Origin of the sequence: Pseudomonas neuropathica, from assembly GCF_015461835.1 — a bacterium.
Lineage (GTDB): Bacteria > Pseudomonadota > Gammaproteobacteria > Pseudomonadales > Pseudomonadaceae > Aquipseudomonas > Aquipseudomonas neuropathica.
Genome location: NZ_JACOPX010000010.1, coordinates 1 through 57671, shown reverse-complemented (window position 1 = coordinate 57671; position 57671 = coordinate 1). Strand labels below are relative to the sequence as shown.

General features: G+C 60.0%; 48 protein-coding genes and 2 pseudogenes (1 of these 50 running past the window's edge). 36 read left to right on the top strand and 14 right to left on the bottom strand.

Going from position 1 to position 57671, the window contains the following annotated elements; translation table 11 throughout:
* From H8F23_RS16040 to H8F23_RS16030, 3 genes are all read left to right on the top strand, one after another.
* Nucleotides 1-467, top strand: partial view of a beta-propeller fold lactonase family protein gene (locus H8F23_RS16040; protein WP_194934994.1) — the final stretch only. Its footprint begins 3208 nt before the window's first position; only the last 467 of its 3675 coding nucleotides appear in the window; the start codon falls outside the window, past its left edge; the stop codon is at nucleotides 465-467.
* 356 nt (nucleotides 468-823) lie between these two features.
* Nucleotides 824-3052 (top strand): TonB-dependent siderophore receptor, encoded by a 2229-nt coding sequence (locus H8F23_RS16035; protein ID WP_194934993.1) that lies wholly within the window; start codon nucleotides 824-826, stop codon nucleotides 3050-3052.
* A 186-nt stretch (nucleotides 3053-3238) separates the two neighbouring features.
* Nucleotides 3239-3448: a hypothetical protein gene (locus tag H8F23_RS16030; RefSeq protein WP_194934992.1), complete on the top strand. Its 210-nt coding sequence runs from the start codon at nucleotides 3239-3241 to the stop codon at nucleotides 3446-3448.
* A 421-nt stretch (nucleotides 3449-3869) separates the two neighbouring features.
* Here the strand turns inward: H8F23_RS16030 and H8F23_RS16025 are convergent, their stop codons facing one another.
* From H8F23_RS16025 to H8F23_RS15995, 7 genes are all read right to left on the bottom strand, one after another.
* Entirely contained in the window at nucleotides 3870-4367 is a 498-nt protein-coding gene (locus tag H8F23_RS16025) for a GNAT family N-acetyltransferase (protein ID WP_093432839.1), read from the bottom strand.
* A gap of 121 nt (nucleotides 4368-4488) precedes the next feature.
* Nucleotides 4489-5070, bottom strand: a complete 582-nt coding sequence (locus H8F23_RS16020; protein WP_194934991.1) for a DinB family protein — start codon at nucleotides 5068-5070, stop codon at nucleotides 4489-4491.
* Between the two features lie 18 nt (nucleotides 5071-5088).
* The gene (gene zapE, locus H8F23_RS16015; RefSeq protein WP_194934990.1) at nucleotides 5089-6204 is read right to left on the bottom strand and encodes a cell division protein ZapE; all 1116 of its coding nucleotides are present in this window, start codon (nucleotides 6202-6204) and stop codon (nucleotides 5089-5091) included.
* A gap of 22 nt (nucleotides 6205-6226) precedes the next feature.
* On the bottom strand, nucleotides 6227-6568 hold the full coding sequence (locus H8F23_RS16010) for a nuclear transport factor 2 family protein (protein WP_095126279.1): 342 nt from the start codon (nucleotides 6566-6568) through the stop codon (nucleotides 6227-6229).
* A 52-nt stretch (nucleotides 6569-6620) separates the two neighbouring features.
* The gene (locus tag H8F23_RS16005; protein WP_194934989.1) at nucleotides 6621-7337 is read right to left on the bottom strand and encodes a helix-turn-helix transcriptional regulator; all 717 of its coding nucleotides are present in this window, start codon (nucleotides 7335-7337) and stop codon (nucleotides 6621-6623) included.
* 127 nt (nucleotides 7338-7464) lie between these two features.
* Entirely contained in the window at nucleotides 7465-8424 is a 960-nt protein-coding gene (gene speB / locus H8F23_RS16000; protein ID WP_194934988.1) for an agmatinase, read from the bottom strand.
* A 16-nt stretch (nucleotides 8425-8440) separates the two neighbouring features.
* Complete coding sequence (locus tag H8F23_RS15995; RefSeq protein ID WP_194934987.1) at nucleotides 8441-9532, bottom strand: polyamine ABC transporter substrate-binding protein; 1092 nt, start codon at nucleotides 9530-9532, stop codon at nucleotides 8441-8443.
* Between the two features lie 99 nt (nucleotides 9533-9631).
* On the opposite strand from H8F23_RS15995, the gene H8F23_RS15990 reads away from it, so the two are divergent.
* The 4 genes from H8F23_RS15990 (at nucleotide 9632) to H8F23_RS15975 (ending at nucleotide 13356) form a co-directional block, all read left to right on the top strand.
* The gene (locus tag H8F23_RS15990) at nucleotides 9632-10531 is read left to right on the top strand and encodes a LysR family transcriptional regulator (RefSeq protein WP_194934986.1); all 900 of its coding nucleotides are present in this window, start codon (nucleotides 9632-9634) and stop codon (nucleotides 10529-10531) included.
* A 215-nt stretch (nucleotides 10532-10746) separates the two neighbouring features.
* Nucleotides 10747-12213 (top strand): nucleobase:cation symporter-2 family protein, encoded by a 1467-nt coding sequence (locus H8F23_RS15985; RefSeq protein ID WP_034156004.1) that lies wholly within the window; start codon nucleotides 10747-10749, stop codon nucleotides 12211-12213.
* 67 nt (nucleotides 12214-12280) lie between these two features.
* Complete coding sequence (locus tag H8F23_RS15980) at nucleotides 12281-12754, top strand: LEA type 2 family protein (RefSeq protein ID WP_194934985.1); 474 nt, start codon at nucleotides 12281-12283, stop codon at nucleotides 12752-12754.
* Nucleotides 12755-12810: 56 nt separating this feature from the next.
* Nucleotides 12811-13356, top strand: a complete 546-nt coding sequence (locus H8F23_RS15975; RefSeq protein WP_194934984.1) for a GNAT family N-acetyltransferase — start codon at nucleotides 12811-12813, stop codon at nucleotides 13354-13356.
* A 136-nt stretch (nucleotides 13357-13492) separates the two neighbouring features.
* Here the strand turns inward: H8F23_RS15975 and H8F23_RS15970 are convergent, their stop codons facing one another.
* Nucleotides 13493-14416, bottom strand: a complete 924-nt coding sequence (locus H8F23_RS15970) for a carbon-nitrogen hydrolase family protein (protein WP_194934983.1) — start codon at nucleotides 14414-14416, stop codon at nucleotides 13493-13495.
* Between the two features lie 84 nt (nucleotides 14417-14500).
* On the opposite strand from H8F23_RS15970, the gene H8F23_RS15965 reads away from it, so the two are divergent.
* Complete coding sequence (locus H8F23_RS15965; RefSeq protein ID WP_194934982.1) at nucleotides 14501-15409, top strand: LysR family transcriptional regulator; 909 nt, start codon at nucleotides 14501-14503, stop codon at nucleotides 15407-15409.
* Nucleotides 15410-15414: 5 nt separating this feature from the next.
* Here the strand turns inward: H8F23_RS15965 and H8F23_RS15960 are convergent, their stop codons facing one another.
* Nucleotides 15415-15669 (bottom strand): hypothetical protein, encoded by a 255-nt coding sequence (locus H8F23_RS15960; protein ID WP_007917411.1) that lies wholly within the window; start codon nucleotides 15667-15669, stop codon nucleotides 15415-15417.
* 154 nt (nucleotides 15670-15823) lie between these two features.
* Between H8F23_RS15960 and H8F23_RS15955 the strand changes: the two genes are divergently transcribed.
* Nucleotides 15824-16141 carry a DUF883 family protein gene (locus tag H8F23_RS15955; protein ID WP_007917413.1) on the top strand — a complete coding sequence of 106 codons (318 nt, stop codon included), beginning with the start codon at nucleotides 15824-15826 and terminating at the stop codon, nucleotides 16139-16141.
* Nucleotides 16142-16340: 199 nt separating this feature from the next.
* Here H8F23_RS15955 and H8F23_RS15950 read toward each other — a convergent pair whose 3' ends face one another.
* Nucleotides 16341-17381 (bottom strand): Ldh family oxidoreductase, encoded by a 1041-nt coding sequence (locus tag H8F23_RS15950; protein WP_194934981.1) that lies wholly within the window; start codon nucleotides 17379-17381, stop codon nucleotides 16341-16343.
* A 228-nt stretch (nucleotides 17382-17609) separates the two neighbouring features.
* On the opposite strand from H8F23_RS15950, the gene H8F23_RS15945 reads away from it, so the two are divergent.
* Nucleotides 17610-22475 (top strand): dermonecrotic toxin domain-containing protein, encoded by a 4866-nt coding sequence (locus tag H8F23_RS15945; protein ID WP_194934980.1) that lies wholly within the window; start codon nucleotides 17610-17612, stop codon nucleotides 22473-22475.
* 58 nt (nucleotides 22476-22533) lie between these two features.
* Here H8F23_RS15945 and H8F23_RS15940 read toward each other — a convergent pair whose 3' ends face one another.
* The gene (locus H8F23_RS15940; RefSeq protein ID WP_194934979.1) at nucleotides 22534-22803 is read right to left on the bottom strand and encodes a PepSY domain-containing protein; all 270 of its coding nucleotides are present in this window, start codon (nucleotides 22801-22803) and stop codon (nucleotides 22534-22536) included.
* A gap of 152 nt (nucleotides 22804-22955) precedes the next feature.
* Here H8F23_RS15940 and H8F23_RS15935 point away from each other — a divergent pair, with 152 nt between their 5' ends.
* The gene (locus H8F23_RS15935; RefSeq protein WP_194934978.1) at nucleotides 22956-23957 is read left to right on the top strand and encodes a FecR family protein; all 1002 of its coding nucleotides are present in this window, start codon (nucleotides 22956-22958) and stop codon (nucleotides 23955-23957) included.
* Between the two features lie 56 nt (nucleotides 23958-24013).
* On the opposite strand, the gene pvdQ is transcribed toward H8F23_RS15935, so the two are convergent.
* Nucleotides 24014-26359 carry a bifunctional acylase PvdQ gene (pvdQ, locus tag H8F23_RS15930; protein ID WP_194934977.1) on the bottom strand — a complete coding sequence of 782 codons (2346 nt, stop codon included), beginning with the start codon at nucleotides 26357-26359 and terminating at the stop codon, nucleotides 24014-24016.
* Between the two features lie 796 nt (nucleotides 26360-27155).
* Here pvdQ and H8F23_RS15925 point away from each other — a divergent pair.
* Entirely contained in the window at nucleotides 27156-27533 is a 378-nt protein-coding gene (locus H8F23_RS15925; RefSeq protein WP_093432884.1) for a fe2+ zn2+ uptake regulation protein, read from the top strand.
* Between the two features lie 18 nt (nucleotides 27534-27551).
* Here the strand turns inward: H8F23_RS15925 and H8F23_RS15920 are convergent, their stop codons facing one another.
* Complete coding sequence (locus H8F23_RS15920) at nucleotides 27552-27740, bottom strand: hypothetical protein (protein ID WP_038363103.1); 189 nt, start codon at nucleotides 27738-27740, stop codon at nucleotides 27552-27554.
* A gap of 158 nt (nucleotides 27741-27898) precedes the next feature.
* Between H8F23_RS15920 and H8F23_RS15915 the strand changes: the two genes are divergently transcribed.
* From H8F23_RS15915 to H8F23_RS15890, 6 genes are all read left to right on the top strand, one after another.
* Nucleotides 27899-28039, top strand: a complete 141-nt coding sequence (locus tag H8F23_RS15915; protein ID WP_007918111.1) for a hypothetical protein — start codon at nucleotides 27899-27901, stop codon at nucleotides 28037-28039.
* A gap of 274 nt (nucleotides 28040-28313) precedes the next feature.
* A complete protein-coding gene (locus H8F23_RS15910; protein ID WP_194934976.1) occupies nucleotides 28314-29561 on the top strand; it encodes an MFS transporter in 1248 nt (415 codons plus the stop codon).
* An 11-nt stretch (nucleotides 29562-29572) separates the two neighbouring features.
* Nucleotides 29573-30703, top strand: a complete 1131-nt coding sequence (locus H8F23_RS15905; RefSeq protein WP_194934975.1) for a LuxE/PaaK family acyltransferase — start codon at nucleotides 29573-29575, stop codon at nucleotides 30701-30703.
* Between the two features lies 1 nt (nucleotide 30704).
* Nucleotides 30705-33101 (top strand): acyl-CoA reductase, encoded by a 2397-nt coding sequence (locus H8F23_RS15900; protein WP_194934974.1) that lies wholly within the window; start codon nucleotides 30705-30707, stop codon nucleotides 33099-33101.
* Between the two features lie 42 nt (nucleotides 33102-33143).
* On the top strand, nucleotides 33144-34445 hold the full coding sequence (locus tag H8F23_RS15895; RefSeq protein ID WP_194934973.1) for a phenylacetate--CoA ligase family protein: 1302 nt from the start codon (nucleotides 33144-33146) through the stop codon (nucleotides 34443-34445).
* A complete protein-coding gene (locus H8F23_RS15890; protein ID WP_194934972.1) occupies nucleotides 34433-35347 on the top strand; it encodes a GNAT family N-acetyltransferase in 915 nt (304 codons plus the stop codon). The genes H8F23_RS15895 and H8F23_RS15890 overlap by 13 nt, the downstream gene beginning before the upstream one ends.
* 69 nt (nucleotides 35348-35416) lie before the next feature.
* Here the strand turns inward: H8F23_RS15890 and H8F23_RS15885 are convergent, their stop codons facing one another.
* Nucleotides 35417-35944 (bottom strand): hypothetical protein, encoded by a 528-nt coding sequence (locus H8F23_RS15885; RefSeq protein ID WP_194934971.1) that lies wholly within the window; start codon nucleotides 35942-35944, stop codon nucleotides 35417-35419.
* A gap of 378 nt (nucleotides 35945-36322) precedes the next feature.
* Here H8F23_RS15885 and H8F23_RS29320 point away from each other — a divergent pair.
* From H8F23_RS29320 to H8F23_RS15800, 18 genes and pseudogenes are all read left to right on the top strand, one after another.
* Nucleotides 36323-37453, top strand: a pseudogene (locus H8F23_RS29320) (HAMP domain-containing protein); the annotation flags it as partial.
* A 333-nt stretch (nucleotides 37454-37786) separates the two neighbouring features.
* Nucleotides 37787-38314 (top strand): annotated as a pseudogene (locus H8F23_RS29315) (methyl-accepting chemotaxis protein); the annotation flags it as partial.
* 315 nt (nucleotides 38315-38629) lie between these two features.
* Entirely contained in the window at nucleotides 38630-39076 is a 447-nt protein-coding gene (locus H8F23_RS15875) for a DUF411 domain-containing protein (protein WP_007918132.1), read from the top strand.
* Nucleotides 39076-39510 (top strand): YqaA family protein, encoded by a 435-nt coding sequence (locus tag H8F23_RS15870; RefSeq protein ID WP_194935169.1) that lies wholly within the window; start codon nucleotides 39076-39078, stop codon nucleotides 39508-39510. The genes H8F23_RS15875 and H8F23_RS15870 overlap by 1 nt, the downstream gene beginning before the upstream one ends.
* A gap of 87 nt (nucleotides 39511-39597) precedes the next feature.
* Nucleotides 39598-40647 carry an alpha/beta fold hydrolase gene (locus H8F23_RS15865; RefSeq protein WP_194934969.1) on the top strand — a complete coding sequence of 350 codons (1050 nt, stop codon included), beginning with the start codon at nucleotides 39598-39600 and terminating at the stop codon, nucleotides 40645-40647.
* Nucleotides 40648-40660: 13 nt separating this feature from the next.
* On the top strand, nucleotides 40661-41614 hold the full coding sequence (locus H8F23_RS15860) for a D-2-hydroxyacid dehydrogenase family protein (RefSeq protein ID WP_194934968.1): 954 nt from the start codon (nucleotides 40661-40663) through the stop codon (nucleotides 41612-41614).
* Between the two features lie 592 nt (nucleotides 41615-42206).
* Nucleotides 42207-43793 (top strand): glycogen synthase GlgA, encoded by a 1587-nt coding sequence (glgA, locus tag H8F23_RS15855; protein WP_194934967.1) that lies wholly within the window; start codon nucleotides 42207-42209, stop codon nucleotides 43791-43793.
* Between the two features lie 18 nt (nucleotides 43794-43811).
* A complete protein-coding gene (gene treZ / locus H8F23_RS15850) occupies nucleotides 43812-45614 on the top strand; it encodes a malto-oligosyltrehalose trehalohydrolase (protein WP_194934966.1) in 1803 nt (600 codons plus the stop codon).
* Entirely contained in the window at nucleotides 45611-47689 is a 2079-nt protein-coding gene (gene malQ, locus H8F23_RS15845; protein ID WP_194934965.1) for a 4-alpha-glucanotransferase, read from the top strand. Before treZ ends, malQ begins: the two co-directional genes overlap by 4 nt.
* Nucleotides 47686-50454 (top strand): malto-oligosyltrehalose synthase, encoded by a 2769-nt coding sequence (locus H8F23_RS15840; RefSeq protein ID WP_194934964.1) that lies wholly within the window; start codon nucleotides 47686-47688, stop codon nucleotides 50452-50454. The genes malQ and H8F23_RS15840 overlap by 4 nt, the downstream gene beginning before the upstream one ends.
* Before the next feature lie 27 nt (nucleotides 50455-50481).
* The gene (locus H8F23_RS15835; RefSeq protein ID WP_194934963.1) at nucleotides 50482-50796 is read left to right on the top strand and encodes a DUF2934 domain-containing protein; all 315 of its coding nucleotides are present in this window, start codon (nucleotides 50482-50484) and stop codon (nucleotides 50794-50796) included.
* A gap of 223 nt (nucleotides 50797-51019) precedes the next feature.
* Nucleotides 51020-53179: a glycogen debranching protein GlgX gene (gene glgX / locus H8F23_RS15830; RefSeq protein WP_095126261.1), complete on the top strand. Its 2160-nt coding sequence runs from the start codon at nucleotides 51020-51022 to the stop codon at nucleotides 53177-53179.
* 1 nt (nucleotide 53180) lies between these two features.
* Nucleotides 53181-54179 (top strand): acyl-CoA dehydrogenase family protein, encoded by a 999-nt coding sequence (locus H8F23_RS15825; protein WP_194934962.1) that lies wholly within the window; start codon nucleotides 53181-53183, stop codon nucleotides 54177-54179.
* A complete protein-coding gene (locus H8F23_RS15820; protein ID WP_194934961.1) occupies nucleotides 54176-54934 on the top strand; it encodes a PIG-L deacetylase family protein in 759 nt (252 codons plus the stop codon). Before H8F23_RS15825 ends, H8F23_RS15820 begins: the two co-directional genes overlap by 4 nt.
* Nucleotides 54931-55530: an SAM-dependent methyltransferase gene (locus H8F23_RS15815; RefSeq protein ID WP_194934960.1), complete on the top strand. Its 600-nt coding sequence runs from the start codon at nucleotides 54931-54933 to the stop codon at nucleotides 55528-55530. Before H8F23_RS15820 ends, H8F23_RS15815 begins: the two co-directional genes overlap by 4 nt.
* Nucleotides 55527-56213, top strand: a complete 687-nt coding sequence (locus H8F23_RS15810) for a glycosyltransferase (RefSeq protein WP_194934959.1) — start codon at nucleotides 55527-55529, stop codon at nucleotides 56211-56213. Before H8F23_RS15815 ends, H8F23_RS15810 begins: the two co-directional genes overlap by 4 nt.
* A 156-nt stretch (nucleotides 56214-56369) precedes the next feature.
* Nucleotides 56370-57128 carry a PIG-L deacetylase family protein gene (locus H8F23_RS15805; protein ID WP_093433571.1) on the top strand — a complete coding sequence of 253 codons (759 nt, stop codon included), beginning with the start codon at nucleotides 56370-56372 and terminating at the stop codon, nucleotides 57126-57128.
* Nucleotides 57129-57485: 357 nt separating this feature from the next.
* Nucleotides 57486-57671 (top strand): hypothetical protein (locus tag H8F23_RS15800; RefSeq protein ID WP_194935172.1); only part of this gene is annotated, 186 nt, incomplete at its 3' end.

The following is a 57671-nucleotide window of genomic DNA, read 5'->3' as shown; positions in this document are numbered from 1 at the left end:
GGGTTGCCTTGAGCCCGGACGGTACCCGTGTTTATGTCTGCCAGTATAATAAAAGTACGGTCTCGGTGATTGATACGGCGACGGATCGAGTCGTGAAAAACATCCGGGTCGGGAGATATCCGTTCGGGGTTGCCGTCAGCCCGGACGGCAACCGCGCTTATGTCACCAACTCAGGTACCGCAACGGTCTCTGTAATTGATACGGCGACGGATCAAGTCTTGACGAGCATCCCGATTGAGGGTAGCCCGTACGGGATCGCCTGCAGCCCGGACGGTACCCGCGCTTATGCCTGCATCCGATATAGCAACAAGGTGTCGGTAATTGACACGAAGACGAATCAAGTCGTGACGAGCATCCCAGCCGGGAGCGGCCCGATGGAAATCGCCGTCAGCCCGGACGGTACCCGCGCTTATATCTGCGGCAAAGATTCTAACTCGGTCTCGGTGATTGATCTGACGACGGCTTGAGTCCTGGCGAACATCCCGGTCGGGAACGGTCCGACCGGGATCGCAGTCAACCCGGACGGTACCAAGGATCACGAAGGGGACGGATTTATTTAAGCGGTGCTTTAAACAGGGACTAAACGGGGCCAGACTACGTTTTCCAGCATTCGGGATTAAAAGATCGCAGCCTTCGGCAGCTCCTACAGATATGTGAGTAGGAGCTGCCGAAGGCTGCGTTCTTTTGCTTTTCAAGCGAGGTCGAGTCAAACCTCCGAAACACTTTCAAATAATAATATTTCTCGTTTGATACTAAATCCCAGCCGCACCCTTCGTCTTTGAGCAAACGGAATTTTTCCCTCGAAGACAAGGAGTCGGCTGCGATGTTCGCGCCCATTACCCGTTCCATGACCCTCACCCTTGGCCTGTGCAGCGCTGCTTTCAGCGCCGATCTGCTGGCTGAAACCGAAGCCGAAAAACCGCCGCTGCCCGGCAATCCGGCGCTGGAGCTGGCGGCGACCAACGTCAGCGCGCAAGGCCTGGGCACTACCACCGAAAACACCGAGTCCTACACCACTGGCGCGATGAGCACGGCGACGCGACTGAATCTGTCGATCAAGGAAACCCCGCAATCGGTGTCGGTGATCACCCGGCAGCAAATGGATGATTTCAAGCTCGGTACATTGTCCGAGGTTATGCGCCAGACCACCGGTGTGGTGGTGCAGCATCTGGATTCGGATCGGGTCAGTTACTCGTCGCGTGGTTATGCGATCAACAACTTCCAGATCGACGGGATGCTCAACACCTTCGATCGCATGAAGTCCGATTCCGACACGATCATTTACGACCGTATCGAGGTGGTGCGCGGCGCAACGGGGCTGACCACGGGTGCGGGTGATCCGTCGGCGACCATCAACATGGTGCGCAAGCGTCCTACCGCGCAGTGGCAGGCGCTGGCCGGGGTCAGTGGCGGCAGCTACGACAATTACTACAGCTACGTCGATGTCGGCGGGCCGCTGGCGTTCGACGGTCGCCTTCGCGGGCGTACGGTGTTGGCCTATCGCGACAACCAGTCGATCAAGGACAAATATGCGCTGCAACGCGAGGTCGGTTATGGCGTGCTTGAGGCGGATCTGACCGACTCTACTGTGCTGGCGGTCGGTTACGACTATCAGAACAAGCATGTGCAAGGCTCGTCGTGGGGCACGGTGCCTTACTGGAATGCCGATGGCAGCAAGGCCGGTCTCGGCCGCTCGACCAACATGTCGACGTCGTGGAGTTCCTGGCCGCTGCAAGACAAGACCGCGTTTGCCACCCTCGATCAGCAACTGGCCGGCGGCTGGCGCCTGAAAGCCGCGTACACCCACCGCGAGAGCAATACCGACGGCAAGGTCTATTACGGTGGTGCGGGTTTTCCCGCAGCGGACCGCAGCGGCATGATCGCCTACACCTCGCACATGATCGGCACGCAGAAAATGCAGGCGTATGACTTCAATGTCTCGGGTCCCTACTCGCTGCTGGGCCGTGAGCACGAAATGATGTTCGGCTACGGTGAAGCCGAGCGCCGCTCGAACTCGCCGTACACCATTGCCGGTGCGCGTCCCAAGGACTACGGGACCATCCGCGACTGGAAATACATGGGCGACATCGCCAAGTTCAGCGACACCGTCACCGACCTCACCGGGTCCAAGGACGATACCCGGCAGAAAGCCGGGTACATAGCCACGCGCCTGAGCCTGACCGATGATCTGCACGCCGTGCTCGGCAGCCGATACGGCAGCTGGGAAGCGTCCAGCACCAGCAACCGTTACGACGCCAGCCGGCAACTGACCAAGGTCGATTACACGAGCCAGAAACAGAACGACGTCTGGACGCCTTACGCCGGCCTGCTGTACGACTTGACCCCGGAGTACACGGCATACGTGAGTTACACCGACATCTTCAAACCCCAGGGCAACCGCGACAAGAACCGAAAATACATCGACCCCGTTGTCGGCAAAAACTATGAAGTGGGCGTCAAGGGCAGTTTGCTCGAGGAACGCCTGAACCTGTCCACGGCGGTGTTCTGGAGCAAGCAGGATAACGTCGCCGAACTCGATAACTCGGTACCGGCGGATCCGGTTACCCGTGAGCAGTTCTACAAATCCGGCGGCAAGGGCAACAAGGTCAACGGCTTTGAAGCTGAAGTGTCCGGCGAAATTCTTCAGGGCTGGAACATGACCGCCGGTTACACCTATACCCACTCGGTGAACGGCGAAAGCGAGCGCACCAACACCAATCAGCCGATGAACCTGTTGCGTGTCTCCACGGCGTACCGTCTGCCGGGTGAATGGCAGGCGTTGACCGTGGGTGGCGCGGTGAACTGGCAAAGCGATGTGTATGGCACGTCGAGCCGACCAGTTGGCGGCGACACCGAGGAAGCGCGAATCGCCCAGAACGCCTACACCGTGGTCAATCTGATGTCGCGCTACGAGTTCGACCGGCATTTGTCGGCGTCACTGAACGTCAACAACCTGTTCGACAAGAAGTATTACGACAACGTCGGTTTCTATAACGGCGTGTACTGGGGTGACCCGCGCACCGTCACCCTGAGTCTCGACTGGAAACTCTGATCCCCGCCTATCGGGCGCGGCGCACCTACGCTTGATGTGCGCCGCGTCTGTCTGATATCGCCCCGCAACATGCTGCAAAACCTACACTGAACGGGCGTTAACCCCGCGTTAATTCATGCCTCCCAGACTCTTCTCCGAGATCTGCTTCATGGACGAACGGCTCCCACTTGTTCAGTAGGAGGCACCATGAAAATCACTACCGCAATCCTTGCCGGGCTGTTTACCCTGGGTTCTGCCAGCGTCTTCGCCGAGGGCGGCGCTGAGCGTATGCGTTATTACTACGACAATTTCCCGGTTCACCAAGCCCAGAGCGAGCAGAAGAGCGACGCCAACGCGAAAGAAATTCGCGTTCCCGCCGATCAGACGGCGCAAGTGACCGAGTCGTATCGCGACTGAGATTGACCGAGCAACCGATGGACCTTCCGTGGCTCCGCTCTGGCCTGGAAGAAGACAGTTTGGCGCCCTGAATGGGGCGCCTTTTTTATGGGCAATGAGCGGGGGGTTCGACCTTATGCTGTCGCGAGTTCGCAGATGGGGTTGGGTCAGCAAGATCCAACCCCCTCACCCCAGCCCTCTCCCCAAAGGGGCGAGGGGGAAAGGGAGCCGATTTTCATGCTTTTCAAAACCTGAGTTCGGCTCGATGTTTCAGGTCGGCGTAAATCGCCCAATCACCTCGGTCAGTACTCCCAAGACACAGGAGCTGTTCTGTGTGCTTTTCAAAACCTGAGTTCGGCTCGATGTTTCAGGTCGGTGTACCTCGCCCAAACACCTCGGTCAGTCCCCTCTCCCTCAGGGAGAGGGTTAGGGTGAGGGGCTTCTAGGCTTGGAGGTTTTTGATCCAGAACAGCATGCGCCCGTGATCCGGGTCGAACATGCCCGGTGCAAAGCCGAACTTGCTGTAGGCATTCTGCGCCACGGCGTTGCCTTCCAGCACTTCCAGGGTGATTTTGCAGCAACCGCGCTGGCGAGAGATTTCTTCGACTTTTTGCAACATCTTCTGGCTCAGGCCGAGACCGCGAAAGCGGCCCACCACCGCCACGTCATGGACGTTGACCAGCGGCTTGCAGGCAAACGTGGAAAACCCTTCAAAGCAGTTCACCAGCCCCGCCGGTTCACCACCGACAAAGGCCAGCACACTGAACGCATGCGGGCGCCGGGCCAGTTCTTCGGGCAGGCGACGCAGCAGCTCAGGGTCGAGCGAATGACCGCCGCCCATCGGGTCTTCTGCATAGTGGTTGAGCACGATACCGATGGCCTCGGCGTGCGTTGGATTGCTGTAGCTGGCCTGAAGTACAAGAATTTCTGCGGAATCCATTTCCATCCCCGAACACAAAAGCCCCGGCGCGCAAAGTGCGTACTGAAAGGCTGTCTGACCTTAGCGCGGGGGTGATCGGGCGGGCAACCGACAAATGCAAAAGACTTTTGCTTTTTACCCGTCAGTGCCCCCAGATCAACTCTTCGGTCCAGCCCAGTTCGGCAAAGTCCTCGGCGCGTAGACTGCTCTCGCCGACGCAGAAAAACTCATCCAGCTGCGGCGGCTTGACTGACGTATCACTGAGCATCGCATGCACCTGCCCACGGTGATGAATCTGATGTTCGAACAGGTGCGAAAGCATGCGCAAACGGCTGTCGTGCTGCGGCGTATCACGGGCAATGGTGACGATGCGCGTCAGATCGGCATCGCGCAATTGCACGCAATAGGCGATCAGGCGTCGATCAACGTGAGCCTGCTCTTCGCGCAGTTGCAGGCCGTCGGTAAACGGCTCGTCGACATTGAAAAACACGTAGCAGTCGGGATGCGGCTCGGCCCCGCGCAATTCGCGCTCCAGCGCATCGACGTAGAACCAGTCGCACGTGAGGATGTGATTGAGGGTCAGACGAATGCTCGGAAAAAAACTCACCCGAGGCGCCGCCAGATCCGTCGCACTCAGCTGCGTCCAGGCCTTGGCCAGACGATGATTGGCCCAGGCATTCTGGTATGCCATGGTCAGCAAATGATGGGATAACGCTTGGCTCATGTCGGCGCCCTCTTCCATTCAAGCTTCGGCAAAACGCTGCAGCTGCATCTCCTGCAAGCGACTGAGGGTGCGGCGGAACGGAAATTCCAGATAACCCTCGGTGTACAGCGCAACCATGGGTACTTGCGCTTCGATGTACAGCGGCACCTTGCGGTCGTAGCACTCGTCGACCAGCGCAATGAAACGCCGCACGCCGTCGTCGTGAACCGACAATTGCGGCAACTCGCGGTCGCCCGCAACTACCCGCTGCGCGGCGTCTTCAGTGCCGCGCGCGATCCGCCCTTCGCGTTTCTGCGCACTGAGATTAGGTACTTCGCTCAACAGAATAGCCATGTAGCGGTCGCACAGCGCGATGAAATCCATGGCGGCGAACGGTTGCTCGCAGAGATCGGCGTAGCGGCACCACAACACCGTTTCACTGGCCTGGACCACGTTCAACTGGCGATGACCGACCGCCACCGGTTCGACGCTGGCCCGTTGCCCGGCGGTCAATGCCTGAAAGACTTCCTCTAGCGCACTCACCGCAGACGTGGCGACAAAATAGCGCTGGAGGCCGGCCCCCGGATGCAAGCGATGATCCTCGGCGCCATTCACTGCAACCACCTGCATATGCGCCTTGATCGCGGCAATGGCCGGCACAAAGCGGTCGCGATTGAAACCGTCGGCGTACAACTCATCCGGCGGCAGATTGGAGGTGCAGACGATCACCACGCCTTCGTCGAACATCACCTGAAACAACCGACCAAGAATGATCGCGTCACCGATGTCGTTGACGAACAGCTCATCGAAGCACAACACCCGCACCTCGGCCGCCAGCTCCCTGGCCAGCGCGCGCAACGGATCGGCAATCCCGGTCAGCTGGAACGAGCGCTGATGCACCCAGCCCATGAAGTGATGAAAGTGTTGGCGTCGCGCCGGCACCCGCAGGCTCTGATAGAACTGATCCATCAGCCAGGTCTTGCCGCGCCCGACCGGCCCCCACAGATAAACACCGCTGACCGAACGGGCACCGGCGTGAAGGGCTTCATGGCATTTTTGCAGCGCCCAGACTGCGTGTTCCTGGGCTTCATCCTGGATGAAGCCCTTGTGTTGCACGGCGTGTTGCCAGGCGCTGAGAGGAGAGTCGAAAGTCATGCGCGGCAGTATGCCACGACGGTTACAGGGAAATATCCAGTCGAGCGATTTTCCCCTGCTCGTTCAAGCGAAACGTGTAGCGCAGCTGCGCCGGGCTGCCGGGGAAGGTTCCGGAAATCAGCCCGTGCACCAGCACTTTGCCGGTGCGCTGCTGCACGTCCAGCACTTCGACCCGTGGCTGATAGCGTTGCCCGGTGTCGTGCATCCATTGTGCGATGGCTTGCGGGCCGACCTGATGTTGGCCCTCGTCGAACACGTTGGCATCCTCGGCAAAAAAACTGGCGACCCTGGAAGTATCGCGTGCGTTGGCCGCATCGATATACGCAGCAATCGCCGGGGCCAGTGCAGAGACGGGATGAGACATGGTTGCAGCTCCTTTTTGTTTGGTTCTGCGACCATCCTAAAACAGCGTTGCGTCAGTTTTTGTCAGGAGTGAAACGCCCGCTTTCATCCAGTTGCATCTGCTCGCGCCATGTGCGCAACAGATCACTGCGGCGCCCCGGATAACTGTCGCCCTGGCGGCTGGCTGCGCTGATGCGGTCGGTACGAAAAGTGCGATAGGCGCTGCGCAATTCGCACCACGCGACGATGATTCGCACCTCGTTGAGGAAGCCCAGCGCCAAGGGCCAGATCAACCGCTGGCTGGGCACCTGTTGCGCGTCGGCGTAATCGATGTGCAGTTTGGCCTGGTCGCGGATGGCATGGCGAAACACGTTCAACGGCACGGCGTTTTGCGGAAAACCATAACCCGGCGGACCCGCCATCACGGTGGGATTGCGCAGCGCTTCCTGGGCCTGCGGATCGAGCACGGCAGCAATTTTCGCCAGCGCATCCGCCGCGGCTTTGCCGAGGACTTCGTCACCGCGCTGATCGACGTAACGCAAACCGAGGACGATGGCTTCGGTTTCGTCGGCATTGAGCATCAGCGGCGGCAGAAACAAGCCGCTGCGCAACACATAACCAATCCCCGCCTCGCCATGGATCGGCGCGCCGAGGGCGGTCAGTTCCGCGATATCGCGATAAAGCGTGCGCTCGGACACTTCCAGCTCGGCAGCCAGGGTCGCGGCCGTCACCGGGCGCTTCTTGCCGCGCAGCACTTGCAGCAAAGTCAAAAGACGAGTGGTACGCGACACGTTGGGCAGGCTCTGGAGGGCAAAGATGTTCGAGCTTAGCAGAGGATGGTGTCAGAAACTGGCAGGAGCCTTGGCTGAAAATGTGGGAGCGAGCCTGCTCGCTCCCACAGGGGTTATGGTGTGCGGGTTAAATATCAACCTTGTGGCGGGCGGCGTAGAGGCAGAGCATTTCCATCGCCAGTGTGGCAGCGGCCAGTGAAGTGACGTCGGCGTGATCGTAAGCCGGGGCGACTTCCACCACGTCCATCCCGACCAGATTGATGCCGCGTAAACCGCCAAGAATCTCCAGCGCTTGCACGGTGCTCAAGCCACCGCACACCGGCGTGCCGGTGCCCGGTGCAAACGCCGGATCGAGGCAATCAATATCGAACGTCAGGTACACCGGGTTATCGCCAACCCGCGCGCGGATCGCTTCGACAATGGCGTCGCACCCACGACGATGCACCTGCCGGGCGTCCAGCACCTGAAAACCCATGTGATCGTCATTGGTGGTGCGCAAACCGATCTGTACCGAGCACGCCGGATCAACCAGCCCTTCGCGCGCCGCGTGCCAGAACATCGTGCCGTGATCGACCCGCTTGCCCTCCTCGTCCGGCCAGGTGTCGCTGTGCGCATCGAAGTGGATCAGCGACAACGTGCCATGTTTACGGGCGTGGGCCTTGAGCAGCGGATAGCTGATGAAGTGGTCGCCGCCAAATGTCAGCATGGCGCTGCCGGCGTCGAGAATGCGCTCGGCGTGAGCTTCGATGCTTTGCGGAATGCTGTGTGGCGAGCCGTAATCGAAGTCGCAGTCACCGTAATCAATCACCGCCAAATGGTCGAATGGGTCGAACGTCCACGGCCAGTGGCGTTCCCAGGCAATCCCGGTGGAAGCGGCGCGAATCCCGCGTGGCCCGAAACGGGCGCCGGGGCGGTTGCTGGTGGCGGTGTCGAACGGCACGCCGCTGACCGCAACATCGACACCGCGCAAGTCGCGGCTGTAGCGTCGACGCATGAAACTGGTGATGCCGGCGTAGGTACTTTCGGCGGCGGTGCCATAGAGGCTGTCGCGGGTCATGGCCTGGTCGTTTTGCATAGGCACATCCATCGTGGCGCTCCTGTTGTTATTGATGGCTACGGAAAGTGGTCCACAAGCGCGTGCGCTGGCGCATGTCCTTGAGGCTCATGCTGCGATCGGCATACAGCCGCGCGCGCACTTCGCTCGGCGGATAGATGTCGGGATCGTTGCGCACGGCCTCATCCACCAACGGCGTGGCGGCCCGGTTGGCGGTGGCAAAAAACAGTGTGTTGGTCAGTTCGGCCACGGAATCGGGGCGCAGCATGAACTCGATGAACGCCCGTGCGGCTTCGGGGTGCGGCGCGTCTTTGGGGATGGCCAGATTGTCCTGCCACACCAGTGTGCCTTCCTTGGGAATGCGGTAGGCCACTTCGTACGGTTTATTGGCCTTGTGCGCCTGATCCGCGGCCATGCTCGCGTCGCCGTTGTAAGTCAGCGCGAGACACACGTTGCCGCTGGCCAGGTCATTGATCTGCCGGCCGCTGGCGACATAGAGCACCGACGGCTGGAGTTTCTGCAACAACGCCTCGGCAGCGGCCAGATCGTTTTTGTCGGTGCTGTAGGGATCCTTGCCCAGGTAATGCAGGGCCAGACCGATGACCTCCTGCGGCGAATCGAGGATCGCGATGCCGCAGTCCTTGAGCTTGCTGGCGTTCTCCGGTTTGAACAGCAGATCGAGGCTGTTCAGCGGCACATCAGGCAGCCGCTGCTTCACGGCCTCAACGTTCATGCCCAGACCCAGCGTGCCCCAGGTGTAGGGCACGCCATAGCGATTGCCGGGGTCGACAGCGGCCATTTTCTCCAGCAAATCCGGATCAAGATTGGCGTAGCCCTTAAGTCCCTCGTGAGGGATTTCCTTCAACGCGCCGGCCGCGAGTCCCCGCGCCAGAACGCTGGACGACGGCACCACCACGTCGTAACCACTGCCGCCGGTGAGCAACTTGGTCTCCAGCACCTCGGAAGTATCAAAGGTGTCGTAACGCACATGAACGCCAGTCTCCTGCTCAAACCGTTGCAGGGTTTGCGGCGGCACGTAATCGGCCCAGCTGTAGAGATTGAGTGTCTTGTCCTCGGCCTGAGCCTGAACAGCCACCGACAACAGAAGCGCGGGGAAACACAGCTTGAACACGGGAGCCATGACGAACACCTGACCTGAGGAAGTGGTTGCAGGATGCGCCGTCGGATACATTAGAAAAATAGCCGAATAATTATCCTGACTTTATCCAGGAGCAATGTGATGTTAGGTCAACTCCACGACGTGGACTTGCAGCTGTTGCGCCTGTTTGTGCGGGTGGTCGAGTGCGGCGGTTTCAGTGCAGCCCAGGGGGATCTGGGCCTGAGCCAGTCGAGCATCAGCCAGCAAATGGCCAAACTTGAAACTCGCCTCGGCTATCGTCTGTGCAGCCGTGGCAAGGGCGGTTTCAGTGTCACGCCCAAGGGCGAGCAGTTGCTGATCGCGGTGCGCACGCTGTTTGAATCGATTGAAACGTTCCGCCATCAATCCAACGGCGTCGCCGGACGCTTGATCGGTGAAGTGCGCCTGGGGATTTCCGAGTCGGTGGATCAATCGGTGCTGCAACGGGTGGCGGCGGCGATCCGGCGTTTTCGCGAGCGTGATGAGTCGGTGCGCATCGAACTGATCAGCGCCATGCCCGGCGAGATGGAGCGGCTGCTGTTGCAACAGCGGCTGGACTTGGCGATCGGCTATTTTTCGCAGGTGCAAAGTGCCTTCGACTATCGCCAGTTGTTCAGCGAAACCCAGCATTTGTACTGCGCTGCCGGCCATCCATTGTTCACTGATGACGCACCCAGCGATGCCGCGTTGCAGGCCTGCGACCGGGTCGATCACCCCTATCGGTTTTTTCGCAGTGACGAGCCGTTTCAGGGCAAGGTCTGCTCGGCGCGCTCGGAGCAGGTTGAAGGCACGCTGACCTTCATCTTGTCGGGTAAACACGTGGGGTATCTGCCGGATCACTATGCGCGGAGCTGGCAAGCGAAGGGTCTGTTACGAACGATCCGTGAAGGTGAGTTGAGTTTCGAGGTGTCGTTCCATCTGGCCCGGCATCGAGCGCAGGTGCCGGGGGATGCGCAAAAAGCTTTTGAAGAGGATTTACTGGGCGCATTCAATCTCGTGTAGGAGCTGCCGCAGGCTCGGGCCGCGATCGGACGATCCTTTGATCTTAAAAGATCGCAGCCTCGTTTCACTCGACAGCCCCTACACGGGCGTTTGCCGTGGCGACCCATAAAACCTGACCTTTCAGGCAGTTATTGCTCGTTGCCCTCGCCGCCCTCTTCCGGCATTCTGCGCCTCCATTTTCTGACCCGGCCCCGCCTCGCGGCGCGCAAAACACCATGACCGCCTCTGAAAAAGCCCCGCGCAACAACGACCTGATTTACGGCCTCAACGATCGTCCACACCTGACCGCCACAGTGTTTGCCGCACTGCAACACGTGCTGGCCAGTTTCGTCGGCATCATCACCCCGACCCTGATCATGGGCGGTGCCCTCGGTCTGCAAAGTGAAATTCCCTACCTGATCAGCATGGCGCTGTTCGTTTCCGGGCTTGGCACCTTTGTGCAAGCCAAGCGTTTCGGCCCGGTCGGTTCGGGGTTGCTGTGCCTGCAAGGCACCAGTTTTTCCTTTATCAGCGTGATTCTCAGCGCCGGGTTCATGGTCAAGGCGCGCGGTGGCGGCACCGATGAAATCCTCTCGACGATCTTCGGCGTGTGCTTTTTTGCCGCGTTCATTGAGGTGGTGCTGAGCCAGTTCATCGGCAAACTGCGCATGCTGATCACCCCGGTGGTCACCGGCACCATCATCACGCTGATGGGGCTGTCGCTGATCAAAGTGGCGATGACCGACATCGCCGGCGGTTTCGGCGCGCCGGATCTGGGCGCAGCCAGCCATGTGTTTCTGGCGGCGCTGGTGATCGGCACCATCGTCGTGTTGAACCGCGTCGACGTGCCGTTTCTGCGCCTCGGCGCGATCGTCATCGGCCTGACCCTCGGCTACGTAGTCGCATGGCTGATGGGCACCGTGGATTTCGCCTCAATGCCCGAAGTGCCGCTGGTCAGCGTGCCGGTGCCGTTCAAGTACGGTTTCAACTTCGACTGGGTGGCGTTCGTGCCGGTGGCGGTGATTTTCCTCGTGTCGCCACTAGAAGCTGCGGGTGACCTGACCGCCAACTCGATGATTTCCCGGCAACCGGTCAAAGGCCCGCTGTACATCCGCCGGATCAAGTCCGGCCTGCTCGCCGACGGCCTCAACTCAGCCATGGCCGCCGTGTTCAACAGCATGCCAATGGTGACCTTCGCGCAGAACAACGGCGTGATTCAGCTCACCGGCGTGGCCAGCCGTTACGTGGCCTTCTTCATTGCCGGTCTGCTGGTGCTGCTGGGACTGTTCCCGATGATCGGCGCGGTGTTGCAACTGATGCCGAAACCGGTACTCGGCGGCGCCGAACTGGTGATGTTTGGCACCGTGGCGGTGGCCGGGATCAAGATCCTCGCCGAAGCCGGTCTGCATCGGCGCAACATGCTGATCGTGGCGATTTCGCTGGGCATGGGCCTGGGCATCGCGGCGGTGCCGGAAGTGTTGCGCGAACTGCCGCAAGCGCTGCGCAACATCTTCGAATCACCGATCACTGTCGGCGCGTTGTGCGCTATCGTGCTGAACATCTTCCTGCCGGAAGAATTCATCGAGCTGGAAGAAGACGATTTCGACCCGGAAGCTTCTATTCTTCAGGTCATGGAAAACCCGGACATGCCGGCCAAAGGTGAACCTGCCCCAGCGGCGGCTGTCGCACAGTTGAACCGCTAACGTTTGGCCTTCAATAGAAAGGGCTGAGCCGGCGACGGTTCAGCCCTTTTTTGTTGAGAGACCGTTTATGCGCCGTTTTCAAGCCGTCATTCTGTCACTGCTCCTGCTGTCCCTCAGCGCCTGTTCGCTATTCCCCAACCGAGACCCGGTGAACATCAACGTGGTCGGCCTCGAGCCGTTGCCGAGTCAGGATCTGGAAGTGCGCTTCGCCATCAAGATTCGTGTACAGAACCCCAATGAGACGGCCATCGACTACAACGGCATCGCGCTGGATCTGGAGGTCAACGGCCATTCGCTGGCCTCGGGTGTCAGCGATCAGAGCGGTTCGATCCCACGCTTTTCCGAAACCATTGTCAGCGTGCCGGTCAGCATCTCGGCGTTCTCGGTGCTGCGCCAGACCTTGGGCCTGAGCCAAACACAAACCCTCGATAATCTGCCCTATGTGCTGCGCGGCAAGCTCGCCGGCGGCCTGTTTGGCACCATGCGTTTTGTCGACAGCGGCAAGCTCAGCCTGCCCAAGGCCACTGCCGCGACCTGGTAAAAATGCGTTAGCCTGCTTCTTTTTTCCTCAAAGACATTCAGGGAGGTTGCAGGTTTATGGAAGACACACCGACGCTGTACACCGAACGACTGGTCCTGCGCCCGTTGCAACTGGCCGACGCCGACGCCGTGCAGCAACTGTTTCCCCACTGGGATGTGGTGCGTTATCTGAACGCGGCGGTGCCATGGCCGTATCCCGAGGACGGCGCCCTCACCTATTTGCGCGATGTTGCCTTGCCGGCCGTGGCGGCGGGCAAGGAATGGCACTGGTCGATTCGCCGCAAGTCCGCGCCCGAACAGTTGATCGGCAACATCAGCCTGATGGATCAAACTGACAACCACCGTGGATTCTGGCTGACACCGGCGTGGCAAGGTCAGGGCTTTATGACCGAAGCGAGCGCAGCGGTGACCGATTACTGGTTCAACGTACTTCAACGCCCGCTGATGCGTGTGCCGAAAGCGGCGCCCAATACCGGCTCGCGCAAACTCTCGGAGCGCGCCGGGATGCGCTTGATCCGGACCGATGAAGATGATTTCGTTGGTGGGCGTTTTCCACGAGAAATCTGGGAAATTTCCCGGGAAGAATGGCTGGCGCGCCACTGACCCCGCAGACAAAACAAACATCCATTGTCGGAGTGAGCCTGCTCGCGATGGCGGGCTGCCAGACACCATAATCGTTGACTGATAGATTGCTATCGCGAGCAGGCTCACTCCTACAGGTTTTGTGTCAGCCAGTGGGTCATGTGTTGAAACGCACCCCAGGTTTGGCTCGTTCATCCACTGACAGCTCAAACACATCCGGCCGCGCGTAGTGCCCGACCACATCGTAGTCATACCGCGCCCGCACCAGTTGATCGGTGTCAATTTGCGCCGTGAGCAACCCCGCCTCGCCCCGCAACGGCCCGGCCAGCACATCGCCCATCGGCCCGACAATCACGCTCCCCCCGGCAATCAACGGGCGATCCGCCGGCCAGTTGGCAATCTCCACGCCCAGTTCATTCGGTGACGCTTGCACCTGACAGGCGCTGACCACAAAGCAACGGCCTTCATGAGCGATGTGGCGCATGCTGACCTGCCACATCTCGCGCTCGTCGACGGTCGGCGCACACCAGACTTCGATGCCTTTGGCGTACATCGCCGTGCGTAGCAGAGGCATCATGTTTTCCCAGCACACCACCGCGCCGAGCTTGCCAACCTGACTATCGAACACGGGCAAGGTCGAGCCGTCACCCTTGCCCCAGATCAGCCGTTCGGTGCCGGTGGGCATCAGTTTTCGGTGTTTGCCGACAAGCCCGGCCTGCGGGTCGAAATACAGCGCCGTGCAATACAACGTGCTGCCAGCCCGTTCAATCACGCCGATCACCAGGTTGGCCCCGGTGCGCGCCGACAGACCCGCCAGCGCTTGCGTTTCGGCACCCGGCACATCAATCGCATTGGCAAAATAACGGGCGTAGGCTTCGCGCCCCTCGGGCAGGCGATAACCCAATTGCGTACCGAAGCCCTCGCCTTTCGGATAACCACCCAACAGCGCTTCCGGCATCACCACCAGGACCGCGCCCGCCTCGATGATCGCGCCTTCCCAACTCAGAATCTGCTCCAGAGTCGCGCTTTTGCCTTCGGGCAAAGCACCGATTTGCAGCGCAGCAACAATTGATTTGGCCATCGCGATAACTCCATCAGGTTCAGTGGTTGCCGATTCTGCGGCGCCACGCGATCATGAATAAAGCCCCATTCACTGCTGAATGATATGAGCCAAATGAATATCGCCACGGTCGACCTCAACCTGCTGAAAGTCTTGGAAGCCCTGCATGAAGAGTCCAGCGCCAGCCGCGCAGCATTGCGACTGGGAGTGACACAATCGGCGATCAGTGCGGCGCTGCGCCGCTTGCGCGAGGTCTACGGCGATCAATTGTTCGTGCGTACCGGCCGCGGCCTGGCGCCAACGCTCAAGGCCAATCAATTGAAACCGGTGATCAGCGAAGCGCTGAACAAGTGCCGACAAAGCCTGGCGATGGTCGATCCGGCGGCGAACCAGTACGACGGCCGCTCGGTCACCGTAGGGCTGTCGGATGATTTCGAAATTGCCTACGGTCGCCGCCTGATCGAAGAAATTGCCCGCAGCGCTCCGAAATTGCGCCTGATCTTTCGTCAGACCCATAGCCAGATCGTCGCCCGCGCGCTGATGGAGCGCAGCATCGATCTGGCGATTACCGCCGGAGGCTTTGCCGAGCGCTTGCTCAGCCGTCAGGTGTTGGGCGAAGGCGGTTATGCATGTCTGGTCGATCCGGCGAGCCTTGCGCCCGGTCAGCAGCAGATCGATCTTGAGGAGTTTGTCGACCGCGAGCACATCCTGGTGTCGTCCAGCGGCTTTATCGGGATCACCGATGAGGGCTTGGCGGCACTGGGCCTGACTCGACGGGTGTGCGCGTCGACCACGCATTTCGCCGCGCTGCCGTATTTGCTCAAGGGCAGTCGGGCGGTGGCGACGATTCCGACGCATGCCGCCGAAAGTATTGCTGAGCTCAGCGGCCTGGCGCTGCTGCCCTGCCCGCTGAAGCTGCCGCGTTATCCGATCGAACTGGGCTGGCGTACCAGCACGCAGATCGATCCGGTGGTGGTCAAAGTCCGCGAAGCGATTGCCGCGACGTTCACCTGAGGGTGTTACTTGTTCGCGGCCATCAGGCGATTGACTTCACTGCGCACCATGTTGGCGAACTCCGGCGGCGACATGCCGTCCAGTTCTGCGCGGACCCACTCGGCCCATTTGCCTTTGCGCTTGCCGCGCTCGCCGAACAAACGCGCGGCTTCGCCTTTGGCTTTGCCCAGATTGTTCTGCCAGAGTTCGAACAGACGGGATTTCTCGTCTTCCAGCGCAGCGCGCTCTGCGAGTGATTTGTCGGCCAGATTGAAACTCATGGGGAATTATCCTGCTGCGTAAAATGGCGACATCTTACACGCTCGACGGAAATCTCCCGCGCAGGTTTTTATTTCTCACCTAAATTCAGTGCAACTTTTCAGCAAGCGCCACACTCCATTGATCACTGTCCATTCAACTGCAAGGAGTCACCCAATGGCCCGCAAATCCGCCGTGCAAGCCGCCGAAGATCAAATCAAGGATCAGGCCTTCAGCGAACTTCAGGCTCTGATCCAAGAGTCCGACAAACTGCTCAAGAGCAGCGCCTCACTGGTCGGCGAAGAAGCGGAAACGCTGCGCGGACAAATCGCCCTGAAACTGCAACAAGCGCTGGATTCGGTGTCGAGCGTACGTGATCGCACCAAACCGGCGGTTGATGCCACCGAAAGCTACATCGGCGGTCATCCGTGGCAGACCGTGGCGATCTCCGCCGGTTTCGGTCTGGTGGTTGGCTTGCTGCTCGGCCGTCGCTGAGTCAAGGCACATAAAAAAGGCGAACCCACTGGGTTCGCCTTTTTTATGCCTGGGTGTTTTTACCGGTTTTGAACCAGTTCCAGGCTTTCAGAACTTGGGCTCAACTCCATCTTTCACGTCGGCGCACATCCCGCATTCACCGCGGTCAGTCCCCTCTCCTTCGGGGAGAGGGCTAGGGTGAGGGGCTTTTGGCCTTTGATCACGCCCCCGCCAGTTCACGCAACTGCGCCAGCGTCTGTGCATCCAGCACAATGCCCTCAGCCAGCGACTTGCTGCGCTGCCAATGCCTGCGATCGCCCGGCAACCGCTTGAGGCCGACACTGTGCATCTGCCGCACCAGTTCACCACTGCGCTCGGCAAAACTCTGCCCGGCGGCTTTGCTTGGGTCGATGACGATCAACAATTGCCCGGTCCACGGCGTCTTCGCCCCGGGATGATTGGCCCAATCGAACTCGAAAGAAAAATTCCCTCCCGTTAATGCCGCTGCCAGCAGCTCAACCATCATCGACAGCGCCGAACCTTTATGCCCACCGAACGGCAGCAACGCCCCGCCCTCGAGAATCGCCTTGGGATCCTGAGTCGGCTGACCAAGGCTGTCCACGCCCATTCCGGCGGGCAACCGCTCGCCTTTGCGCGCAGCGATCTGCACGTCGCCATGGGCGATTGCGCTGGTGGCCAGGTCGAAGACAATTGGCGCGGCGCCGACCCGTGGCGCGGCGAACGCAATCGGATTGGTGCCGAACAGCGGCCGGTCGGCGCCATGCGGCACCACGCAGGTCATGCTGTTGACCACGCTCAGTGCCACCAGCCCTTCGTCGGCGAAGGGCTCGACGTCCGGCCACAGCGCGGCGAAGTGATGCGAGTTGCGAATCGCCAACACGGCAATCCCGGCGCTACGCGCCTTCTCCACCAGCAACGGCCGGGCGGCGGCCAGTGCCGGTTGGGCGAAACCGTTGCCAGCATCGACACGGACAAATCCCGAGGCAACATCTTCCACTTGCGGCACCGCGTGGCCGTTGACCCAGCCGCTGTTCAAGGTCGAGACATACCCGGGAATGCGGAACACGCCGTGGCTGTGGGCACCGTCGCGCTCGGCGCCGGCGCAGTTGGCGGCCAGCACTTGCGCGACTTCGGCGGAGGTGCCGTGGCGCAGAAAAATCGTTTCAAGCAGTTGCGTCAGCGCTTCGAGTGACAACGAGGACGAGACGGCAGAGGACACATGATCGTGTGGCGCAGACATCTGAAGCTCCAGAATGATTATTGGAGGGAACAACAGCGTACGGACGACTTGCCCGCCGATTAACCATGCCACAGCTGTCGGCTGTCAACCCTTGTATTGGCGATGACGGGCGTTGGCTCGTGGCACATTTCAACTCGACGTGTGCGGTAACTATGTACCGCCTGCAAAGCGACCTGCGTACCTACTCTTGAACTCCCCGCCCACGGCGCCCCTTTCAGAGTTCCAATGATGTCCAGCCTCCTGCTATTCCCCGAGATACTCAAATCCCCGGGCCGGCATGCCAGCCTGGGTCGGACCCACGGCCTCAACAGCAAAGATTTCAGCTGGCTCGCGCATGTGCAACTGGCGACCCACGCCCTGCGCAGCGAACAAACCCCGCCCATGCTGGCCGAACGCATACTGCTAAACGCCGACAAGCAACTCGCCGTCCCCCTGCCCGGCAGTTTTGTACTCAGCGCCGGGCCGGATGACAGTGGCGTGTTCTTGTACACCCCTTACGACGGTCTGAAAAAGTACAACGATGAAGAAGCGCTGACAGATGCCCTGCAGACACGCCTCGACAACGCTGACGAAACGGATGATCTGTTGGCCTTTCTCAGTGTTTCACTGCGCAAGGAACTGGTAGAGAAACGCGGCATTACCCTCACCCGCGAAACCATCGAAGGCGATGTCTTTGATGATCAAAGCGCCACGATCCGCCAGTCTCAGGACACCTGCGCCCGCGATCTGCTGGATGAACTCAAACGCCTGCCTTCACTGACCACTTTGCTGGAAAGGGTTCTTGATGAACTGCTCGAACCTCACTTTGCCGGTTTGCAGCAGTCGCGCACCCGGGTCAGTTTTTTCGCCGACACCGACCCGCGCTCCGGGGATATCAGGCAATGGGTCGATTCGCTGTCGCTGAGTGAAGCGTTACTGCTGTACTTCCGCCGTCAAGGCTGGCCATGTGGTCAGACCGCTGAATTTTCCCATCCATCCCGCTCAAGCCGGGAGGCTGACCAGATCGCGTGGGCGCAAGCGATCAAGACCGCGTCGGGAAAACTGACCATGCTGTTGTTTCGACAGCTCGAGGCCTACTGGAATGCTGCCTCACTCGAAGGGTCACCCAGACGCGCATTCTTCAGCCAGACACTGCAGGATCAGATGCGTGCGGATTTGATGATCAAGCGCGAAACGGAAATCATCTCCGCCGCCGAGTTCAACGCTTTGCACTGCTTGATTCGGGAGCCGAATGTCGCTTTCCGGCGACCCAACTTCGAAACCGTGTGTTTGCGCGAGGAGACCGCCTATGTCGAGTTGGCCGGCTCGTTGATGATCAACCATGACAAGGCCTATCTCTACACCCCCACTCAAGGCTTGCAGGTCCTCACCAACTACGCCGATCTGAAACAGGCATTGACCGCCAAACTCAATGCCGCCGGACATGAAGACGAGCTATACGGCCTCCTGAGTCTGGAAGAACGTAATCGCTATCTTGGCTTCGCCAACGCCCAGGTGTCCGGTGAAAACATCGGCGGCGAGATCATTACGACGTTGTTTGAGGCAATCCTCACCAAACAACGCCAGAACGTTGAATACGCCTTGCAGCTCTTTCGCCAAAGCGAACGCACGACTGACATCCATGCACTTTACGACAAGGCGCTGGATGTCCGTGCAATGATTCACGAGCGCCTGCTTGAGCTTGACGTCAACGAACGCTGGAGCACCCGTCCGTTGTTTTCCAGTGCTCCGCCCTCGTCACTCGTGCAGGCCGACAAGGCAGCGCAGTTGGCGACAACGCTGGAACGCACCCTGACGAATCTCACCAGCCACTTTAAAGACCAGCCGACCGCGAGCAGCGCTGAACAACGAGCCTTTCTCGAAGGTATTCGATGGAAACTGGCGCAGGCTTTCGAGGATGGGGTGCGTGCTGAAGCACAGATGAGAAACCTCAGCGGATCCTGGCTGACGGCCGAACTGAACATAGTCAAGACTGTGTTCGACGCAAAACACCCCACACGTATGGATCGCCAGTCCCTCAACGGCTTCCGGCCGGATGCATGGGCGCTCACCCTCACCCGCACCGGCCAAAGTGAGGTAATGTCGCTTGCCCACTGCGTCCTGCTGACCGAACGCGGAGGCCTGGACGTCGAGCATTCCGGGCGCGCCATCTTGTGGACACCGGCCATCGGCCTGGAATCGTTCGACGACATCGCCATTGCGCAAAAACAAATGCAACGACGGCTCGACGACAACAACCAGAATCAGATGCTGCTGGAAAACCTGCCACCGAAGCAACGCCAACTCGATCAACAATACACTCTGGGCACCTTCCAACTGATTGAAGGCAATGTATTGAACGATCGCATGCAATCGGCCATTGAACATTTCCTCGACCATTGCCAGGTGTTGCGTGTTTGCATAAAGGACACAGACGCACTCGCAAACTTCCTGAGTCAGATGAAAAATACCGTCATCGATACCAACTTGCGCCGTGCCATTGAACTCGCGCGGACCATTGTCAGTCGGCTCGACTACCCAGACTGGTTGCGCATGGCCCCGGTCGCCGAACAACGCACGCAACTCGCCTTGTTGGATGAACTGCGGCGCAGCTTTATCGATGGCAAGGATTTTCTCGAAGGCATCCCTGCTTTAACCACTCATGTCGAGGAGACGCTGAAGACCCTGCTCGACGCCAGATTCCCGAACAATGGGCTCAAGCCACAGGATATCCAGATCACCCCGAATCTGACGCTGGCCGGCCCGGCCTGCAATCTGCTCGATTTTGCCTTGCATCACTACAACATCGTGCAGGGCACCGGTTTCAAGGTCGCCTCGAAAACAAGCACCGCGTTACCCAAGAACCTCAATCAGTCTGCCGTGCAGCAACTGCTGCAATCCCTCGATATCACCACCACCTACACGCAGAAAGTGACCGAAGCGCTGTCAGCTGACAGTGACTCGGCACGCATCAGCAAAACACGTTATATACGTCAGGTGCCCTGGCAGCTGATGCAGCACGCGCACTCTTTGAAGTTGCAGCAACAACTGTCGGAAAACGGCTATGACTATATTTGCCAGGTTCTGGACATGCCGGACGGGGTGGCGCGTGCCACGGTTCAGGACGCCCACGCCATTGTTTGCCCGCTGTCATTGAACAAGACCACGGGCGCCGCGTTCGTCGACGCCCTCGGACTTTATGTGATCGGGCCGGGCGCGGGGGAAACAGGCCCGCAGGTGCTCTACGCGCCTTACTCCAAATACGTTTTTCGCGAATTCGACAATGAAGCGCAGTTGATTGATGCGTTGAATACCCCTGGGCATTTCCAGGACTTGATCATTCGACGCTTGCCATCAGGGCAACAGGCAGGCTTCAAGCATCTCCTGAAAACAACGATCGGCAAACCTACGGAAATCAAGCTGCAAAGCACTGCCATAAACGGCAATTTTCTGGAGCGATTGCACAAGGACACGCTCAGCCTGTTGCCGCATTTGCTCAGCTGCCAGCCGCAGATCAATGCGCAATCCGACTGGGAAGCGGCGAAGTATCTATTCAGTCCCGGTGTTCGCCTGGTTCCCCATCTGTTGCCGGGAAAACTCGCCTCACCGTTTTTTCTCTGGAAGAGTTACAAGGAATTCAAAGAGTCCGCCGAAGGTTTGCAGGAACATCATTGGGCGAACGCGCTGAAAAGCTTCATCGCAGGAGCGATCTCGCTGTTCAGTCTGGGTCGCTTATCCTGGGAAACAGAAGCGGAAGAGGAAACAGCCGAATTTGCCACTGAAGCGCAGACGCCTGGATCGACGCCTGCCGAAAGCGGCGGAACCACAACGGTAAAAGCCGCCGCTCGCTGGGCAAAAGTCGCCCCCGTTACGGCCTCTCGCATTAATCTGCAACGCTTTGAAACCACTACCGCTCTGGAGAAACTGAAGCTTGAGGCCAATAAACTCGTTTATGGGGATTCGTCGACGGCACAAAAATACGCGGCGATCGCCGGCAAGGTCTATCCAGTGCTCTTGTCTGAAAAAACCTGGTTTCTGCAAGTAAAAGGCGAGGGCCAAGGGCTGGCGCTTGAACAAAAGAACTCAAGACTTGTGATTGCCAGCGCCGACAAATCCGCTCAACGCTGCCGGTCAAAGCAACGCAACCGGTTGCAAACCGAAGTCGAGCGCAGCCGTTCAATACTCATGTACATCCAGGCCAAAGGGATGGCACAAATCAACCGCCGCTCTCCCGCCAGAGCCTTTGTGATTCAGCAAGCTGTCAGCAGGGCAAGAAACTACGCGCTCAATTGTCTGCATAACTTCGTCATACATCGCGACAACCTGGGTGGCACTCGAATGGAAACGGTACTCAGGCATTTTTTCGAAGTGTCGCAAGTCACCCCCATGCTGCTCAGGAAGATCGAAAAGGTGGTCATCCCCCTATGTCGCGAGTTGACTGATCCTAAAGATGATTTGCTCTATACCGAGCGCTTTTTCGCTGGTCTGAATGCGCGGTATGGCGACGATACGGTGGCCTTTGTCTTCAAGGAAGACAGGCGAAAAGTAGTCCATTTCACCGAGCTTTTTTTTAATCCGGGGCTGGATGCCTACACCGCGTTTCTGCCACCCAGGTTCAATGTTGACTCTCACGCTCGCGCGGTGACGCTGATCCATGAACTTTCGCATTTAGTCTGCGATAGCGAAGATTTTGTTTCCGTAGAGGCGATGGCGCCATATCCCCATCTGATCGACACATCAAACGCGGATGGACAGATTCTAAAAGCTGATATTGATCGCCTGCGCAATTCCTTGTCACGCTCCACCCCACCTTCCCAGTTGTTCGCGGAGAAAAGTAAGTCTGGAGTGTGGGTGGATATCGATCAATTTCCAGAACGCGCCAATGATTACAAAAAGATTCTCAGTCTGACGAAAACCAAAAACCTTGCAGAGGCACGCAGAGCCTTTCGCAGTGCGGTCTCTGATGAAGCACGCATTGAAGTGATATTGGCCAACGCCGATTCGATCGCATTGCTCATCAGTGAAATGGGTAGAGAACTGGATCCGCCTCCGGCCCCCATACCCTTACCGGCGATCCCTTCAAGCAAGACAGGATCCTTGCCTGCCGTGCCTTGATAGCTAAAAAAACGCCGGCTGGAAGCCGGCGCATTTTTACAACAAGCAATCGGGTTGATTAATCCTTCTGGTCGCGCAAAATATTGCCCGATGCGCCGTCGATGCGGAACTCGTAAACCACGCCGTCAGCCTTGCGTCCCTCTCCTTTCCAGTAGCCGTCGTTGTCGGCTTCGATCTCATAGACTTCGACGTAACCGGCCTTGGTCTTGACGATCTCGATGGCTTTTTCGACGGTGACCCAGCCAGCGCCGGGGCGATCGGCCAACGCTGCGCCAGCACTGAGCAAACCGGCCGTGGCGATCAACGCTGCGAATGTCTTCTTGATCATTTGTTTTCTCCATTTGTGGATAGTGGTCTTGGTCGTCCTGCTTTTTGGGTGTCTGAGGGAAAAATAAGTTCCACTTTGATGGGTAAATGCCATGACGGTTGTTCTCGGTCACTTCCCGACAAGGTTAGAATGGGCGAAATCAGGACGAGTCAATGACCCAAGACACTCTCTCGGAAGCCGAATACGATGCGATCACCGATGCCGCCGCGCATTGGTGCATGCGGGTGCACGCCGATGACTGCACGGACGAAGAACGTCGCGCATTCAAGCAATGGCACGACGCTCATCCCCTGCATGCATTCGAGTACGAGGCCATGCTGGAAATCTGGGAGGTGGCCGAACATTTGCCACGCCCGCAATCCGTTCCGGTCATGCCGGCCCGTCAGGCACCGCGCTCGTGGCGTCAACTCGCCGTAGCGGCCGGCGTCTGTGCGCTCGCCCTGCCGCTGGCGGCTTACACCGGCTGGAATCTGGGCTGGCTGCCCAACAGCTATCAGCATTTCGCCGCTACCGATACTGTCCGCCAGGTCACGCTGAGTGACGGCAGCCAACTCGAACTGAACCTGAACACTGATCTGACCTTCAGCAATTACAAGGACGAACGCCGCGTCACCCTGAAAAAAGGTGAAGCGTTCTTTACGGTCAGCCACGACATGGCCCACCCGTTTGTCGTCCGTGCAGGCGAAGGCAAGATTCGCGTCACAGGGACGCGTTTCAATGTCTGGATGTATCAGGACCAAGTGCGTGTGAACCTGATCGAAGGTTCGGTGCTGGTCACCAGCAATCGCTCGTTGCCGGGCGATGGTTTGCGCCTCGGCCCGTCGATGCAGGCGCGCTACAAACAGGGCGATTATATGCCCCAGATCAGCCAGACCTACCCTGGTGACACCTCGCTGGCCTGGCGCAATGGCAAACTGGTGCTGGATAACCTCGCGTTGAGCGAAGCGCTGCCACTGATCAACCGCTATCTGAGCAATCCATTGGAGCTGGCGGACAACAGCACCGGTACGATTCGCGTGGGTGGCATCTACAACATCAAAGAGCTGAATAATCTCGCCAACAGCCTGCCCAAGGCGCTGCCGGTCTACCTCACCCGTAACAAGGAAGGTAACCCGGTGATCAACTCGATACCGCAACAACCGCCGAAAAGCTGAAGGCCGCACCCCTTGCAGGATGCGGCCCTCTGGCTCAACGCAATTGACGCTCGGGTTTACTGAGAGGCGACCTTCCCCGCTTTGTCCAGTGTCTGGCGCACAGTCTGCACCTGATACTGCGGGTCAGCCTGAATCTGCTGTTCGGTAAACGGCAGGACACTCCACTGTTTCTTCGAGAACGCCTCGGTCTGATCCCGCGAATACTTCGACGCCGGATCGCTCGACAGCGAGAACGCCAGCAGCCCTTGGGCGTGTGGGCCCTTTTCGTCGAAGGTCACGACTTGCAGGTAGCTGGTGCCGCTGACCACTTCGAGTTTGCCGTCTTCACGCGGCACGCTCTGGATAGCGTTGTAGATGCCCAGCGTGCCCGGCCCACCGTGAATTGGCGTCTGTTGCCCGCCGCTGCTGACGACCTGGATATCCCCCCAGCGGGTCTGCGGCTTGAGGCCCATTTTTGTGCTCGACTCGACCGATGCCAACATGGCCTCACGCAGTGCCTTGGCCACGGTTGGCTGCTCGACCGCCAGACCGCGCGGCGTGTGTTGCGCATCTTCGGGATCGAACGCGACACGCCAGACATCCGGCGAAGCCTGCAAGGCCTGCATGATGTTGTGGAAATGCATCAAGCCCATACCCGAATCAAGATTGGCGCGGCCATCCCATGCCTTGAGGCTGGTGCAAACCGGCTTCAGCGCGGGCGCATCGACACCGAGGTCAGAAGCACAGAACTTCAACAGATCCGGCACCACCTGAGTCGCCAGGTACACCTGATCGTCCATCACCATCTGCTGCAGATCCTTCACCGCCAGCGGGCCTTTTTTACTCAGCGTGCTTAAGCGATCCAGAGCAAACCGGGAGCGCAAGCCCAGCGGTTGGCCGTCCTGACTGATCAGCGGCGAGAACCCGGTCAGCGGTTGCGCCGGGTTGGCCAGCCACGCCGAGTCGTTGGAGTGCTGAACGAAGTCCTTGCGCAGCAATTGCGGCAATTGGCTGGAAGCATAAATACCCTGCTGCGCCGCTTGCGGATCAATGTCCCATGCGCACGCGCTGTTGGAGCCATCCAGCACGATCATCTGCGTGCCGATACGCGGATCACTGCACTTGGCCAGTTTCTCGGCATTGACGTTCGGCACCACCGACAGGTTCATGTACAGCGTCTGGCCCTTGTCATCCACGGCCAAGGTGTTGACCCACGGAATGCCCTGAATCTTGTGTACCGAATTCTGCAGTTCCTGAAGCGTGGACGCCTGATTCATCGCGTACCACTGGTTCAGCACCCGATCATTGTCGATATTGGCATCGCGCAGGCTGTAGGCGAACTGATTGTCCCAGTCGAGCTTGCCCGGCCATTGCACGATCGGCCCGAATTGCGAGCTGTAGACATCACGCGAAACCGGCACGACCTGCCCATCAGCCTGTTTCACCTGCACGGTCACGGTCTGCTTGTTCAGCGGCAAGGATTGGCCATCGAGCATATAGCGTGTGGAATCCTTTGGATCGAGTTGCAGACGATACAAGGTGAAGTGTTTCGACGAATCGACCGTGTGCGTCCACGCCAGATGCTGATTGAAGCCGATATTGATCATCGGCAAGCCTGGCAAGGCAGCGCCCATGACGTCGAGCTTGCCGGGGATAGTCAGATGCATTTGATAGAAGCGCATGCCACCGACCCACGGAAAATGCGGGTTGGCGAGCAGCATCCCACGCCCGTTGAACGAGCGCTCGCTACCCACCGCGACAGCGTTACTGCCACGGTCCAGAGCGAAGCGTTGCTGACGCGCATCGGCCAACTGATAGGCCTGCACATCGTGTTCGATCGCGGCGCTCGCCTGCGGCGGCGTCGCCCCCGCCAACGCCTCGGCGAACTGCCCGACGCCACCCTCGACCAGCAGACGGCGAGTCAGCTTCACCAGATCTTGCGGTGCAATCTCACGCACCCACTCGCCCTGACATTGTTGCGGCAAGCCTTGCTGCCGACGCTCGCCCAGATAGCGGTTGTAGCCCGCGGCATAGCCTTCGACCAGATCACGCACCTGCGCAGGTTGCGCCTGCCAGAACGCATCGACCGCTTGCGGCGTGTTGAGCCAGGTAAAGAACACATCGCTGACACGGTTTTCACGCTGCTCGACGGTGAACTGGTCCGGGCCGAAGTAGCGTGAACGCTGACCATTGACCGTCACGATCTCGTTGGCCAGTAGACAGAGGTTGTCCTGCGCATAGGCATACCCGATGCCGAAACCAAGCCCGCGCTCGTCCTGCGCACGAATATGCGGCACACCAAAAGCGGTACGGCGAATATCGGCGCTGACATCCGTGGCCGGGCTGAACGCATGGGCCGAACAACTCAACCCAAAAAACACGCCGGCCAAAGTCAGTCCGGTTAACTGTCTGGAAATAATCACGCTCGCTCCTGATCGACATGCCAAAGAGCGAAACCGGCGCTGGCACGACTCCGCTCTGGAAACACCCACGCGTCCACGCGCAATGAGCCTGTCGAAGAAACGAAGTCAGCGGAAAAAATTTAGGCTCTCCACGCAATCCCCCGAAGCAGAATCAAAAGCCCCTCACCCTAGCCCTCTCCCAGAGGGAGAAGGAACTGACCGAGGTGATTGCCAGAGCTACGCCGACGTGCACACTGAGTCGAACTCAGGTTCCGAAAAGCTCCACATCATCTAAAGCCATACACCCGCTTCTCACCACTCAACAGGATGAGCGTTAGCTCGGCTGCAGCTCTTGATCTTGCCGTGCTGGCCCCTTCGGCAGGCTGAGTGGAGGGATTGATCCGGGGGTGGGAGCGCAGCGACCGTTTGGCGAAGCCAAACACAGCGAGAGGAGGTGCAGCGAAGCAAACCGTAGGCGCTGCGCCCGGATCGATCCCGGAGCGAAGGAACCCCGAGCCCCAGCGAGCGGGCCGAACGCCGGGGCCCAGCGTTTTGGTTACTTTTGGGCGTCTGCAAAAGTGACCCGCTGTAAGAGCGGAACCGCCAGCCGCAACCCCCAAAAAAACGGATATACACCCAAAACCCAAAGAACCTGGTCGGCCCAAAGGCCGCCAAGGCCAACCCGCAATCACAAGGAAAAGACAAATCCCCGACAAAATTTCTACATTTTTTCTTTCATGATTTGTCGTGCTGATACGTCTTGTTCTAGAGAGCGCAAAAAAACCACCCCGATCAGACTCTGAAAAGGAGTAATCGCATGTACAACTCGCAACTACCAACGGACGGTAGCCAGGCACCCAAAGGAGTTTCCATGAGCCCTCACGCGAGCGATTTCGGGCAACGCGTCGAGCGTCACGGTAACGAACGCATCCGCTTGCTGCTGAAAAGTTTCGGGCTGCGCACCAGCCTGATTCGTCTGAAAGTCATCGACGCCTTGCTGGTCGCCGCACAAAGCGAACGGCGCCTGGGCGTTCGCGGTGTCCACAGCCAATTGCTCGACCTCGATATTCCGCTGTCCTTCCTCAGTGTGCGCGAAGTGCTCAAGCGCCTGTGCGCCGAAGGTGTGATCACCTTCAATGACGACAAGAGCTACAGCCTGCATCCACAGGCTGCAGCTGTCCTCAACCACGATTGAAGCGTGCAGCCATCGCCGTCAAGGCTTGACCTTGCGGCGCATCACGCCGTTGATCACCACCACGATCACCGCCACACCGATGGCGACGAACTGAAAGGTCTTCTCCGAAATCATGCCGGCATTTTGCAGCCAGGACAGGCCGAGCATGATGGCCAGGACCGACACGGCGATCAGAATCGAATAAATCAAGCGTTGCTTGTGGGTCATTGCGGCTTCCTGAAACTTTGAAATGTATCCGGTTTGTATCCGTTTGCATGCCATGCACTTACCGTTCTACGGGGATGCGCCGCTGCAATCGGGGTCTCATGTTACAGCCGATGAAGAGTTTTGGCTTCATGACGGCGTAACCATGAGGAATTTTCAAAATGCTGCGTCGAATCACCTGGCTGATTCCCGTTCTTGCCCTGCTGACCCTGAGTGGCTGCATCATCTTCCCCCACGGCGGCTGGCATGACGATCACCACCGTTACTACCAGGGTGGCCCTGGTTATTACCAACATCGCTAGAACAGGATTGTTCGCCCTGCCCGCTTGCCAATGAACAGACCGTGGCAGGAAATCAACAAGTCCGATCAACTTCAAACAAAGCCCGCCCCGTTGCGGGCTTTTTTGTTTTTGCCAAATGCTTCTATAAATCGCTCTAACTCGTGCTCTGCACAAAACCCGATCACTAAATAAGTTGCAAGCATTTGAAATCTAATGTCGCAGCAAAACAATAGGCCGGGCGCACCTCTGCAACTAGTCTCTGGCAACTTCCTTTCACTCACTAACAGGAACGTTTATGCAGAGAACTCTTATACAGATCCAGCCGCAAAAAGCGCTCGGATTTTGTTTGGTGATCAGCGCGTTTGAACTTCTGACGTATATGGCCAGCGACTTGATCATGCCTGCGATGTTAAGCGTTACCACCGAACTTGATGCCGATGTGCGGCACGTACCGAACGCTTTCAATCTTTATCTGCTTGGCGGTGTCTGCCTGCAATGGCTGATTGGCCCGCTGTCCGATCAATGGGGTCGAAGGCGGGTATTGTTGATCGGCTGCGCGTTATTTGCGGTCGCCTGCGCGGGGGCATACAGCACCGAAAGCATTGAAGCCTTCAATCTACTGCGACTGCTGCAGGGCATGGGCCTGGGTTTTGTTGTGGCGGTCAGTTATCCGGCCCTCCAGGAAGTGTTCTGTGAAGCCGATGCGGTGCGTTTGATGGCGGTGCTCGGCAATATCGCCCTGCTTTCCCCCTTGATGGGGCCGCTGCTGGGCATTCTGCTGTTGCAATGGCTGTCGTGGCGCGAAGTGTTTCTGGGCCTGGGCCTTGCCGCGTCTATGGTCTGGCTGGGCCTATTCGCATGGATGCCGGAAACGGTTGGCGTCGCCCGTCGAGACGGACAGATGCAACCTGCCGTGCGCTTTTCCTGGGAGCAAACCTGCCGACGTTACCGCGCCCTGTTGGGTAATTGCCGATTCCTCGCCGCCAGCCTGGCGCTGGGGCTGATGAGCCTGCCGCTGATCGCCTGGATCGGCCTGGCGCCGTTGCTGCTGATCGAGTTGCTCGGGCTGACGCCGCTTGAATATGGCGTCTGGCAAATCCCGATTTTCTCTGCGGTGATTGCCGGCAATCTGATCCTTGACCGGTTGCTGATCACGCACACCTTGCCGCAACTGATCCGCTTGGCGCTCTGGCCTTTCTGCCTGGGGCTTCTGGCCCTGATCGTCTGCGCACTGGCTGGCGCCGGACTCGGGCCGGTGGTCGCCAGTCTGGCGTTGTACGCAGTCGGATTGGGCATGAGCAATGCCGCGCTGTATCGATTGGCGCTGTTTGCCAGTGATGACAGTAAAGGTCTGGTATCGGCACTGGTCGGGATGATTTCGATTGCCGTGATGGGCCTCGGTGGCTTGCTGATTGCTGCCATCGGCGGTGGCGCAAGGCTCGAGCTTTTCGCGCTTTGCGCCGCTTTCAGTGGACTGATGTGCCTCCCACTGTTGCAGGGTTTGTTGCAACGCACCCCTCCCGACTCCGCCTCTGCTCAGTAAAGGAATATTGAATGCATCACTTCCCCGCCAGCGATGCGCTTTGCGCGTTGCCACACCCCTATTGCCCGGATTCCGTGCCGGTGGGCCTGTTCGATCAGGCCATGACCGAGATCAGTCGGTTTCATTGCCGGCACACCCCCGGCTACGCCCATTGGCTGAACGCCAACGGCCTCGACGAACAGGACCTGGACAACGTTGATGACTGGTCCCGTCTGCCGCCGATCCTGGCCAACTTTTTCAAACAGCAATTGCTGCTCAGCCCGACCGGGGAGCACGCGCTGGAACTGACATCGTCCGGCACCAGCGGCCAGAAAAGCCGCATGCGCTATGACTCGCGCAGCCTTGCGGGCGCTCAGTTCATGGTCGAGCGGATCTTCAGCCATTACGGCTGGCACTCACCAGATACGCCGTGCAATTACCTGCTGCTGAGCTACGAACCGCAGGGTGCGATCACCTTGGGAACGTCGTATACCGACCAGTTCCTGTGCCACTTCGCCCCTGTCAATCGCGTCGCCTACGCGTTGCGCAGTAACGGCGACGGCCATCAATTCGATGTGTTCGGCGTCATCACGGCCCTGCAATCGTTCGCCGCAGAAGGCCTGCCCGTGCGCATTTTCGGTTTCCCGGCGTTCCTTTGGCAGACCTTGCAACACATGCAGGCCACAGGCGTGCCCGAGCTGAAACTGCCGGCAGGTTCGCTGGCATTTTTTGGCGGCGGCTGGAAAACCCGGGCCAGCGAGGAAATCCCCAAACAGCAATTGTATGGACGCATCGCCCGGCAACTGGGCATCGAAACCGCACGATGCCGCGACGGTTACGGTGCGGTCGAGCACGCCGTGCCCTACATCGAATGTGCCCGGCATCATTTTCATGTGCCGGTTTACGCCAAGGCGTACGTGCGCAATCCGCAGGATTTTTCCATCCAGCCCTACGGCCAGCAAGGCTTGCTGGGATTCGTCTCGCCCTACATTTCGTCCAGCCCGGCGCATGCGGTGGTGATGAGCGATCTGGCGACGCTGCACCCTGGCTCAAGTTGCGGCTGCGGCCTTACTAGCGACTGGTTCGAACTGCATGGCCGTGCGGGCACCACCGCCGGCAGGAGCTGCGCGATGGCCGCCTCCGAATTATTGGGGAGGCACTGACATGTACCTGCTCAACGGAGAGCTTTTCGCCGAAATCGACCTCGACAACGCACTGGCGCAACTGCATCAGACCTTGCCGCACCACCTCGGCACACCGCTGGATAGCGCCGTCGTTCTGACCGCCGCGGGCAACTTTGCGCAGCATCTGCACAGCGCCGAACTGCCGCTGGATGACGAACAACGCCTGGCGCTGATTGACTTCTGTCAGCCTCACGCCCTGCAAACCAAACTTGAACGCGAACTGGGTGATCAGGCCGATTCGTTGCGGCGCGTTGATTATCAGCAATCGCGCTTTGAGCGCTGGAGCCCCTTGGGCCTGGTGGTTCACGTCACCCCGGCCAACGCGCCGCTGCTGGCCTGCTGCGCCATGCTCGAAAGCCTGCTGGCCGGCAACCTCAACTGGCTACGCCCCAGCCGCAGCGACCAAGGCCTGACCGCACGCCTGCTGCATGCATTGGTGCAATGCGACCCCAGCGCTCAACTGCGCCACTACGTCGCGGTGTTACCCGTAGCGACGGAGCAGATCGGCCGCTTGTGCAAAATGGCCAATGGCGTATCGGCGTGGGGAGGCGAAACCGCGCTGCAAGCCATCCGCCAACAGTTGCCACCCGGATGCCGCTGGATCGACTGGGGACACCGCATCAGTTTCGCCTACCTGACGCCAGACGCGGCCTCGCCACCAGCACTGGACGCGATTGTCGATGAAGTCTGTCGACTGGACCAACAGGCTTGCTCCAGCCCGCAATGGTTGCTGGTCGACAGCGACGATCCCGCCGTTGTGCAAGGCATCGGCAGCGCCTTGGCCGAGGCGTTCGAGCGTCGCGTCGGGCAATGGCCGGCGCTGACTCCGACGGTTCAGGAAGCCAGCGAGATCACCAGCCACACCCTGATGGCGCGTCTGAGCCAGAGCTTTTCCGATAACACCGGGCAGGTCTGCCGCGCGCCGGGCTGGCGGGTGATCTGGAGCCATGATCAGTCGCTGGCGCCTTCGCCGCTGTTTCGCACGTTGCTGCTCAAACCACTGCCACGGGCGCGACTGACGCAAACGCTGCTGCCTTGGCGCAACGTGTTACAGAGTTGCGCGCTGGTCTGCGGTGAGGCGCAGATCAATGAACTCGCACGCACATTGATTGCAGCGGGCGTCAGTCGAATTACGCCGATCAATGCGATCCATGACGGCTACGACGGCGAGCCCCACGACGGCGTTTACGCACTGCAACGCCTGAGCCGCCGCGTGTCGGTCAGCCTCGCGCCAACGCAGTTGCCCACCCACATGAACCTCGACCAGCCACCTTGCGCACTGACACTGACAGGTCTGCCGATCACCGACAAAACAGCGTTTATCGCGCGACCGACGACAGCGGCGGCGCAGCTGTTTTTCCGCTCCGGCGGCAGCAGCGGCACACCGGCGCTGTCGGGCTTCAGTTACCGCGATTTTCAACGGCAAATGCGCGCGACGGCCGATGGGTTGTACGCGGCGGGTCTTGATCCGCGCCGCGACAAGGTGATGAACCTGTTCTTCAGTGGCGGCTTGTACGGCGGCTTCTTCAGTTTTGCCAAAGTCCTGGAATTGCTCGGTGCGACGCACCTGCCCATGGGGGCGCCGGCCGACGATAATTACCGCGATATTGCGCAAGTGATCATCGAGCAGCGCGTGACCGTGCTGATCGGCATGCCCAGCACCCTGCATCGACTGTTCCTCAACGAGGGGGCGCGCCTGAGTCGTTATGGGGCGATTGAAAAGGTTTTCCTCGGCGGAGAGCACATCAGCGATCAGTGCCGCGAATTACTGCATCGCTGCGGCGTCACCAGTATCCGCTCAGCGGTGTACGGCAGTGTCGATGCGGGGCCATTCGGGCATGCCTGCGCCGCCACGGGCGACGGCGTGTTCCATTTGATGGACGCTATCCAGCAGCTGGAAATCGTCGCACTGGAGCAGGACAAGCCGGTCGTTGACGCTGAAGTCGGCCGTTTGCTGTTCACCTCCAAAGCACGTGAAGGCCAACAGGTGCAGCGCTATGAAGTCGGCGACACCGGCCGCTGGCTGCCCGGCGACTGCCCGTGCGGGCTGAGTTCGCCACGTTTCGAATTGCTGCAACGACACGGCCGACTGCTGCGCATCGGCAGCGACTTCATTTGTCTGAACGAACTCGCCCGGCACCTGCAAACGCCGTTTCAGTTACACCTCGATCACGCACCCGATGGCCTGGAGCGCCTGCTGATTCACAGCCCTGGCGAACCCGCAGACATTCTCTGCCGACTTGAGGGCTACGCGACGCTGGCGACACTCGTGCGCACCGGGCTTCTCACCGTGCAGGCGCAAACCCGCGAGCCGCAACAGTTCGACAGAAACAAACACAGCGGAAAGATACCGCCAGTAATCGACTCGCGCCGTTAACAGCGATCGTCAGCCATGTCCAAAACAATTAACGAGAGCACCATGAATACAACAACAGAACTTGGCAAGTTGTTCACTTTTGCCCGCGAACATTCAGCGTATTACGCCAAACACTTGCAAAACGTTGCGCCGCAGACAAACACCCTGGATGAACTTCCGGTGATTGTTCCACAACAATACTGGGCAAGTAGCGAGCACCTGGAACAATGGCCGGTACTGACTTCACCAGTCGAACGCGCCCTGGTATTCAAGACTGGTGGAACAATCAGCGCCGGTAAACTTTCAGTATTTACCCGCGAAGAATGGCAGACACTTGTGCGGGACTTCGGCAGCCATCTCGCTGGTCAACTCAATCCCGGCGACCGGGTGGCGAACCTGTTTTTCGTCGGCGACCTGTATGCCAGTTTCATTTTTATCCATGACGCCCTGGCGCACGAACCGGCGGGTGTTACCGAATACCCTTTTACCGGCGACGTCGACCCTGCGGTGCTGGCCGACTCGATCCGCCAACACCGGATCAATGTGCTGGCCGGCGTGCCCGCGCAATTGCTGGCGTTCGCCGGCGTGCTGGAGCGCCAGGCGCGAACCCTGGCCGAAGTGGAAACAATCCTTTACGGCGGCGAAAGCCTGTTCACCGGACAATTGCAGGCGTTGCACCGGGTGTTTCCCAATGCGCGGATTGCCTCGATCGGTTACGCCAGTGTCGATGCCGGTTTCATCGGCGCCGCAAGCCGCGATTGCGCACTCGGCGAGCATCGGATGCTGGCCAGCCACAGCGTGCTGGAAATCGTCGATGAACACACCGGTGAAGTGATCGAAGAATGCGACCGAACCGGACGACTGCTGATCACCAACCTCACCCGCCGACTGATGCCGCTGATCCGCTACCCCGTGGGTGATCTCGCTTGCTGGCGAGAGCCGGCTACCGCGTCGATGCGCAAGTTCGCCTTGATGGGCCGCAGCGCCAGCAGTCAGCGGGTGCGCGTGAGCAGCCTGACTCTGTTGATCGAAGACATTGCCGCAATCGTCGCACGCATCACTGCCAGCGACGACTGGCAACTGGTCATCAGCCAATCGGCCAACGTCGATATCGTGTGCCTGAAATGGCTACCCGACACGCTGACGGCCGAGACCGCTGACGCCAACACGACCTTGCAGCGCGCACTGATCGAGCAATACCCGCTGATCAAGCAACTCTGCGCTGAGCGCTTGATCGAGTTGCAGATTACCCATTGCACACCCGATGAACTCGCTCGCCATCCGCGTTCCGGCAAGCGCCAACGCGTTGTCGATCTGCGTGTCTACGCCACGCCCGGACCGGAGCACCGTCCATGGACAACTTGACGCTGCGCAGTTATCGCCGTTCCGACGCCAGGGCCATCAGTCATCTGTTTCGGGAAATCTATGGTGACCACTACGTGCAGCCGCACGTGTATTTGCCGTTGATGATCAATCAGAACCATGGCGAGGGTCGCTGGCATTCGCTGGTGGCGGAATCCGGAAAAAAAATCCTCGGCCACGCCACGTTGTGCAGAAACGCGGGATCGCCTACGGCGGAACTGGCGCTGAGCGTGGTCCATCCGTCTACACGCGGGCAGAACATCGCAACGCAGTTGGGCATGCGGCTGTTGATCCATGCCCAGGCACTCGGTTGCCACGGCGTGACCATCAAACAGGTGACGCAGCATCTCTACACCCAACGCATGGCTGACCGACTCGGTTTTTGCAGCACCGGGTTGTTGCTCGACTACGTCCCCTCACCGTTTGGCGAGCCACTGCCGGAGTCCATCGTCATCGGCTATACCCCCGTCGAAGGCTATCGCCGTCCGCTCCCGGCATTGTCCTGGCCGCAAAGCTGTCACGATTTCATGGTGCATTTGTGCGGCGTATACGGAACACAAGACAAAGAAGCGCGTTGGGTGGGAGAACCGATGCAGGTTGAACAATGCTCAGGGCGTTATGACGTGGTGCTGAAAAAACTCGACGCCGGCTTGCTTCAACAGCTAAGACGACTGCCCGAACACTGGATGATCTCGATCAGGCTCAGGCTGGCAACGGGCTTCGTCAATGCCGTGGATAGCCTGTCGGCAATGGGCTTCGTCTTCACCGGGATTGCCCCGAATGAACGGGGCGCTGGATGGTTGGCGTTGTTTCATCGGGGCTATCACGCGCGATCGCTGGAGTTGCGCTGCCCACACCTGCAACGACTGCATGATCAGGCTCAACAACGCGTCGCAGCACACTGAAACGAGGCGTTGCCAGGTTCTTGCACATCAATCAGCCCGTTCAAGCGTTGAGCGGGCTAACGGTCAGCCTCAAGCTTTGGCTTTGACACCTTCATCGACCGGTTTCGCGGCGTTGCCTTCACCGTAGGTCTTGAGGTTCTGCAGGACATAGATCGCTTTCTTGAACTCTGGAATCAGGCTCTTGCCGTAAGCGTTGCCATTGAGGCCATTGTTCTGGATCGCATCGAGCTGAGTCGCGAAATACTCCAGGGCGTTGAATTTGGCATCGATATCTTTGGTCACGCCAAAACGGTCGAACTTGTCGCCCGCGTTTTTCAACGTGAAGGACGTGATCTCGGAGATCAGCCCGCGGCTACGCAGCATCTCGCTCAGATTGCCCAATTGTTTGACTGAAACGTTCGCTGGATCGAAACCCTTGATCGCCTTGCGCAAACCCTGCTTGTCCATTTCAGCGGTATTCAGCGCGTTGGGATCATTACCGACCATCGTCAGCATCTGCTGCACCTTGACGCTCTGGGACACTTGTTTCTTTGCGCCGGTGTCGCGCACCAGTAGTCCAGCCTTGGCCTGCCAGCCGCCGACAATACCGATCGTCATGAAAAGACTCCCTGTTAAATGACCTGAAATATCCGAGTGAACGGCATTAATGGTCGCGAGTATCGGCGGGCGAACTGATGGCACCAACCTCTTTCTGCACTTTTTTACAATTCTTGTACATTCTCGATACAAAAGCCCAATGGCCCGGGTTCAATGACCCGAAGCTGTCACGACAAGGTAACGAAAATCGCTTTTTCGCTTATTGACGCGCGCTGATCAGCACCTGTGTATCGATCTCGATACCGGCCGGTCATCGGTATCGCTGCTATTTAGGACGCGAGTACCTAAAGCTTCCGGGCACCACGACGATACGCTAGGGATACCCGCGCTGTTTTATCCCTGCCCCTAATAAGAAACGCTGCTCAAGGACCGGTCTCCATGCCCGCATTCCGCACTATTCAGGCTCGCTACACGCTGTTTCTGGTTCTGTTCATCCTGCTGTTGTCGGTGTTGACCGTGGTCGGCATCAGCCAACTGGTTGCCCCCAAGCTGCGTCACACCGAAGAACAGGTGGTACTCAACCGCATCGCCGAAGTCGCCGAGCAGATTCAGGGCGAGTTGAACAAAGTGCAGGCGCAACAGCGCAGCATCACCCAGACCATCCCGCTGCTCGACAGCGCCGCCATCGACGCGGTGCTGCCAGGTCTGGTCGATCAGTACGGCGAGCTGAAAGTATTCGGCGGCGGGATCTGGCCTCTGCCGGGACAACGTGAAGCCGGGCGCAACAAATTCAGTACGTTCTGGCACCGCGACGCCTCGGGCAAACTCGCCGTCAACACGTTCTGGAACAGCGACGCGGCGCCCAACTACTACGACCAGAGCTGGTACAAGGGCGGCATGGCCACACCGCGCGGTCAATGCGCCTGGGCGGCGGCCTATAAAGATGACGCCAGCGCCGAGCCGCGCACCAACTGCGCCATGGCCATCCAGAAAAACGGCAGTGCCTGGGGCGTGTCGACCATCGACGTCACCCTCGGCTTCTTCAACGATCTGGTGGCGCGCAAGGAAAAAGATCTCAACGCTGAGATGCTGATCGTTGAAGCCGACGGCAAGGTCATTAGTAACAGCTCGCGCATCAGCGGCCCGATCGTGCTGAAGAACATCAGCGAACTGGCCGGCACGTCGACCTTCGCCAGCCAGGTCAAAGCCGGGTTGCAGAACCGCGATCAAGCGCAGCGCATCGAATTCGATAACAACGGTGAAGCCAGCACTTTCTTCATGCGTCCTGTCGAAGGCACGCCGTGGTTCCTCGCCACGGCGCTGCCGACGAAAATGCTCACCGCCCAGCGCGATGACGTCCTCAGCACCTTGAGCCTGTTGCAGATTCCGCTGGTGATCCTGCTGGTGCTGTTGCAGGTCTACGCGATTCGTCAGTTGGTGCAACGCATGAAAGCCTTGAAAGCCAACATCGATTTGCTCTCCAGCGGCGATGCCGACCTGACCCGGCGCATCACCATTCGCGCCGAAGATGAACTCGGCGCCATCGGCCACTCGGTGAACACCTTTATTGCCTACCTGCAAAACATGATCGGTGAAGTCACCCAGGCCACCGGCGCCATGGCTTCCAGCCTGGATAACCTGCAACGCACCTCGGCGCACACCAGCCAGATTCTGTTGCGTCATGCTTCGGAAACCGATCAGACCGTTACCGCCATCACCGAAATGAGCTCGACGGCAGAAAGCGTTGCGCAGAACGCCGCCGAAACCGCCGCGTTTACCCAGCGCGCCAATGAAAATGCCGACCGTTCGCGGGTGGTGGTGGGCGAAGCAACCAACAGCGTGGTCGCGTTGATCGATGAAGTGGCCAGCGCTACACACAAAGTTGAAAACATGCAGCAGGACGCCCAGCGCATCACCGAAATTCTCGGGGTGATCGGCGCGATTGCCGGGCAGACCAACCTGTTGGCGCTCAACGCTGCCATCGAAGCAGCACGCGCCGGTGAACAGGGCCGTGGTTTTGCCGTGGTTGCCGATGAAGTGCGTGCCCTCGCCGCGCGCACCCAGGCCAGCACCTCGGAAATCAACGAGATGTTGACGCGTCTGACTCAGGGCGTCAGCTCGTCGGTCAGCGCCATGGAAAACACCCAGGCCAGTTGTCAGTCCGCCGCCGACGCGACCGCACGGGTCAACTCCGGTCTGGACGAAATGGCCGGCTCGGTCAGCCACATCAACAGCCTCAGCACGCAGATCGCCACCGCCGCCGAGCAGCAAAGCGCCGTGACCGAAGAGATCAACCGCAGCATGGTGCAGATCCGCCACATGGTCGATGAGCTGGTGCAGAGTGGCAAAGCCAGCGAACTCAACACTCACCAGTTGCTCGAAGCCAACAGCCGGGTGAGCGCGATCATGGGGCGCTTCAAAGTCCGCTGATTCATGCAGGAATTTCTGCAAACCAGATAACCCCTGTGGGAGCGAGCCTGCTCGCAAAAGCGTCCTTTCAGTCACTGCATCCAGTGCCTGACACACTGCCTTCGCGAGCAGGCTCGCTCCCACAAGGTTCGACGGTGTTCACACAATTGCCACCTGACAACTTTGTCATCTCGCGCTCAGCAACCTGTCAGCCTTGATCTACGATCATCCTGCCAGCCCGTCTCGCAACAACTGGAAACATTGCGTTGATGCCAGGCGGCAAAAACCGGTCAAAATGCGTTCTTTTCTGATCGTCACCCGAGCCGAGAATCCGCTATGCGTACCCACCTGCGTCTGGTCGCCCTGAGCGCCCTGTTCATTTCCTCCCTGGCGCAAGCCGCCGATCTGATCCCCATCGAAGTCCATCGTGACGCCAATTGCGGCTGCTGCAAAAAATGGATCAGCCACCTCGAAGCCAATGGCTTCAAAGTCGAAGATCACGTCGAAAGCGACATGAGCAGCTTCAAGCAGCAACATGGCGTACCACCGCGTCTGGCCTCGTGCCACACCGCGATCATCAACGGCAAATTCGTCGAAGGCCATGTGCCCGCGGAACAGGTTCTGGCCCTGAGCAAGCGTGACGATCTGCTCGGCGTCGCCGCACCGGGCATGCCGATGGGCTCGCCGGGCATGGAAATGGACGGCATGAGCGATGCTTATCAGGTTATCGGCCTGAAGAAGAATGGCGCTGACGTCGTCGTGGCGGACTACCCGGCCCATTGATCACCGCGGCGTACGGCGGCCTGTTTCTCGCCGCTTTCGGCGCGGCGACCTTGTTGCCGCTGCAATCCGAGGCGTTACTGGTCGGCCTGATCGTCAGCGAGCGTTACTGGCTGTGGGGGCTGCTGGCGGTGGCGACGCTGGGCAACGTACTCGGCTCGCTGGTCAACTGGTGGCTGGGGCGTGGGATCGAGCGCTTTCAGGATCGGCGCTGGTTTCCGGTCAGCGCCGCGCACATGGCCAGGGCGCGCAAACACTATGAGCGCTACGGTCACTGGTCGTTGCTGCTGAGCTGGTTGCCGATCATTGGCGACCCACTGACGCTGATTGCCGGCGTGATGCGCGAACCGCTAGGGCGCTTTCTGTTGATCGTCACCCTGGCCAAAGGTGCCCGTTACGGCGTGCTGGCCCTGCTGACGCTGGGGTGGCTGGGTTGAACGTTCAGGCGCGGGCATTGCCTGTGTTTAACGTCGGCGTAATCCGCTCGTTCCAGCATCGGCCGATTTCAAACGGAGTTTGACCTTATGTCTGTCATGTTTTCCCGTTGGCTGCCTGGCCTGTTTCTTTGCGCCGCCCTGCCCCTGTCGGCGCAGGCTGCGACGCCAAGCGAAGCAACGCCGGAAGGCCCGGCCTATGGCCCGGAACTGCAAGGCTTCGATTATCCCTACACCCTTAAACACTTTGCCTTTCAGTCCCAGGGCAAATCCCTGCAGATGGGTTACATGGACGTCGCCGCTCACGGCAAGGCCAACGGCCGCACTGTGGTGCTGATGCACGGCAAGAATTTTTGCGCAGCCACCTGGGACAGTTCGATCAAGGCGTTGAGCGAGTCCGGTTACCGGGTGATCGCACCGGACCAGATCGGCTTCTGCACCTCCAGCAAACCCGACAACTACCAATACAGCTTTCAGCAACTGGCGACCAACACCCAGCAGTTGCTCAAAGCGCTGGGCATTCAAAAAGCCACGCTGCTCGGTCATTCCACCGGCGGCATGCTCGCCACGCGTTATGCCTTGCTGTTCCCCGAGCAGGTCGAGCAACTGGCGCTGGTCAACCCGATCGGCCTGGAAGACTGGAAAGCCCTCGGCGTGCCGTATCGCACCGTGGATCAGTGGTATCAGCGTGAGCTGAAAGTCAGCGCCCAAGGCATCCGTGATTACGAACGCACCACCTATTACGACGGCCGCTGGAAACCGGAATTCGACCGTTGGGTGGACATGCTCGCCGGACTGAGCAAAGGCCCGGGCAAGACTCAGGTCGCATGGAACTCAGCGCTGATCTACGACATGATTTTCACCCAGCCGGTGTATTACGAGTTCAAGGACCTGAAGATGCCGACCCTGCTGCTGATCGGCACCTCCGACACTACGGCCATCGGCAAGGACCTCGCGCCGCCTGAGGTGAAAGCGAAAATCGGCCATTACGACGTGCTCGGCAAACAAGTGGCCAAGCTGATCCCGCGGTCGACGCTGGTGGAATTTCCCGGCATGGGCCACGCCCCCCAAATGGAAGAGCCGGCGCAGTTCCACAAGGCCTTGCTCGGCTGGCTGAATACAACCAATCCCGTTCGTTGATGAGGTAAGGCTGATGGCGGTGCAGATTGCAGTGATCGATGACTGGCAGGACGTGGCCCGCGACGTGGTCGACTGGTCGGTGCTCGATGGCCTCGGTGAGGTGACGTTCGAACACGATTACCCGGCGGACAATGCCACACTGGCCGAGCGACTGGGCCGCTATCAGGTGATCTGCGTGATGCGCGAGCGCACGCGCTTCGATGAGGATTTGCTCAAGCGCTTGCCTCATCTGAAGTTGCTGGTCACCGGCGGCATGCGCAACGCAGCGCTGGATATGCAAGCGGCCGCCAGGCTGGGGATCAAGGTTTGCGGCACCGACAGTTACAAGCATGCCGCGCCGGAGTTGACCTGGGCGCTGATCATGGCGGCCACGCGCAATCTGGTGAATGAAGCGAATGCCCTTCGCGCCGGCCATTGGCAGCAAGGGCTGGGCGGCGATCTGCATGGCAAGACCCTCGGGATTTTGGGTCTTGGCAGCATCGGCCAGCGCGTCGCGCAGTTTGGCCAGGTGTTCGGCATGCGGGTGATTGCCTGGAGCGAAAACCTCACCGCCGAACGCGCTGAACAGGCTGGCGTGACGTACGTGAGCAAGCAGGAACTGTTCGAGCAGGCGGACGTATTGTCGGTGCATCTGGTACTCAGCGAGCGCAGTCGCGGGCTGGTCGATGCGCAGGCACTGGGCTGGATGAAACCGACGGCCCTGCTGGTCAACACCGCCCGCGGGCCGATTGTCGATGAGGCGGCGCTGATCAAGGCGTTGCAGAAACAGCAGATCGCCGGGGCAGCGCTGGACGTGTTCGAACAGGAACCGCTGCCCGCGATGCACCCGTTTCGCACACTGGACAATGTGCTCGCGACCCCACATGTCGGGTATGTCAGCCGGCAGAATTATGAGCAGTTCTTTTCGCAGATGATCGAGGATATTCAGGCTTGGTCGGCTGGGGAGCCGATTCGCCTGCTGAACTGACCCTTTCTGCAAATAGAGGGTGAAGTCACTATTGCTATCGCGAGCAGGCTCACTCCTACAGGTGGAACGCATTTCAAATGTAGGAGTGAGCCTGCTCGCGATAGCGACATAACAGTCACCCCATCAACAAACTGCCCGCACCACAACAGTGCAACCGCCCTCCTCGCTAGCACAAAATCGTGACCACCCAGTCACCGTTTTGGCCCTCCCTTGCAGAAAAACCTGCACTTCGTCGGTGCGTTTCCCCCTCAAAAGGACGGTCGGCGTGGCTTGCCAACCGATTGTCGAACAATTTACCCATTTGCTCCGCCCCGCTCTAGGATCTGGCCTAGACTGACTTTCGCGGGGTAAAACCGACCGGTCACATCGCGGAAAAAAAGTCGAAACTTTTGCGCGCGGCGGCTGGTCATCTGAAAGACAGGGCCATAGCGACTGGTGCAATCCTTGCAACGGCCCGTTCACCCATTCTGCTTGCGCGTGTTGGGTAGCGTTTGCTCACCGATGCGTGGCGCGTTTGCGCCCGGCCACAGGACTTGGCCATGGACATCGCTTGTTCAAGACAAGAATCAGATCAACGAGACGGGAGATTCATATGATCAGTGCGGCATTGGAAATTCAGGGAGAGCGTGCTCAGCAGGCGGTTGGTGAATCGAGCACCATCAGTGTTCCTGGCAGCCGACAGATCAACATCCCCGGCACCAAAACACTGACTCCGGTAGCGAGTCAGAACCCTAACAAGAAAAAAGTGTTGTTCGTTACCTCGGAAATCGCCGATCTGGTCAAGACCGGTGGTCTGGGTGACGTCTCCGCTGCCCTGCCCCGGGCCATGGCCCATCTGCACGACGTGCGCGTGTTGATCCCCGGTTACCCGCAGGTGATGCACAGCGAAAATCCGATCCACATCATCGGCGAACTGGGCGGCCACGCAGCGCTGCCGCCGTGCAAGATCGGGCGCATGGACATGCCGGACGGTCTGGTCATCTACGTGCTGATCTGCCCCGAACTCTATGAGCGCGAAGGTTCGCCCTACGGCGCCAACAACGGCCGCGACTGGCCGGATAACCACATTCGCTTTGCCCGTCTCGGTCTGGCTGCCGCCGACATCGCCGCTAACCTCGCGCAAATTCACTGGTGCCCGGATCTGGTGCACGCCCATGACTGGCCGGCCGGTCTCGCGCCTGCCTATATGCACTGGCGCGGGCAGCGTACGCCCACCCTGTTCACCATTCACAACCTCGCCTATCAAGGCGTGACCAGCCTGGGTTCCTGCCCGGAGCTGGGGATTCCAGCCCATGCCCTGCAACAGGAAGGCATGGAGTTCTACGGCAAGATGTCGTTCCTCAAGGCTGGCATGGCGTATTCGAGTCATATCACCACGGTCAGCGCCACTTACGCGCAGGAAATCACCACCCCGGATTTCGGCTGTGGCCTCGACGGCTTTCTGGCCGCCAAGACTCAGCAAGGCTTGCTCAGCGGTATCCCCAACGGCATCGATGAAAGCTGGGATGCTGCCACCGATCCGCACCTGTTTGCACCGTTTGCCATTGGTGACTGGGACGGCAAAGCGGTCAACGCCGCGCACGTGCGTGAGCTGTTCGGCCTCAACGATTCCAGCGGACCGCTGTTCGCTGTGGTGTCGCGCCTGGTCTACCAGAAAGGTCTGGACCTGACGATAGCGGTATCCGAATACATCGTGCAGAACGGTGGCCAGATCGCAATCATCGGTCGCGGCGAGCCGGAAGAAGAACAAGCCATGCGCGAACTGGCGCTGCGCTTTCCAGGGCAGATCGGTGTGCGCATCGGCTTCAACGAAACCGACGCCCGACGCATGTTTGCCGGCAGCGATTTCCTGCTGATGCCTTCGCGTTATGAGCCTTGCGGTTTGAGCCAGATGTACGCCCAGCGTTTCGGCTCGCTGCCAGTCGCACGCAATACCGGCGGTCTGGCCGACACCATTGAAAACGGCGTCACCGGTTTCCTCTTCGATGAGTCCACCGCTGAAAGCTATCAAGAGGCCCTGAGCCGCGCATTCAAGGTATTCGCCTTCCCCGAACTGCTCAACGCCATGCGTTGCCGGGCAATGGCTGCGCCGTTCAACTGGTGCAAAGCGGTTGAACCGTACGCCGAACTCTACGAACAACTGGTCGCCAAGGCGCTGGGTAAAGCTCACCACAAATAACCAGGGAGGTTCACCACGATGCCGTTACGGTCTACTGAAACCTGGCCCCACGGCGCGATCATGCTGGACGCCGAACACACGCAATTTGCGCTATGGGCGCCGGATGCGTTTTACGTGAGTGTCGAACTCGAAAACGGTCAGTCGCTGCCGATGCTGTCTCAGGCAGACGGCTGGTTTGTGATCAAGGCCCGCTGTCCGGCGGGCACCCGCTACCGCTACAACATCGACGGCGAACTGGAGGTGCCCGACCCGGCCTCCAGAGCCCAGGATGGCGAACTCGACCGCCACAGCGTGGTGGTCGATCCTCTGGCTTATCAATGGCGACACACGGCCTGGCACGGTCGGCCATGGAGCGAAGCGGTGATCTACGAGTTGCACGTCGGTGCGCTCGGTGGTTTCGCGGAAGTCGAACAACATCTGGCGCGCATTGCAGGCCTGGGCATCACCGCCATCGAACTGATGCCGCTGGCGCAGTTCCCTGGCGAACGCAATTGGGGCTACGACGGTGTTTTGCCCTACGCCCCGCAAGCCTCCTACGGCACGCCGGAACAACTCAAACACCTGATCGACAGCGCCCACAGCCACGGTCTAGCGGTAATTCTCGACGTGGTCTACAACCACTTCGGCCCGGACGGCAATTACCTGCACCGTTACGCCAAAGGCTTCTTTCGCGAAGACAAGCACACGCCGTGGGGCGCGGCGATCGATTTTCGTCGCAGCGAAGTGCGCGAGTTCTTCATCGAAAACGCGCTGATGTGGCTGCTCGAATACCGTTTCGACGGCCTGCGCCTCGACGCCGTGCATGCCATTGAGGATCCGGATTTTCTCAGCGAAATGGCCCGACGCATCCGCGCGCAGATCGACCCCAGTCGGCATGTCTGGCTGACCGTGGAAAACGAACTCAACCAGTCGAGCCTGCTGGAATACGACTACAACGCGCAGTGGAACGACGACGGCCATAACGCCCTGCACGTTCTGCTCACTGGCGAAACTGACGCGTATTACGCCGACTACGCGGCACAACCCACCGAACAATTGGTGCGTTGCCTCAGTCAGGGTTTTGTTTTCCAGGGCCACATCACCCGCCATGGCGAACCACGCGGCGAACCCAGCGAACACCTGCCCTCCACGGCGTTTGTGCTGTTCCTGCAAAACCACGATCAGATCGGCAACCGTGCGTTCGGCGAGCGCCTGCATCACCTCGCCGATCCGCGTGCCGTGCAGGCAGCGACCGTGTTGTTACTGCTGTCGCCGATGATTCCGCTGATGTTCATGGGCGATGAGTTCGCCGCCGAACAACCGTTCCTGTTTTTCACCAGTCACCACGGCGAACTTGCCAAGTTGGTGCGTGAGGGCCGCCGCAATGAATTCGCCGCGTTCAGTGCCTTCACCGATCCGCACAAACGCGAACAGATTCCCGACCCGAACGCCGAAAAAACCTTCCACGCCTCACAGCCCAGGCTGATCGGCAATGGCAGCGTGAAACAGCAGGAAACCCTCGCGCTGTACCAGAAGCTGCTGCAATTTCGCCATCAATACATCATTCCCCATCTGTCCGGCACGCAAGCGCTCGGCGCCCATATGCTCGGTTATGGCGCGGTCAGTGCGCGCTGGCGTCTGGGCAATGGCAGCGAGCTGCGAATTGACCTGAACCTCAGCGACACGCCAGTGGTCAACCCTCCACAGACCGAGGCCGTATGGTTGTTTCAACAGCCATCCAGCGTCGATCTATCGGAATCGGGCGAACTGCCCGCGTATTGCGCGCTTGTCAGCCTCACGGCCGCAACCCCTTTGCAACCTCTGGATGGAGAGCGCCTATGAGCGATGCGCAACTGGAAATACTTGCAAGCCGCGCCGGCCTTGCCGTCGACTGGATCGACGCCAACGGCCGTCCGCAAAAAGTCGCCCCGGCGGTGCTGCGCAATGTTCTGATCGGACTCGGCCACCCCGCCAGCACCGCGCAGGAAATCGACGCCAGCCTGCTTGAACTGCAAGCTGCCCAACAAGACCGGCACTTGCCGCCGCTACTCACTAGCGATGTCGGCGTCGGGCTTGATCTGGGTCGGTATTTCGCCCCGCAAACCCCGTGCGAAATCCACCTTGAAGACGGCTCGCGGCTGAACCTGAAACTGGACTCTGAAGCGGTACTGCCGGGACTGATTCCGGTCGGCTATCAACAGGTGCACATCGGCGATCAATATTTCACCTTGGCCGTGGCCCCCGAGCGTTGCTTCAGTGTCGGCGATGCGGTGGATAATCCGATTCCCCGTGTTTGGGGTCTGAGTGCGCAACTGTATTCGCTGCGCCGCCCCGGCGATGGCGGTTTCGGTGACACCCAAGCGTTGGAGGATCTGGTCCGCGTGGCCGGTGAACGCGGCGCCGATGCGCTGGCGATCAGCCCATTGCACGCCATGTTCAGCGCCGATACCGGGCGCTACAGCCCTTATTCGCCGTCCAGTCGCTTGTTCCTCAATCCCCTGTACGCCGCCCCCGGCGCAATTCTTGGTGAGCGCGCTTTGCGCGATGCGATCGACGCGACCGGCCTGGCCGAGCAGTTTGCCCAACTCGAAGACCTGACCCTGATCGACTGGCCAAGCGCCGCCGACGCCAAGCAAAAACTCCTGCAAGCCTTGTATGAGGGTTTCGTCGCCGGTGACCACCCGCTGCACCCGGACTTCGCCAGTTTCCGCCATGCCGGTGGTGAAGCACTGGAAAACCATTGCCGCTTCGAAGCCATTCAGGAAATGCGCGCCGCCCGTGGTGAAAACCTCGACTGGCGACAATGGCCGGAACACTGGCACGACCCACGCGGCGCAGCGCTCGAAGCGTTTGCCGAAGAATATGCCGAGCGCATCGGCTACTTCGCTTTTTGCCAATGGCTGATCCACCGTTGCCTGGAGCGCGCGCAAACCGCTGCACGCAGCGCCGGCATGGGCATTGGCCTGATCGCCGATCTCGCGGTGGGTGCCGATGGCGCCGGTAGCCAGGCCTGGAGTTTCCAGGATGAATTGCTCGCCTCGCTGACCGTGGGTGCGCCGCCGGACATTCTCAATCGCTCGGGCCAGGGCTGGGGCATTTCCGCATTCTCGCCGGAAGGCCTGATTCGCAATGGTTTCCGTGCCTTCATCGACATGCTGCGTGCCAACTTCGCCCACGCCGGTGGTTTGCGCATCGACCATGTCATGGGCCTGCAACGATTGTGGGTGATCCCCAACGGCGCGGCGCCGGCCGATGGCGCGTACCTGTATTACCCGGTCGATGACTTGCTGCGATTGCTGACCCTCGAATCCCATCGGCACCAGGCCATCGTCCTCGGTGAAGACCTCGGCACGGTGCCCGATGGCCTGCGTGAAAAGCTCATCGCCCGCTCCATGCTCGGCATGCGCGTGCTGCTGTTCGAGCAGGACAACACCTTTTTCAAACCGATTCTCGACTGGCCGGACAACGCCTTGGCAACCACCAGCACCCACGATCTGCCAACGCTCAACGGCTGGTGGCATGGTCGTGATATCGACTGGAACGCACGCTTGGGGTTCGTCGATGCCAATGGTGAAATCGAATGGCGTCATCACCGCCAGCGTGAGCGCGAAGGCCTGCGCAACGCGTTGAGCCAGGACCCGCAAAACTTTCGCGAGGAATCCCACGAGGCCGATCAAGTGGTCGATGCCGCCGTACGCTTCCTTGGCCACACCCGCGCGCCGTTGGTGCTGTTGCCGCTGGAAGATGCGCTGGGCATCAATGAACAGGCGAATCTGCCCGGCACCATCGACACTCATCCGAACTGGTCACGGCGCTTGCCCGGCACCAGTGAGGCGCTGCTCGATGGCGCGGATGCGGCGCGACGTCTGGAATTACTGGCGTGCGCGCGTCTTCAGGCTGCCGAGCGTGACCAATGAATCAAGCGCTTATCCAGCCCCTGCGCGCGACCTTGCGTCTGCAATTTCATAAAGGTTTCACCCTCGAACACGCGGTGCCATTGGTGCCGTACTTCGCCCGGCTCGGCATCAGCCATATTTATGCCTCGCCGCTGCTCGCAGCGCGGGCCGGTTCGATGCACGGCTACGATGTGGTCGACCCGACCCGGGTCAACCCGGAACTTGGCGGCGAGCCGGCATTACGGCGCTTGGTCAGCACCCTGCGCGAACATCACATGGGCCTGATCCTCGACATCGTTTCCAACCACATGGCAGTCGGTGGCAGCGACAACCCGTGGTGGCTTGATCTGCTGGAATGGGGGCGGCTGAGTCCTTATGGCGAGTTCTTCGACATTCAATGGCATTCGCCGGACCCACTGATGGAAGGCCAGTTGCTGCTGCCGTTCCTCGGCAGCGATTACGGCGTGGCCCTGCAGGAAGGCACGCTGAAACTGCACTTCAATGCGCAGACCGGCAGTTTCCATGTCGAGCACTACGACCATCACTTCCCGGTGTGCCCGAATGATTACCCTGAGCTGCTGAAATCCTCGGATGCGCTGAAGCCGTTGGCCGATCGCTTCGGTGCCCTCAGCTATCAGACCGATGCCCATTCACTGGCGATGCCGCTGAAAGAACAACTGCGGCAACAGGCGACTGATCCGCAGATCCTCGAAGCGATCCAGAACAACCTGCAGCACTACGACTCGACCACCGAAGAAGGCTTCCACAAACTGCATGAGTTGCTCGAACGTCAAAGCTATCGCCTGGCGAGTTGGCGCACGGCGGCTGACGACATCAACTGGCGGCGCTTTTTCGACATCAACGAACTCGGCGGGCTGCGTGTCGAGCGCCCGGCAGTGTTCGAAGCCACCCACGGCAAGATCTTCCAGTTGATTGCCGAAGGGCTGGTCGATGGTTTGCGCATCGACCACATCGACGGTCTCGCCGACCCGCGCGGTTACTGCCGCAAACTGCGGCGCCGGGTTGACCTGCTGGCACCGGGCAGACATTTGCCGATCTACGTCGAGAAGATCCTCGGCGCCGGCGAAACCCTGCACCGCGACTGGGCGGTGGATGGCACCACCGGTTATGAATTCATGAATCAGCTGTCGCTGCTGCAACACGACCCCGATGGCGAACACGTGCTCGGCGACCTCTGGCAACGGCGTAGCGAACGCCCGGCCGCGTTCATCGAAGAAGCACAACTGGCGCGTCAGCAGATCCTCAACGGCTCGCTCGCCAGCGATTGCGAAAGCGTTGCCCAGGCCCTGCTGCAAGTCGCCCGCGATGACCTGATGACCCGCGACCTGACCCTCGGGGCGATCCGCCGAGTGTTGCAGGCGTTGATCGTGCACTTCCCGGTGTATCGCACGTACATCAGCGCCATGGGCCGCTCCGCGCAGGATGAAAAATTCTTCCAGCAGGCCATGGACGGTGCGCGACAGAGCCTCGGCGAAGGCGACTGGCCGGTGCTCGACTGCGTTGCCGCCTGGCTTGGCGGTACGCCGTGGCGGCGTAAACCGCGCGGGCGTTCGCGCAAGATTCTCAAGCATGCCTGCGTACGCTTTCAGCAACTGACCTCACCGGCAGCCGCTAAAGCCGTGGAAGACACCGCGCTGTATCGCTCCGCTGTGCTGCTGTCGCGCAATGACGTCGGCTACAACACCGAACAGTTCAGCGCTCCGCTCAGCGACTTTCATGCGGTCAATCAACAACGGCTGAGTGAATTCCCCGACAACTTGCTGGCCACCGCGACCCACGATCACAAACGTGGCGAAGACACCCGCGCACGTCTGGCCGTACTCAGTGAGCGCAGCCATTGGTACGCCGAGCAGATCGAGTTGTGGCGCGCCCTCGCTCGCCCGGTGCGGGTGGATGATCAGATGCCATCGAGCGGCGATGAGCTGATTCTCTATCAAGCGTTGCTGGGCAGTTGGCCGCTGCAACTGCGTGACGACGACCAGGCGGGTTTCGCCGATTACGCAGAGCGCATCTGGCAATGGCAGCAGAAAGCCCTGCGTGAAGCCAAGCTGCAAAGCAGTTGGAGCGCGCCGAGCGAAAGCTATGAAAACGCCGCGCAAGCGTTCACCGAAAAACTTCTCACCGGTGAGGAAGGCGAGCTGCTGCGCGCCGCGCTGAGCAAGACCGTCAACAGCATCGCCGCCGCCGGCGCGCTGAATGGCTTGGCGCAAACCTTGCTGCGCATGACCGTGCCGGGGGTGCCGGACCTGTATCAGGGCAATGAGTTCTGGGACTTCAGCCTGGTCGATCCGGACAACCGCCGGCCGGTGGATTACGCCGCTCGCGAACACGCTTTGCAGGAGTCATTGCCACCTGTGGAGTTGCTGGCGAATTGGCGTGACGGGCGCATCAAGCAAGCCTTGATCGCCCAAGTGCTGAAGCTGCGCGTCGAACATGCCGAGCTGTTCCGCCAGGGCAGCTACCAGGCCCTGGAAGTGCTCGGCAGTCAGGCGCACAACGTGCTCGCGTTTGCCCGTGAGCACGAGGGGAAGCAGGCCATCGTGATCGTGCCGGTCCGTTGCGCGACCCTGCTGGAAAACGGTGCTGTACCTCAGGTCGATGCGCTGCGCTGGGGCGATACGCGGGTGGTTTTACCGTTCGCCGCCTCTGCGACAAACCTGAAGGGACTTTTTTCAAGCAGCGCAGTCACAAAAAACAGGGAGCTGAATATCAGCGACGCGCTGGGGGATGTCCCGGTCAATCTCTTTATCCAACACTTAACGTAAGCATGAGTTCAGTTCAGGAGCATTGCGATGAGTACCGACGATAAACGCATCCGCGAATTCGCCTATCAAATCTGGGAATCGGAAGGTAAGCCCGAGGGGCATGAAGAACGCCACTGGGAAATGGCGCGCAAGCTCGCCGAAGCGGAAGCGCTGGCGCCGAAGAAACCGCCGAAAGCCACCGGCAGCAAACCGGCGGGCAAGGCAGCCGAGGCCAAGGCCCCGGCCGCCAAGCCGAAACCACCGGCCAAAGCCAAGCCGGCCAGCGCCGCAAAAGTGGTTCCCCCAGGCGAAAAGCCTGCCGAGAAAAAGCCTCGGGCGCCGAAGAAGCCTTCGGCAATCTGACGCTAAACGGATTATTGAACTGAATGACTGTGTGGCGGGTTCGCTCGCCACCGAGGGCCCACTCGCCCTGAAGAACCCACCAATCCCCTGTAGGAGTGAGCCTGCTCGCGATAGCGATCTGACATTCAACATCGATGTCACCTGATAGACCGCTATCGCGAGCAGGCTCACTCCTACAGGGGGATGTGTAAGCCCAGAAATTACCCGTTTTGCAGGAGCAATCATGACCCGTCCAAAGAATGCCGAGCCCACCGCGCACGCCGAGCCGTCGAGAATCCGTGAAGGCCTGCCCTTCCCGCTCGGTGCGACCTGGGATGGTCTGGGGGTGAACTTTGCCCTGTTTTCCGCCAACGCCACCAAGGTCGAACTGTGCATCTTCGACGATGCCGGCGAAGTCGAACTCGAACGCATCGAACTGCCGGAATACACCGATGAGATCTACCACGGCTACCTGCCCGATGCGCACCCGGGGCTGATCTACGGCTACCGTGTCTACGGTCCGTACGACCCGGCCAACGGTCACCGCTTCAACCACAACAAATTGCTCATCGACCCGTACGCCAAGCAGTTGGTCGGCCAACTCAAATGGTCGGAAGCGCTGTTCGGCTACACCATCGGCCACCCCGACGCCGACCTCAGTTTCGACGAGCGCGACAGCGCACCGTTTGTGCCCAAGTGCAAAGTCATCGACCCGGCGCACACCTGGGGCAATGACCATCGCGTCAGCGTGCCGTGGGACAAGACCATCATTTATGAAACCCACGTGCGCGGCATCAGCATGCGTCACCCGTCGGTACCGGAGAACGTACGCGGCACCTTTGCCGGGCTGATGGTCGACGACGTGCTCGAACACATTCGCAAGCTCGGCGTGTCTACCGTCGAATTGCTGCCGATTCATGCCTTCGTCAATGACCAGCATCTGCTGCACAAAGGCATGACCAATTACTGGGGTTACAACAGCATCGCGTTCTTCGCCCCGGACCCGCGCTACCTGGCCAGCGGCAAGATTGCCGAATTCAAGGAGATGGTCGCGCACCTGCATGAAGCCAACCTCGAAGTGATCCTCGACGTGGTCTACAACCACACCGCAGAAGGCAACGAGCAAGGCCCGACCCTGTCGATGCGCGGCATCGACAACGCCTCGTACTATCGCTTGATGCCCGACGACAAGCGCTACTACATCAATGATTCCGGCACCGGCAACACCCTCGACCTCAGTCACCCGTGCGTGCTGCAAATGGTCACCGACTCGCTGCGTTACTGGGCCAGCGAGATGCACGTCGACGGTTTCCGTTTCGACCTGGCGACGATTCTCGGCCGCTATCACGATGGTTTCGACGAGCGTCACAGCTTTCTTGTCGCCTGCCGCCAGGACCCGGTGCTGCGCCAGGTGAAGATGATCGCTGAACCGTGGGACTGCGGCCCCGGCGGCTATCAGGTGGGCAACTTCCCGCCGGGCTGGGTCGAGTGGAATGACAAATTCCGCGACACCGTGCGCGCGTTCTGGAAAGGCGACGACGGCCAGGTTGCCGATTTCGCCAGCCGCATGACTGCCTCCGGTGAGATGTTCAACCAGCGCGGGCGGCGGCCGTACTCGTCGGTGAACTTCATCACCGCCCACGACGGTTTCACTCTCAACGACCTGGTCTCGTACAACGACAAGCACAACGAAGCCAACGACGAAAACAATCAGGATGGCAGCAACAACAACCTGTCGTGGAACCACGGCGTCGAAGGCCCGACCGACGATCCTGAAATCAATGCCCTGCGCCATCGGCAGATGCGCAATTTCTTCGCCACCCTGCTGCTTGCCCAAGGCACGCCGATGATCGTCGCCGGTGATGAGTTCGCCCGCACTCAGGACGGCAACAACAACGCCTATTGCCAGGACAGCGAGATCGGCTGGGTCAACTGGGACCTGAGCGAGGACGGCAAGGCATTGCTGAAATTCGTCAAACGCCTGATCAAGCTGCGCCTGGCCTATCCGATCCTGCGTCGCGGCCGCTTCCTGGTTGGCGAATACAACGAGGACATCGGCGTCAAGGACATCACCTGGCTGGCGCCGGATGCCACCGAGATGACCACCGAACATTGGCACGATGCGCACAACCGCTGCCTGGGCATGTTGCTCGACGGGCGTGCGCAGGAAACCGGGATTCGCCGCAAAGGTGCGGATGCGACCTTGCTGCTGGTGGTCAACGCCCATCATGACATCGTCAATTTCACCTTGCCGGAGGTACCGGAAGGCAGCTTCTGGACCTGCATGATCGACACCAATCAGCCGTCGATCCGTGGTCAGGAACGCTTCGATTTCGGCCACGAATACTCGGTCACCGGGCGCTCGCTGCTGCTGTTCGAACTGCAACGTGATGAAGAAGATTGATATGGATCTGCACAGTTATCTCGCCCGACGCCCGGCGGATTATCCGCACACCGCAGCCCTCGGCCATTGCCTGCGGGCGCTGGTCGAGGCCGGGCTGGATCGCCTGCCGCTACCGGGCAGTGGCCACACGCTGGAGCGTTTTCAGTGTTTGGCGGAGGTCGGCGGACATGATCTGGGCTTGTGCAAACTGTTCGAAGGCCACACCGACGCACTGGCGATCATCGAGCAATTGGGCGGTACGCCGACACCGGGCAGCACTTGGGGCATGTGGGCAGCGGAACCGCCGCAAGCGCGGGTCAAGGTCAGTCCGGCCGGGCACATGGTCGCGCTGCACGGACGCAAGGCGTGGTGCTCCGGCGCCGCCGTGCTCAGCCACGCCTTGCTCACCGCCTGGGATGGCGACGATCAGCAGCAACTGGTCGCCGTCGCCCTCGACCAACCGGGCGTCACCGTCACCGAGCAAGGCTGGCAAGCGGTGGGCATGGCGGCTACTGGCAGCGTCGAGGTGCTGTTCGACGGCGCCGAAGCGCAGGCCATCGGCAATCCCGGCGACTATCTGCAACGCCCGGGCTTCTGGCAGGGCGGGATTGGTATTGCCGCGTGCTGGTACGGCGCCGCACGGCAAATCGCCGACGCGTTGCGCACCCAGTGTGAGCAACGCCCGGAACCGCACGCCCTCGCCCATCTCGGCGCGGTGGACAGTGCGCTGCAAGCAGCGGCGGATGTGCTGCGCTTCAGCGCCTTGCACATCGATGCCCATCCCGAGGACAACGCCGAATTGCTCGCCCGTCGTGCCCGCGCGGCGGTCGAGCAGTCGGCCGAACAGGTCATGCGTGAGGTCGGCCGCGCGCTCGGCGCCGGGCCGTTTTGCAAGGATCGGCAGTTTGCCCGGCTCAGCGCTGATCTGCCGGTGTTTCTGCGCCAGAGTCATGCCGAACGGGATCTGGCCGCGCTCGGGCAATTGGTGGCTGGGCAATCCGCGGAGGCATGGGCCTTATGAAAACCAATCCGATTGTCGGCCAGGGCACGAGCCTGCACCAATGGCAGGCTTCGCGGCACCTGGCGGAGCTGGACAGCATCGACATCCTCAGTCTGGTGCCTCCGGGCGCGCGGGCGGTGATTATCGCGCCGCACCCGGACGACGAAGTGCTCGGTTGTGGCGGTTTGCTGCAGTTGCTCGCCGAGGCTGGTCGGCCTTTGCAACTGATGTCGGTCACCGACGGCAGCGCCAGTCATCCCGGTTCCAGTCGCTGGCCGGTGGAACGTCTGAGCGTGGTGCGCCCACAGGAATCCGCCGAAGCCCTGCGCCGACTCGGTCTGCCGATGCATCGCGTGAAGTGGCTGCGCGGTGGTTTCACCGACACCCAGGTGGCGGCTCAGGAAGCGGAGCTGGTCGATTTCATCGCGCGTCATCTGCGTCCCGACGACGTGCTCTTTACCACGTGGAGCGAGGACGGACATTGCGACCACGAAGCCGTTGGCCGCGCCAGTGCCGAGGCTGCCCGTCGCGTCGGTGCGACTTGCCATGAACTGCCGGTGTGGACCTGGCACTGGGCAACTCCGGAAGACGCCTTCGTACCGTGGCAACGCGCGCGCAAGATTCTCCTGACGCCGGCGCAAGTCGCGCGCAAACGCCACGCGGTGCACGCTTTCGCCAGTCAACTGGAAGGCGATCCGGACGCCGGACTCGGTCCGGTACTGGCGCCCTATGTGCTCGATCGCCTGCTGCAACCTTTCGAAGTGGTGTTTCTATGAGTGTCGAAGATCGCTATTTCGACGGTTTGTTCGCCGGCAACGACGACCCGTGGGCGTTCCGTGAGCGCTGGTACGAGCAGCGCAAACGCGCGATCACCCTCGCCGCCCTGCCGCGTCCGCACTACCGGGCAATCTTCGAACCGGGTTGCGCCAACGGCGAGTTGAGCGCCGAACTGGCCGCGCGTTGCGATCGGTTGTTGTGCTGTGACACGGCCAATGCGGCAGTGACTCTGGCGCGCACGCGGTTGAGCCTGTTCGATCACGCCGAAGTACGGCAAAAGCGTCTTCCCGGCGACTGGCCGGAGGAAAAATTCGACCTGATCGTATTTAGCGAGATCGGCTACTACCTGGATAGTCAGGATCTGACAGAAGTGATCCGTCGAGCCAGTGATTGCCTGACTGCCGACGGCCAGTTCCTCGCCTGTCACTGGCGTCCGCCCATTGACGGCTGCCCGCTGAATGCGCGGCAGGTTCACGACCTGATTCATGAAAAACTGCATCTGCCCCGCCTGGTCTTGCATCAGGAAGCGGACTTCATCCTTGAGGTGTGGAGCCGCGAACCGCGCTCGGTGGCCGCACTGGAGGGCTTGCGATGATCGGCATTCTGATCCCGGCGCACAATGAGGAAGACCTGCTCGACGACTGCCTCAACGCGGCCGTGCGCGCCAGCCGCCACGGATTGCTGGCCGGCGAAAAGGTTGAGGTGTTGGTGGTGCTCGACAGTTGCACCGACCGCTCGGCGCAGATCGTCAGTCGCTATCCGGTGCTGAGCCTGCACATCGACGCACGCAATGTTGGCCAGGCCCGGGCGGCCGGCGCGCAGCTATTGCTGGAGCGCGGAGCGCGCTGGATCTCCTGTTCGGATGCCGACAGCCGCGTGGCCGACGACTGGCTGGTGGCGCAACTGGGGTTGGGCGCGGACGCGGTATGCGGTACCGTCACGGTCGAACGCTGGCACGAGTCGTTCGATGAAGCCGCGCAAATCCGCTATCACCGGGATTACCGGGCCTGCGATGGCCATCGGCATATCCACGGTGCCAATCTGGGCATCAGCGCCGACGCCTATCGCTGGGCCGGCGGCTTTAAACCGTTGGCCTGCGACGAAGATGTGCAGTTGGTGCGGGAACTGGAACGGGACGGTGCCAACATCGCCTGGAGTCATCGCCCGCAAGTGCTGACCAGCGCACGCTTCGACAGCCGTGCGCGCGGTGGCTTTGGTGACTATCTGCGACACCTGGCACAGATGGAGCAAAAAAAAGCGGATCAGATTGATCTGTGACGCGACGAACTTCGCTTCATGAGCAATACTCTGCTGCGCGGCAATCCAGGGTTCGGAGCGTCGCTGGGCAATCAACCAGCCTTCACGGGTCGGCGGCGTCTGGCAATCACCGCCAAACGCACGACTGAGGGCGAAACAACACAAGGACGTCACACCATGAAACCGTTAACCCTCAGCGACAGCAGTTCGTCGGCGCAAATCTGGAACAGCGCCCCGCAACTGGACAACATCCCGGTCATCAATACTTTAAGTCTGGTACCCGCCGGCGCCCGCGCCGTGGTCATCGCGCCGCATCCGGGCGATGAAGTGGTCACCTGTGGCGGTCTGCTGCAATTACTCTCCAGCCTCGGTCATCCGTTGCAATTGCTCTCGATCACCGATGGCAGCGCAAGCCACCCGGGTTCACGGCAATGGTCGGAAAAACGCCTGAGCGTGTTCCGCCCGCAGGAAAGCGTCGAGGCCCTGCGCCGTCTCGGCTTGCCGATGCACAGCCTGAAATGGGTGCGCGGCGGTTTCACTGACAACGCTCTGTGCGAACAGCAAGCGCAAGTGACCGAATTCATCAGCCGCTACCTGCGCCCAGGCGATGTAGTGTTCAGCACCTGGCGCGGCGATGGCAACGACGACCATGAAGCGGTGGGTCGGGCCAGCGCACAGGCAGCGGAACAAGCCGGGGCGACCTTCCACGACGTACCGGTCTGGGCCTGGCACTGGCCCGAGCGCGACCAGCAACTGATCCCTTGGGAACGTGCGCGCAAACTGCGCCTCGACACCTGGACGGTGGCGCGCAAGAGCCACGCCACCCATGCTTACGCCAGTCAGCTAAAGGGTGAGCCGGCGATTGGTATTGCGCCGATGCTGCCACCGGTGATTCTCGAAAGAATGCGCTTGCCCTACGAAATCGTGTTTGTCTGAACTCAACGAGTTCAGGGAGTACATCTCGCAATACCTATGGGCTTGTTAATGAAGGCGCCAGCATCTTCAGCGTGAAGGCTGACTGACATCCTGCTGGCGCGGGTGCATTTCTCGCAGTCCACCACCAAAAATTCGTGCCTGCCCTCTTAAGCCGTTCGTCGGTTTTCAGTGCGCACCTGTCAGATCTGACAGGTGCGCTAACCCATAAACACAGGTTCAATCACTCCATCACCTGACCGGAGTGCATTGCAGTGTTCGTCACCTACCCGAAGCCTGAATCCACCTGATTCTCGCTGAATTCGACTGCACCGGTCGTCATCACAAAACGCCTGAATTCTCTTCAAGAGGACTTGCCTGATGCCTTCTCACAAACGTTTCCGCTTCCCTCCCCTGACGGAAGGCAATAACACACTGGCGCTGCGTCCCCTGCTGATTCCGGGGATGGTCGAGCCGGTGCAAGATGGCGATGGCGGGATCAGCATCAAGGTCGCCACCAATGACCCCGACGGCGTGCTGTGCGTCATCAATCCTTATCTGCCTACC

Bases quoted from the DNA above. Each gene is read 5' to 3' on its own strand.
- speB (WP_194934988.1), bottom strand. From the start codon at position 8,424: ATGGATGTGCCTATGCAAAACGACCAGGCCATGACCCGCGACAGCCTC.
- H8F23_RS15910 (WP_194934976.1), top strand. From the start codon at position 28,314: ATGCAGAGAACTCTTATACAGATCCAGCCGCAAAAAGCGCTCGGATTT.
- H8F23_RS15905 (WP_194934975.1), top strand. From the start codon at position 29,573: ATGCATCACTTCCCCGCCAGCGATGCGCTTTGCGCGTTGCCACACCCC.
- H8F23_RS15820 (WP_194934961.1), top strand. From the start codon at position 54,176: ATGAAAACCAATCCGATTGTCGGCCAGGGCACGAGCCTGCACCAATGG.
- H8F23_RS15860 (WP_194934968.1), top strand. From the start codon at position 40,661: ATGGCGGTGCAGATTGCAGTGATCGATGACTGGCAGGACGTGGCCCGC.
- H8F23_RS15865 (WP_194934969.1), top strand. From the start codon at position 39,598: ATGTCTGTCATGTTTTCCCGTTGGCTGCCTGGCCTGTTTCTTTGCGCC.
- H8F23_RS15840 (WP_194934964.1), top strand. From the start codon at position 47,686: ATGAATCAAGCGCTTATCCAGCCCCTGCGCGCGACCTTGCGTCTGCAA.
- H8F23_RS16035 (WP_194934993.1), top strand. From the start codon at position 824: ATGTTCGCGCCCATTACCCGTTCCATGACCCTCACCCTTGGCCTGTGC.
- zapE (WP_194934990.1), bottom strand. From the start codon at position 6,204: ATGACTTTCGACTCTCCTCTCAGCGCCTGGCAACACGCCGTGCAACAC.
- H8F23_RS15875 (WP_007918132.1), top strand. From the start codon at position 38,630: ATGCGTACCCACCTGCGTCTGGTCGCCCTGAGCGCCCTGTTCATTTCC.
- H8F23_RS15945 (WP_194934980.1), top strand. From the start codon at position 17,610: ATGTCCAGCCTCCTGCTATTCCCCGAGATACTCAAATCCCCGGGCCGG.
- H8F23_RS15950 (WP_194934981.1), bottom strand. From the start codon at position 17,381: ATGTCTGCGCCACACGATCATGTGTCCTCTGCCGTCTCGTCCTCGTTG.
- H8F23_RS15900 (WP_194934974.1), top strand. From the start codon at position 30,705: ATGTACCTGCTCAACGGAGAGCTTTTCGCCGAAATCGACCTCGACAAC.
- H8F23_RS15980 (WP_194934985.1), top strand. From the start codon at position 12,281: ATGCGCCGTTTTCAAGCCGTCATTCTGTCACTGCTCCTGCTGTCCCTC.
- H8F23_RS15940 (WP_194934979.1), bottom strand. From the start codon at position 22,803: ATGATCAAGAAGACATTCGCAGCGTTGATCGCCACGGCCGGTTTGCTC.
- H8F23_RS15890 (WP_194934972.1), top strand. From the start codon at position 34,433: ATGGACAACTTGACGCTGCGCAGTTATCGCCGTTCCGACGCCAGGGCC.
- H8F23_RS15935 (WP_194934978.1), top strand. From the start codon at position 22,956: ATGACCCAAGACACTCTCTCGGAAGCCGAATACGATGCGATCACCGAT.
- H8F23_RS16010 (WP_095126279.1), bottom strand. From the start codon at position 6,568: ATGTCTCATCCCGTCTCTGCACTGGCCCCGGCGATTGCTGCGTATATC.
- H8F23_RS15985 (WP_034156004.1), top strand. From the start codon at position 10,747: ATGACCGCCTCTGAAAAAGCCCCGCGCAACAACGACCTGATTTACGGC.
- H8F23_RS15895 (WP_194934973.1), top strand. From the start codon at position 33,144: ATGAATACAACAACAGAACTTGGCAAGTTGTTCACTTTTGCCCGCGAA.
- glgX (WP_095126261.1), top strand. From the start codon at position 51,020: ATGACCCGTCCAAAGAATGCCGAGCCCACCGCGCACGCCGAGCCGTCG.
- H8F23_RS15965 (WP_194934982.1), top strand. From the start codon at position 14,501: ATGAGCCAAATGAATATCGCCACGGTCGACCTCAACCTGCTGAAAGTC.
- H8F23_RS15805 (WP_093433571.1), top strand. From the start codon at position 56,370: ATGAAACCGTTAACCCTCAGCGACAGCAGTTCGTCGGCGCAAATCTGG.
- H8F23_RS15975 (WP_194934984.1), top strand. From the start codon at position 12,811: ATGGAAGACACACCGACGCTGTACACCGAACGACTGGTCCTGCGCCCG.
- treZ (WP_194934966.1), top strand. From the start codon at position 43,812: ATGCCGTTACGGTCTACTGAAACCTGGCCCCACGGCGCGATCATGCTG.
- H8F23_RS15835 (WP_194934963.1), top strand. From the start codon at position 50,482: ATGAGTACCGACGATAAACGCATCCGCGAATTCGCCTATCAAATCTGG.
- H8F23_RS16025 (WP_093432839.1), bottom strand. From the start codon at position 4,367: ATGGATTCCGCAGAAATTCTTGTACTTCAGGCCAGCTACAGCAATCCA.
- H8F23_RS15885 (WP_194934971.1), bottom strand. From the start codon at position 35,944: ATGACGATCGGTATTGTCGGCGGCTGGCAGGCCAAGGCTGGACTACTG.
- H8F23_RS15825 (WP_194934962.1), top strand. From the start codon at position 53,181: ATGGATCTGCACAGTTATCTCGCCCGACGCCCGGCGGATTATCCGCAC.
- H8F23_RS15995 (WP_194934987.1), bottom strand. From the start codon at position 9,532: ATGGCTCCCGTGTTCAAGCTGTGTTTCCCCGCGCTTCTGTTGTCGGTG.
- H8F23_RS15810 (WP_194934959.1), top strand. From the start codon at position 55,527: ATGATCGGCATTCTGATCCCGGCGCACAATGAGGAAGACCTGCTCGAC.
- H8F23_RS15925 (WP_093432884.1), top strand. From the start codon at position 27,156: ATGTACAACTCGCAACTACCAACGGACGGTAGCCAGGCACCCAAAGGA.
- H8F23_RS15915 (WP_007918111.1), top strand. From the start codon at position 27,899: ATGCTGCGTCGAATCACCTGGCTGATTCCCGTTCTTGCCCTGCTGACC.
- H8F23_RS16020 (WP_194934991.1), bottom strand. From the start codon at position 5,070: ATGAGCCAAGCGTTATCCCATCATTTGCTGACCATGGCATACCAGAAT.
- malQ (WP_194934965.1), top strand. From the start codon at position 45,611: ATGAGCGATGCGCAACTGGAAATACTTGCAAGCCGCGCCGGCCTTGCC.
- glgA (WP_194934967.1), top strand. From the start codon at position 42,207: ATGATCAGTGCGGCATTGGAAATTCAGGGAGAGCGTGCTCAGCAGGCG.
- H8F23_RS15815 (WP_194934960.1), top strand. From the start codon at position 54,931: ATGAGTGTCGAAGATCGCTATTTCGACGGTTTGTTCGCCGGCAACGAC.
- H8F23_RS15960 (WP_007917411.1), bottom strand. From the start codon at position 15,669: ATGAGTTTCAATCTGGCCGACAAATCACTCGCAGAGCGCGCTGCGCTG.
- H8F23_RS15970 (WP_194934983.1), bottom strand. From the start codon at position 14,416: ATGGCCAAATCAATTGTTGCTGCGCTGCAAATCGGTGCTTTGCCCGAA.
- H8F23_RS15920 (WP_038363103.1), bottom strand. From the start codon at position 27,740: ATGACCCACAAGCAACGCTTGATTTATTCGATTCTGATCGCCGTGTCG.
- H8F23_RS15955 (WP_007917413.1), top strand. From the start codon at position 15,824: ATGGCCCGCAAATCCGCCGTGCAAGCCGCCGAAGATCAAATCAAGGAT.
- H8F23_RS15990 (WP_194934986.1), top strand. From the start codon at position 9,632: ATGTTAGGTCAACTCCACGACGTGGACTTGCAGCTGTTGCGCCTGTTT.
- H8F23_RS16030 (WP_194934992.1), top strand. From the start codon at position 3,239: ATGAAAATCACTACCGCAATCCTTGCCGGGCTGTTTACCCTGGGTTCT.